Origin of the sequence: Sphingomonas sp., assembly GCF_019242355.1 — a bacterium.
GTDB lineage: Bacteria > Pseudomonadota > Alphaproteobacteria > Sphingomonadales > Sphingomonadaceae > Sphingomicrobium.
This window is the reverse complement of the sequence record NZ_JAFAVR010000065.1, coordinates 1-44,377: the sequence shown is the minus strand read 5'-3', so window position 1 is coordinate 44,377 and position 44,377 is coordinate 1. Positions and strand designations below refer to the sequence as shown.

Annotated in this window: 41 protein-coding genes and 1 tRNA gene; 20 read left to right on the top strand and 22 right to left on the bottom strand. The window is 66.3% G+C overall.

Annotated features, from left to right (window positions below):
* The 4 genes from JOZ79_RS02915 to JOZ79_RS02900 all read left to right on the top strand — a co-directional run.
* A partial coding sequence (locus JOZ79_RS02915) for an FAD-binding protein (RefSeq protein ID WP_294070299.1) occupies window positions 1–827 on the top strand: 827 nt, incomplete at its 5' end.
* A 156-nt stretch (window positions 828–983) separates the two neighbouring features.
* On the top strand, window positions 984–1,166 hold the full coding sequence (locus JOZ79_RS02910; RefSeq protein ID WP_294070296.1) for a hypothetical protein: 183 nt from the start codon (window positions 984–986) through the stop codon (window positions 1,164–1,166).
* A gap of 101 nt (window positions 1,167–1,267) precedes the next feature.
* Window positions 1,268–4,123 carry a DNA polymerase I gene (polA, locus tag JOZ79_RS02905; protein ID WP_294070294.1) on the top strand — a complete coding sequence of 952 codons (2,856 nt, stop codon included), beginning with the start codon at window positions 1,268–1,270 and terminating at the stop codon, window positions 4,121–4,123.
* Complete coding sequence (locus JOZ79_RS02900) at window positions 4,120–5,715, top strand: lipopolysaccharide biosynthesis protein (RefSeq protein WP_366514788.1); 1,596 nt, start codon at window positions 4,120–4,122, stop codon at window positions 5,713–5,715. The genes polA and JOZ79_RS02900 overlap by 4 nt, the downstream gene beginning before the upstream one ends.
* Before the next feature lie 24 nt (window positions 5,716–5,739).
* Here JOZ79_RS02900 and purH read toward each other — a convergent pair whose 3' ends face one another.
* The 4 genes from purH to JOZ79_RS02880 are packed head-to-tail and all read right to left on the bottom strand — an operon-like array spanning window position 5,740 to window position 10,936.
* A complete protein-coding gene (gene purH / locus JOZ79_RS02895) occupies window positions 5,740–7,332 on the bottom strand; it encodes a bifunctional phosphoribosylaminoimidazolecarboxamide formyltransferase/IMP cyclohydrolase (protein ID WP_294070291.1) in 1,593 nt (530 codons plus the stop codon).
* A gap of 11 nt (window positions 7,333–7,343) precedes the next feature.
* Entirely contained in the window at window positions 7,344–8,996 is a 1,653-nt protein-coding gene (locus JOZ79_RS02890) for a heparinase II/III family protein (RefSeq protein ID WP_294070290.1), read from the bottom strand.
* Complete coding sequence (rpe, locus tag JOZ79_RS02885) at window positions 8,993–9,661, bottom strand: ribulose-phosphate 3-epimerase (protein WP_294070287.1); 669 nt, start codon at window positions 9,659–9,661, stop codon at window positions 8,993–8,995. Before rpe ends, JOZ79_RS02890 begins: the two co-directional genes overlap by 4 nt.
* Before the next feature lie 18 nt (window positions 9,662–9,679).
* Window positions 9,680–10,936: an RsmB/NOP family class I SAM-dependent RNA methyltransferase gene (locus JOZ79_RS02880; protein WP_294070286.1), complete on the bottom strand. Its 1,257-nt coding sequence runs from the start codon at window positions 10,934–10,936 to the stop codon at window positions 9,680–9,682.
* A gap of 28 nt (window positions 10,937–10,964) precedes the next feature.
* Between JOZ79_RS02880 and JOZ79_RS02875 the strand changes: the two genes are divergently transcribed.
* Window positions 10,965–11,132: a DUF1674 domain-containing protein gene (locus JOZ79_RS02875; protein ID WP_294070284.1), complete on the top strand. Its 168-nt coding sequence runs from the start codon at window positions 10,965–10,967 to the stop codon at window positions 11,130–11,132.
* On the opposite strand, the gene JOZ79_RS02870 is transcribed toward JOZ79_RS02875, so the two are convergent.
* Window positions 11,129–12,115 carry an NAD(P)H-dependent glycerol-3-phosphate dehydrogenase gene (locus tag JOZ79_RS02870; RefSeq protein ID WP_294070282.1) on the bottom strand — a complete coding sequence of 329 codons (987 nt, stop codon included), beginning with the start codon at window positions 12,113–12,115 and terminating at the stop codon, window positions 11,129–11,131. The two genes, JOZ79_RS02875 and JOZ79_RS02870, sit on opposite strands and share 4 nt — an antisense overlap.
* Window positions 12,112–13,143, bottom strand: coding sequence for a tRNA (adenosine(37)-N6)-threonylcarbamoyltransferase complex transferase subunit TsaD (gene tsaD, locus JOZ79_RS02865; protein ID WP_294070280.1), 1,032 nt, complete (start codon window positions 13,141–13,143; stop codon window positions 12,112–12,114). The genes JOZ79_RS02870 and tsaD overlap by 4 nt, the downstream gene beginning before the upstream one ends.
* Before the next feature lie 72 nt (window positions 13,144–13,215).
* On the opposite strand from tsaD, the gene hemC reads away from it, so the two are divergent.
* From hemC to JOZ79_RS02845, 4 genes are read left to right on the top strand one after another with little or no spacing between them, the layout of a single operon-like run.
* Complete coding sequence (gene hemC, locus JOZ79_RS02860) at window positions 13,216–14,133, top strand: hydroxymethylbilane synthase (RefSeq protein ID WP_294070279.1); 918 nt, start codon at window positions 13,216–13,218, stop codon at window positions 14,131–14,133.
* Window positions 14,130–14,807 (top strand): uroporphyrinogen-III synthase, encoded by a 678-nt coding sequence (locus JOZ79_RS02855; protein WP_294070277.1) that lies wholly within the window; start codon window positions 14,130–14,132, stop codon window positions 14,805–14,807. The genes hemC and JOZ79_RS02855 overlap by 4 nt, the downstream gene beginning before the upstream one ends.
* A complete protein-coding gene (locus JOZ79_RS02850; protein ID WP_294070275.1) occupies window positions 14,804–15,610 on the top strand; it encodes a hypothetical protein in 807 nt (268 codons plus the stop codon). Before JOZ79_RS02855 ends, JOZ79_RS02850 begins: the two co-directional genes overlap by 4 nt.
* A 34-nt stretch (window positions 15,611–15,644) precedes the next feature.
* Window positions 15,645–16,727, top strand: coding sequence for a serine hydrolase (locus JOZ79_RS02845; protein ID WP_294070273.1), 1,083 nt, complete (start codon window positions 15,645–15,647; stop codon window positions 16,725–16,727).
* 3 nt (window positions 16,728–16,730) lie between these two features.
* On the opposite strand, the gene JOZ79_RS02840 is transcribed toward JOZ79_RS02845, so the two are convergent.
* The 3 genes from JOZ79_RS02840 to JOZ79_RS02830 form a co-directional block, all read right to left on the bottom strand.
* Window positions 16,731–18,170 (bottom strand): NAD-dependent succinate-semialdehyde dehydrogenase, encoded by a 1,440-nt coding sequence (locus JOZ79_RS02840; protein ID WP_294070270.1) that lies wholly within the window; start codon window positions 18,168–18,170, stop codon window positions 16,731–16,733.
* A 125-nt stretch (window positions 18,171–18,295) separates the two neighbouring features.
* Window positions 18,296–18,370 (bottom strand) — tRNA-Gly (locus JOZ79_RS02835).
* Complete coding sequence (locus JOZ79_RS02830; RefSeq protein WP_294070269.1) at window positions 18,350–19,798, bottom strand: hypothetical protein; 1,449 nt, start codon at window positions 19,796–19,798, stop codon at window positions 18,350–18,352. Before JOZ79_RS02830 ends, JOZ79_RS02835 begins: the two co-directional genes overlap by 21 nt.
* A gap of 98 nt (window positions 19,799–19,896) precedes the next feature.
* Between JOZ79_RS02830 and JOZ79_RS02825 the strand changes: the two genes are divergently transcribed.
* Both JOZ79_RS02825 and JOZ79_RS02820 read left to right on the top strand, forming a co-directional pair.
* Window positions 19,897–20,808 (top strand): tetratricopeptide repeat protein, encoded by a 912-nt coding sequence (locus JOZ79_RS02825; protein ID WP_294070267.1) that lies wholly within the window; start codon window positions 19,897–19,899, stop codon window positions 20,806–20,808.
* Window positions 20,805–21,440, top strand: coding sequence for an LON peptidase substrate-binding domain-containing protein (locus JOZ79_RS02820; protein WP_294070264.1), 636 nt, complete (start codon window positions 20,805–20,807; stop codon window positions 21,438–21,440). The genes JOZ79_RS02825 and JOZ79_RS02820 overlap by 4 nt, the downstream gene beginning before the upstream one ends.
* Here JOZ79_RS02820 and JOZ79_RS02815 read toward each other — a convergent pair whose 3' ends face one another.
* Entirely contained in the window at window positions 21,441–22,652 is a 1,212-nt protein-coding gene (locus JOZ79_RS02815; RefSeq protein WP_294070262.1) for a UbiH/UbiF/VisC/COQ6 family ubiquinone biosynthesis hydroxylase, read from the bottom strand.
* 100 nt (window positions 22,653–22,752) lie between these two features.
* Between JOZ79_RS02815 and JOZ79_RS02810 the strand changes: the two genes are divergently transcribed.
* The 4 genes from JOZ79_RS02810 to ribA all read left to right on the top strand — a co-directional run bounded on the left by JOZ79_RS02810 (window position 22,753) and on the right by ribA (window position 27,875).
* Entirely contained in the window at window positions 22,753–25,077 is a 2,325-nt protein-coding gene (locus tag JOZ79_RS02810) for a DNA translocase FtsK 4TM domain-containing protein (protein ID WP_294070260.1), read from the top strand.
* 138 nt (window positions 25,078–25,215) lie between these two features.
* Window positions 25,216–25,806, top strand: a complete 591-nt coding sequence (locus JOZ79_RS02805; protein ID WP_294070258.1) for an outer-membrane lipoprotein carrier protein LolA — start codon at window positions 25,216–25,218, stop codon at window positions 25,804–25,806.
* A 222-nt stretch (window positions 25,807–26,028) separates the two neighbouring features.
* The gene (locus tag JOZ79_RS02800; protein WP_294070256.1) at window positions 26,029–26,823 is read left to right on the top strand and encodes an exodeoxyribonuclease III; all 795 of its coding nucleotides are present in this window, start codon (window positions 26,029–26,031) and stop codon (window positions 26,821–26,823) included.
* The gene (gene ribA, locus JOZ79_RS02795; protein ID WP_294070253.1) at window positions 26,820–27,875 is read left to right on the top strand and encodes a GTP cyclohydrolase II; all 1,056 of its coding nucleotides are present in this window, start codon (window positions 26,820–26,822) and stop codon (window positions 27,873–27,875) included. Before JOZ79_RS02800 ends, ribA begins: the two co-directional genes overlap by 4 nt.
* On the opposite strand, the gene JOZ79_RS02790 is transcribed toward ribA, so the two are convergent.
* Both JOZ79_RS02790 and JOZ79_RS02785 read right to left on the bottom strand, forming a co-directional pair.
* On the bottom strand, window positions 27,872–28,543 hold the full coding sequence (locus JOZ79_RS02790; RefSeq protein WP_366514787.1) for an HAD family phosphatase: 672 nt from the start codon (window positions 28,541–28,543) through the stop codon (window positions 27,872–27,874). The genes ribA and JOZ79_RS02790 overlap by 4 nt on opposite strands.
* A complete protein-coding gene (locus tag JOZ79_RS02785) occupies window positions 28,540–29,196 on the bottom strand; it encodes a YggS family pyridoxal phosphate-dependent enzyme (RefSeq protein WP_294070248.1) in 657 nt (218 codons plus the stop codon). Before JOZ79_RS02785 ends, JOZ79_RS02790 begins: the two co-directional genes overlap by 4 nt.
* Window positions 29,197–29,219: 23 nt before the next feature.
* On the opposite strand from JOZ79_RS02785, the gene JOZ79_RS02780 reads away from it, so the two are divergent.
* Window positions 29,220–29,777 carry a thiamine phosphate synthase gene (locus JOZ79_RS02780; protein ID WP_294070245.1) on the top strand — a complete coding sequence of 186 codons (558 nt, stop codon included), beginning with the start codon at window positions 29,220–29,222 and terminating at the stop codon, window positions 29,775–29,777.
* Between the two features lie 2 nt (window positions 29,778–29,779).
* Here JOZ79_RS02780 and JOZ79_RS02775 read toward each other — a convergent pair whose 3' ends face one another.
* Window positions 29,780–30,499, bottom strand: coding sequence for a porin (locus JOZ79_RS02775; protein ID WP_294070242.1), 720 nt, complete (start codon window positions 30,497–30,499; stop codon window positions 29,780–29,782).
* A 190-nt stretch (window positions 30,500–30,689) separates the two neighbouring features.
* Between JOZ79_RS02775 and JOZ79_RS02770 the strand changes: the two genes are divergently transcribed.
* From JOZ79_RS02770 to holA, 4 genes are read left to right on the top strand one after another with little or no spacing between them, the layout of a single operon-like run.
* On the top strand, window positions 30,690–31,127 hold the full coding sequence (locus tag JOZ79_RS02770; RefSeq protein WP_294070239.1) for a DUF3576 domain-containing protein: 438 nt from the start codon (window positions 30,690–30,692) through the stop codon (window positions 31,125–31,127).
* A gap of 9 nt (window positions 31,128–31,136) precedes the next feature.
* Window positions 31,137–33,656, top strand: a complete 2,520-nt coding sequence (leuS, locus tag JOZ79_RS02765) for a leucine--tRNA ligase (RefSeq protein ID WP_294070236.1) — start codon at window positions 31,137–31,139, stop codon at window positions 33,654–33,656.
* Window positions 33,653–34,147 carry an LPS assembly lipoprotein LptE gene (gene lptE, locus JOZ79_RS02760; protein WP_294070233.1) on the top strand — a complete coding sequence of 165 codons (495 nt, stop codon included), beginning with the start codon at window positions 33,653–33,655 and terminating at the stop codon, window positions 34,145–34,147. Before leuS ends, lptE begins: the two co-directional genes overlap by 4 nt.
* The gene (holA, locus tag JOZ79_RS02755; RefSeq protein ID WP_294070230.1) at window positions 34,144–35,160 is read left to right on the top strand and encodes a DNA polymerase III subunit delta; all 1,017 of its coding nucleotides are present in this window, start codon (window positions 34,144–34,146) and stop codon (window positions 35,158–35,160) included. The genes lptE and holA overlap by 4 nt, the downstream gene beginning before the upstream one ends.
* An 11-nt stretch (window positions 35,161–35,171) precedes the next feature.
* On the opposite strand, the gene JOZ79_RS02750 is transcribed toward holA, so the two are convergent.
* The 9 genes from JOZ79_RS02750 to hemE form a co-directional block, all read right to left on the bottom strand.
* The gene (locus JOZ79_RS02750) at window positions 35,172–36,065 is read right to left on the bottom strand and encodes a ParB/RepB/Spo0J family partition protein (RefSeq protein WP_294070227.1); all 894 of its coding nucleotides are present in this window, start codon (window positions 36,063–36,065) and stop codon (window positions 35,172–35,174) included.
* Window positions 36,062–36,844, bottom strand: coding sequence for a ParA family protein (locus JOZ79_RS02745; protein ID WP_294070224.1), 783 nt, complete (start codon window positions 36,842–36,844; stop codon window positions 36,062–36,064). Before JOZ79_RS02745 ends, JOZ79_RS02750 begins: the two co-directional genes overlap by 4 nt.
* A complete protein-coding gene (gene rsmG, locus JOZ79_RS02740; protein ID WP_294070221.1) occupies window positions 36,841–37,449 on the bottom strand; it encodes a 16S rRNA (guanine(527)-N(7))-methyltransferase RsmG in 609 nt (202 codons plus the stop codon). Before rsmG ends, JOZ79_RS02745 begins: the two co-directional genes overlap by 4 nt.
* Complete coding sequence (gene mnmG, locus JOZ79_RS02735; RefSeq protein ID WP_294070218.1) at window positions 37,446–39,128, bottom strand: tRNA uridine-5-carboxymethylaminomethyl(34) synthesis enzyme MnmG; 1,683 nt, start codon at window positions 39,126–39,128, stop codon at window positions 37,446–37,448. Before mnmG ends, rsmG begins: the two co-directional genes overlap by 4 nt.
* 36 nt (window positions 39,129–39,164) lie before the next feature.
* Window positions 39,165–40,448, bottom strand: a complete 1,284-nt coding sequence (gene mnmE, locus JOZ79_RS02730; RefSeq protein WP_294070215.1) for a tRNA uridine-5-carboxymethylaminomethyl(34) synthesis GTPase MnmE — start codon at window positions 40,446–40,448, stop codon at window positions 39,165–39,167.
* Between the two features lie 12 nt (window positions 40,449–40,460).
* Window positions 40,461–41,105 carry a YjbE family putative metal transport protein gene (locus JOZ79_RS02725; RefSeq protein WP_294070212.1) on the bottom strand — a complete coding sequence of 215 codons (645 nt, stop codon included), beginning with the start codon at window positions 41,103–41,105 and terminating at the stop codon, window positions 40,461–40,463.
* Between the two features lie 10 nt (window positions 41,106–41,115).
* Window positions 41,116–42,372 (bottom strand): transcription termination factor Rho, encoded by a 1,257-nt coding sequence (gene rho / locus JOZ79_RS02720; RefSeq protein ID WP_294070209.1) that lies wholly within the window; start codon window positions 42,370–42,372, stop codon window positions 41,116–41,118.
* A gap of 219 nt (window positions 42,373–42,591) precedes the next feature.
* A complete protein-coding gene (locus tag JOZ79_RS02715; protein ID WP_294070302.1) occupies window positions 42,592–43,032 on the bottom strand; it encodes a CopD family protein in 441 nt (146 codons plus the stop codon).
* A complete protein-coding gene (gene hemE / locus JOZ79_RS02710; RefSeq protein WP_294070205.1) occupies window positions 43,032–44,102 on the bottom strand; it encodes a uroporphyrinogen decarboxylase in 1,071 nt (356 codons plus the stop codon). Before hemE ends, JOZ79_RS02715 begins: the two co-directional genes overlap by 1 nt.
* Between the last annotated feature and the right edge of the window lie 275 nt (window positions 44,103–44,377).

The following is a 44,377-nucleotide window of genomic DNA, read 5'->3' as shown; positions in this document are numbered from 1 at the left end:
AAGCGGTCCGCGGCGAGGGCGGAGTGCTGAAGCATCCGCTGACCGGCCACCGCTTCATGCCGGACTATGACGAGCGGGGTGAGCTAGCGCCCCGCGACATCGTCGCCCGGGCCATCGACCATGAGATCAAGCGCGACGGGCTCGACTTCGTCTTCCTCGATATCTCGCACCGCGACCCTGAATTCGTGAAGGCGCATTTCCCGAATATCTACGAAAAGTTGATCGGGCTCGGCATCGACATCACCCGGCAGCCCATTCCGGTCGTTCCGGCACAACATTACACATGCGGTGGCGTGCTCGTGGATATCGACGGTCGCACCGACGCCGTGGGGCTCTATGCGGCGGGGGAGGTTACGCAGTCCGGCCTGCACGGCGCCAACCGACTGGCGTCCAACAGCCTGCTCGAATGCCTGGTGTTCGGCGAGGCGGCGGCTAAGCACATCGTCGCTCATTTCCCCGACCTGCCGGAGGTACCGGACATCCGCCCCTGGGATGAAAGCCGGGTCACCGACAGCGACGAGGAAGTCGTCATTGCGCAGACGTGGGGCGAGATCCGGCGCTTCATGTGGAATTATGTCGGCATCGTCCGCACCACCAAGCGGCTGGAGCGGGCGAAGCACCGGATCGACATGCTGCGCCGGGAAGTCCGCGATTATTACGCTCACTTCCGAGTGACTCCGGACCTAATCGAGCTTCGCAACTTGGTCGACGTCGCCGACCTCATTATCCGGTCCGGGCTGTCGAGGCACGAGAGCCGTGGTCTCCACTACACGCTCGATTACCCCGAGATGCTGCCGCAGCCGAAGGACACCATCTTGGTGCCTTAGGTCTTTCGAATGGTGGACAAACGGCCCGTACCTTTTTTGCGCCGTCTCGCAAAAGTAACTCAGGTGACTCAAGCACCCGCAAAAATCATGCTATGTGGATAACTTCGAACGGCGACTCGGTACGTTCCTAACGCTGGCCATCGGGGGGTGGGCGCAATGGTTCCGGATGTCGAATATTACGGCCGCAGGGCTCGTGAGGAGCGGGAAGCAATCCTGCGAACCGCAAATCCACAGGTTCGGGAAGTGCACCGGCAACTCGCCGAAGCCTATGAGCTTCGCGTGCGGGGGCTCTCGCCCGAAGTCCGCAGGCTGGCCATGCATCTCGTGACCGCCGCCTAAGACCGATTGAGGCCGAAGGCGATAAATCCAGGGCCCGGTCGGCTGCCGCTAAGGCCGCCGCTGCTGGCATCAGGACGCGGCGCTCGCTAGATCAGGCGTTGATGCCCGACGCAGCCACATCGCAAGACCAGAGTCAGACCCCGGCGCAGGCCCAACCCCATCTCTATCTCGTCGACGGGTCGAGCTACATCTTCCGCGCCTATCACCGGCTGCCACCGCTGACCAACCGCCATGGCCAGCCGGCCGGCGCGGTCTACGGCTATACGACCATGCTGTGGAAGCTGGCCGACGGGCTCAGCAAGGCCGACGGACCGACCCATATGGCGGTCATCCTGGATGCATCCGAGCAGACGTTTCGAAACGATATGTACGACGGCTACAAAGCGCACCGGCCGCCGCCGCCCGAAGACTTGGTCCCGCAATTCCCGCTCATCCGCACCGCGACGCGCGCCTTCTCGATCCCGTGCATCGAGGAAGCGGGGCTGGAGGCCGACGACATCATCGCTTGCTACGTCACCGCGGCGCGGAACGCCGGCTGGAAGGTGACGATCGTCAGCTCCGACAAGGATTTGATGCAGCTGGTGTTCGATCATCAGGTCGACATGCTGGATACGATGAACGATCGCCGCATCACCGAGGCAAGCGTCGTCGAGAAGTTCGGGGTCGGGCCGGACAAGGTCGGCGACGTGCTGGCACTGATGGGCGACAGCGTCGACAATGTGCCAGGCGTCCCGGGCATCGGACCGAAGACGGCGAGCCAGTTGATCCAGCAGTTCGGCGACCTCGAGACTGTCCTGGCCAGCACCGACCAGATCACGAAGCCCAAGCTCAAGCAGTCGCTGATCGACCATGCGGGCGATGCCCGCCTGTCGCGTGAGCTGGTGCGGCTGGTCTGCGACGCCAAGCTGCCGGAGCCGCTGGATTCTCTGTCGCTGAAGGGCATCCCCGAAGAGCCGCTGCGCGAGTTCCTGACAGAGCAGGGGTTCAAGACGCTGCTCAACCGGCTCAACGGCGGCGGCAGCGCAATCGCCGGAGGAAGAAGCAGCAGCGGCGGCGGCATCAATGGCGTCATGGCGGCAATGGAGTCGAAGGCGATCGCACCGCCGCCGGCCGATCAGATCGAAGTCGATCGCTCCAGGTACGAGACCGTCACCGATGAGGCGGCGCTCGACCGCTGGATCGCCGAGGCGACGGCCCGGGGTTACGTCGCGCTCGATACCGAGACTGATTGCATCGACTGCATCATCGCCCGCCTTGCGGGGATAAGCCTTGCGACCGCGCCGAACCGTGCCTGTTACATCCCGGTCGGACACAGCGGCGCCGATTTGCTGTCCGACGCTCCGGACCAGCTACCCTTCCAGCTGGTGCTCGACAGGCTGAAGCCGCTGCTCGAAGACCCGGCGGTCACCAAGATCGGGCACAATTTCAAATATGATTGGGTGATGTTCGACAAGCTCGGCATCGACGTCGCGCCGATCGACGACACGATGGTGATGAGTTTCGCGCTCGATGCGGGCCGCTCGTTCGGGCACGGGCTCGACGAGCTGGCGAAGATCCACTTCGAGCACGAGTGCATCACCTTCAAGCAGCTGTGCGGGACCGGAGCGAAGCAGATCACGTTCGACAAGGTGCCGCTCGGCCCCGCCACGGAATATGCCGCCGAGGACGCGGACATCGCGCTTCGGCTATGGCTGCGGCTGAAGCCGCGACTTGCGCAGGAGAATGTTGCGCGGGTTTATGACCGCGTCGACCGGCCGCTGGTGCCGGTGCTGGGCCGGATGGAGCGGCGCGGGATCAAGGTCGACCGGGATTATCTCGCCGGGCTCAGCAAGACCTTCGCCGACGAGACCGCGAAGCTCGAGGAACGGATCTACGAAGCGGCATGCGGACCGTTCACGATCGGGTCGCCGGCGCAGCTCGGCGAAGTGCTCTATGGGCGCCTTGGCCTCAAAGGCGGCCGCAAGGGCAAGAGCGGTCAATATTCGACCGACGTCAACGAACTGGAACGGTTGGCGGCGGAGGGGGTCGAGTGCGCGGGGCTGGTGCTCGAATGGCGCCAGCTGACCAAGCTGCGGTCGACATACACTGAAGCGCTGCAGGCACAGATCAATCCGGAGACGGGCCGGGTCCACACCAGTTACTCGATGACGGGCGCGCAGACCGGTCGCCTGTCGTCGAACGACCCCAACCTGCAGAACATTCCCATCCGCACCGAGATCGGCCGCAAGATCCGCGACGCCTTCGTCGCCGAGCCGGGATACAAGCTGCTGAGCGCCGACTACAGCCAGATCGAGCTTCGGCTCGCGGCGCACATGGCCGACGTACCGCAGCTCAAGGACGCGTTCCGGGGCGGCATCGACATCCACAGCCTGACCGCGGAGGAACTGTTCGGCCGGGTCGACCGCGACACGCGCAACCAGGCCAAGACGATCAACTTCGCCATCCTCTACGGAAGCTCGGCCTGGGGAATCGCCGGGCGGCTCGGTCTTCCAAAGGAGGAAGGCAAGGCGATCATCGATCGCTATTATGAGCGGTTTCCGGGCATCCGGTCGTTCACCCACAGCACGCTGGAGTTTGCGCGGCAGCATGGCTTCACCAAGACCCTGTTCGGCCGGAAGACGCATTTTGAGCCCAACATCCGGTCGTCCAACCCGTCCATCCGCGCGGGGGCTGAGCGGGCCGCAGTCAACGCGCCGATCCAGGGCAGCAGCGCCGACCTTATCAAGCGCGCAATGGCGCGGATGGACGATGCGCTTGCCGCCGCCGGTCTCGACGGGGTGCGGATGCTTCTACAGGTGCACGACGAACTCGTGTTCGAAGTGCCCGACGGTCGCGAAGAGGAAGCCGCCGCAGTCATCAAGAAGGTGATGGCCGAGGCCGCCGAGCCAGCGATGACACTTGACGTGCCGCTCGACGTCGAGGTCGGGTGGGGAGAGCATTGGGGCGCAGCGCATTGAGCGACGCGGGGGGGACACAGGCCAGCGTCACGCCAGAGCCGGCGGTGTCCGCACCCGACGCCGACATGGCGACCCTGGCACGCGGCGGTCGGCTCAACATCTTCGGCTTCGTCCTTCGGCTGGCCGGGATGGTCCCGTTCCTGTTCATCGGCGGGCGTATCTACGGCGCCGCGGCGCTCGGACGGTTCGCCTATGCCGTACTGGTCGTCGAGTTCGCCGCGCAGATCGCCGCCCTCGGGCTGCGGCGCGGCCTTGCGCAGCTGCTCGCCGATGCGAAGAAGCCGCAAGCCTGCATCGTCGCCGACGCGCTGCTGGTCGCGGCAATGGGAGCGGCCCTTGGCATGGCGATCCTAATCGCGCTGCCCAAGGCGATGTATCCGACGACGCCCGTCGGGGGACTCGACCGCCTGCTGGCGATCACCGTCATCGCGATTTCCTGGACCGACATCGCGCTGGCAGGGCTGGCATTCCACCATGACGTCGCCTCGACCGTGCGGTCCCGATCCATCGTGCAGCCTTGGGTTATAAGCATCGCCGCCTTCGCCTTGTCGTTCGATCCGGTGATGGTCAGCCGGGGCGACGGCCTCATCATCGCATATGTGCTGTCGATGGTGGCGGCGCTCGTCGCGGCTCTGATCCCACTGTTCCGCTGCTATCGCTTGCCCCATGGCTGGAAGCCGGACCTTCGCACCGCCTGGGGCACGGCGGTTCACAACGCCCCCCTTGCCGCCGCCGATACGGTCGAATGGGCGTCGCGTCGGATCGACCTTGCCGTGCTTGGGGCGTTCGTACCGGCGAGCTTCGTCGGCATCTATTATGCGGCGCAGCAGGTCGCGACCCTGCCCGCGAAACTGAAAACGAGTTTCGAGCCCGTTCTCGGCCCGGCGATCGTCCGGCGGCTCGCGTTAAACGACCGCGCCGGGATCGCGAAGCAGGTTCGGCAGGTCACCTACTGGATCATCGCCGCGCAGGCCGGCATTGCGCTCGCGCTCGGGATTCCGGGACGCGCGGTCATGGGCCTGGTCGGTTCGGCCTTCACCGGCGGCACGGCCATGGTCAGCTTCCTGCTCGCCGCCGAAGTCATCGCGGCAACCGCCGTCGTCAGCGAGGCGGCGCTGATCTATGTCGCGCGCAAGCGGAACATGGCGATCAGCCTGGTGATGCTCGCGATCGAGGCCGGCCTCGCCGCCGCGCTAATCCTTGCGATGCGGAACGAAGGCCTGCCGCCCGCCTACCAGGCGACGGGGCCGGCAATGGCTCTTTGCATCGCGCTCGCCTTTTCATCGATCGCGAAGTCGTGGCTGCTCCGTCGCCAGCTCGGAGCACCGGTGTCCGGATGGCGCTGGGACATCGCCTGGGCCGCTGCCGCCGGTGTGCTGGCGGGGGCCGCGGTCGAATGGCTGCTCCCCGACATGCTGCAGCTGGCCGGCGTTCCGGCAATCCTGCTGGCATTCGGTGCCGTACTCTGGACGAAGGGCTTCGGGCCCGAGGATCGCGAGCTTTTCCGGATGGACAAGAGCGACGTGCGCGAGCTTCGCGAAGCCGAGCAGGCGGCAGTGGCGCGAGACCAGATCGAGGACAGCATCGTCTGAACGTTCCGCGCCCTGAGGGGCGGATCAGTGCCGGAAGTGGCGCATTCCCGTGAACAGCATCGCCAGGCCGGCGTCGTCGGCAGCGGCGACGACCTCGTCATCGCGGATCGAACCGCCCGGCTGGATGACCGCAGTGGCGCCGGCCTCGGCCGCGGCGAGCAGCCCGTCGGCGAAGGGAAAGAAGGCGTCCGACGCGACCGCCGAGCCGATCGTGCGCGGCTCGGCCCAGCCCTGGGTCTCGGCGGCTTCCTTCGCCTTGGCGGCGGCGATGCGCGCGGAGTCGCGGCGGTTCATCTGGCCCGCGCCGATGCCAGCGGTGGCGCCGTCCTTGGCATAGACGATCGCGTTGGACTTCACGTGCTTGGCGACCGTCCAGGCGAACAGGCAGTCGCGGACTTCCTGCTCGGTCGGCCGGCGCTTCGTCACGCACTTGAGGTCCTCACGCGTGATCGAGCCGTTGTCGCGGTCCTGCACGAGGATCCCGCCGGCGATGATCGACATCGTCTGGCCGCCGCGCTTCGGATCGGGCAGCTCGCCTGTAAGGAGCAAGCGCAGGTTCTTCTTTCGAGCGAAGATCGCCCGGGCCTCGTCGTCGGCGTCGGGGGCAACCACGACCTCGGTGAAGATCTGGGTGATCGCGTCGGCCGTTTGTGCGTCGAGCGGCCGGTTGCTGGCGACGATCCCGCCGAATGCCGAGACGCTGTCGCAGGCCAGCGCTTCCGTCCATGCGTCAAGCAGGCTGTCGCGTGTCGCCACGCCGCAGGGGTTCGCGTGCTTGACGATGACGATGGTCGGGGCAGCGTCGCGAAACTCCGCGGCAAGCTCGAGCGCGGCATTGGCATCGTTCAGATTATTGTAGCTGAGCTCCTTCCCCTGAACCTGTTCGGCCTGTCCGACGCCCTTCGATCCCGGACCGGCTGGAGCGTAGAGCGCGGCTCGCTGGTGCGGATTCTCGCCGTAGCGGAGCGGCATCTTGAGGGTGCTCGACTGGGTCCAGCTCTGCGGGAAGCGTTCGCCCTGGTCGGCGAACGCGAACCATTGCGAGATCGTCGAATCGTAGGCGGCGGTGAGCGCGAAGGCCTTGGCGGCGAGACGCTTGCGCAGCTCAAGCGTCGTCGCGCCCTTGTTGGCGTCCAGCTCCGCGAGCAGCGCATCATAGTCGGCCGGGTCCGTGACGATCGCGACATGCGCGTGGTTCTTGGCTGCCGAGCGGACCATCGACGGGCCGCCGATGTCGATATTCTCGATGATCGTGTCGCGGTCGGCGCCGCTCGAGACCGTCTGCATGAACGGGTAGAGGTTGACGACGACGAGATCGATCGGCGCGATGTCATGCTCCGCCATCGCCGCGACATGCTCCGGATTGTCGCGGACGCCGAGGAGGCCGCCATGGACCTTCGGGTGGAGAGTCTTCACCCGCCCGTCCATCATCTCCGGGAAACCCGTAAGGTCACTAATGTCACACGGTCGGGCGCCATTTTCGCGAAGTCTAGCAGCCGTCCCACCGGTCGAGACCAGCTCCACGCCGTGACGAGCGAGGCCGGCGGCGAGCTCGCCCAGGCCGCTCTTGTCCGACAATGAAATGAGTGCCCGCCGAACGGGTACCAGGTCCGTCATCACTGCTCCTTCTAGCTTGTCCGGCGGAACTGCCAGCCGATTTCGCCGCCGATGCCGGAGACCTCGCCGACCACGACAATCTGTGTGGCGCGCTGCGGATGGCCGCGGCCGTCGATCCACAGGCTGTCCTCGGTCGTCAAATTGCCGCCACGGCAGCGAAAGTTCCACGGCGGAGCGCCGCGAGACCGCAGGATCGCGCCCATGCCGTCGGCGGTCGTCGTCACCTCGACTCCCGGCGCGAGATGGAAGCGGACGGCGTACGGGACAGATTCGCGGATCTTGCGGCGGCCCCTGGCAGTCAGCTGGTCGGCGCCGCGCATTTCCTTGCCGTCGTTCCCGAGCATGATGCTGCGTTTGTGGACCAGGCCGAACGAGCGGACATAGCCGTCATGGCTCGCTTCCAGCCGGGTCGCGTCATTGTCGTCGCTGCGATCAATAGTGACGTCCTCGACGCCCTTGCCGAGCGATCCGTCCTGCTGAATGTTGGTCGAGTTGGTGTCGGACAGAACCAGGGTGCTGTGCGCGGCGGTGGTGCGCAGGGCCTGGACGAGCTCCGGCGAAAGATCGGCCGGAAGCGGACCGGGACCGCCGCAGTTGACAACCAGCCGCTGGCCGCCATCGGACATCTCAAAGGCGAGGGTCGAGGCGGAACCCTGCGCCGCGACACGCTGCGGCGGCGGCGGCGCTGCGTCGAGGACGATGATCGTGCCGAGCGCGGAGAGCCGCTGATATCCCCAGCCCCGGGCCTGGCGGAGCGGCCTGGCACGAAGGCCGCAGCCTTCGATCAGGGCGGTTAGCCGCGACGCCTCGCCCGGATTGCAGCCCTGCCAGCTCGAGAGGGCACCATCGCCTAAAGTGACGCCATGAAGCGCTGCCAACGCGGCCGCCGCGGCGGTCTCGATGCCTTCGGGGATCGTCTGCTTGGCGGCGGCGTAGCAGGCCCTCAGCATCCCCATTCGGTCAACCAGAAGGACCTGCTCGAACGGCGAGCGGCTGACGAGGCCGCCGTCGTCGAACTGCGCGCCGGCAAGGGCGCGGGCAAGGCCTGCCTCGCCCCGGGCGACGCGCGGAACTCCGCCCTGCACGAGAAGGCCGGCCGCGACCACCCCGCACCAGGCGGTGACGCGTTTGAGGCCCGGCGGCGCCTTCTCGGCATTGGCGTCGAGATGGCGGGCGCCCCGCGCAAGGGTGTTGAGGAGGGCCGAGCGATAACCCGAATCGCTGCTCGACAGGATGTAGGGCGCGTATGCCGTCCAGTAGAGGATGCGCTCGCCCCAAAGATGTGGCGCCCAGGCGTCGTCCACGCGGGTGCCGTGCGCGAGCAGCCACCGGCCGACGATCGCCTCGGCGGTCGCGGCGCCGCGCTCGCGCCCCGTGGCGGCGGCAAGATCGCGAAGCCAGGAGAATCCCTGAAGATTATCGCCGAGCGTTCCACCGCTTGCAGCAGCGAAGTCGAGGTCGGCCAGCGACAGGGTTTCGCTGCCCAAGGTAAAGCGGCCCATCGCCAGCGCTTCGCCGCGCGGCCGGTCGCCGGGGACATGATCGCGGGGGACGGCGACAAGCTTGAGCGGCTGGCGGCCCGCGCTGGTGAAGCGCGACAGAAGCGACCCGCGCGCGAGCTTGCGGACGATCGCCCGCTGCGCGGCCGAACCCTCCGCGGTCACTCCGCGGCCTTTAGCTTGGCGATGTTGCCGGCGTAGAAGTTTGGGCCACCAGTGAAGGCCGCGGTGCCGGCGACGAGAACGGTCGCGCCGGCGGCGACCGCCTGGCGTGCCGTCATTGGATCGATTCCGCCGTCGACCTCCAGGTGAACGGAGAGATTCTCCTTGGCGATGCGGTTGGCGATGGCTTCGATCTTGCGCAGCTGGCTGGCGATGAACTTTTGCCCGCCGAAGCCCGGATTGACGCTCATGACGAGGACAAGGTCGACCTCCTCGAGCACATAATCGAGCGCCTTGGCGGGAGTCGCGGGGTTCAGGGAAACGCCCGCCTTCTTGCCGAGCGCCTTCACCCTTTGGACTGTTCGATGGAGATGCGGCCCCGCCTCGGGATGGACCGTGATGATATCGGCGCCGGCCTCGGCAAAGGCATCGAGGAATGGATCGACAGGCGAAATCATCAGGTGGACGTCGAACGGCTTGGCGGTGTGGGGGCGGAGCGCCTTCACGACGGCCGGGCCGATCGTCAGGTTAGGGACGAAATGGCCATCCATGACATCGATGTGGATCCAGTCGGCGCCCGCCGCGTCGATTGCCCGGACGTCCTCGCCCAGCCTGGCGAAATCGGCGGACAGGATCGATGGGGCGATGAGCGGCGCGCGTGTCGGCATGGGGCCGATTAGACGGGTTCAGCCCTTGGCGACAAGGCGCGCCATGAAGAAGCCGTCGAGACCGCCCTCGGCTTCGAGCAGGCCGGGAAGAATGCGGACCCACCCGGGACCGGTCGGATTGGCCGCGGCCGGAAGCTCACCGGCCAGAGGCGGGCGCATTTCCAGAGTGGGATCATTCTTAAGGAGGTCGGCGAGCCGCTCCTCACCCTCCTGCGGTTCGAGCGAGCAGACGGAATAGACGAGGACGCCGCCGGACTTCAGCCATTTCGCGGCGCGGGCGAGGAGGCGGGACTGGAGTTCGCTATTGTCCGCGACGATGCGAGGCCGCGCGCGGTAGAGAACTTCGGGATGGCGGCGAAAGGTGCCGGTCGCGGAGCAGGGCGCGTCGAGCAGGATGGCGTCGAACCGGCGGTCCGGAGTCCATTGCAAGGCGTCGGCGACGACGAGCTGGGCCGTGAGGTGCGTGCGCTGAAGATTCTCGTTTAATCGTCCGAGACGACTGCGGGACGAGTCGAGCGCCGTTACGCGGTGGCCGGCGGCGGCAAGCTGCATGGTTTTTCCGCCGGGCGCCGCGCAGAGATCGAGGACTTGGGTCGCTTCTGCCGGGATCAGGCGCGCGGGGAGCGAGGCCGCAAGGTCCTGGACCCACCATTGTCCGGAATTGAAGCCCGGCAGCTCGGCGACATTGCTGCTGTCGACGCGGACGTGACGGCGGGCGAGCGAGCGACCACCGTTGGCCTGTGCGAACATCTCTGCGGCGGCATCGTCGGCGAAGGTGAGATCGAGGGATGGCCGTCTGGCGATCTGGCGGCGGGCGGCGAGCACCGCCTCCTCGCCCCAGGCCGATCGCCAGCGATCCTCGACGATTCCGGGGAGGCGGCAGGAATCCGTGGCCGTCACGCCGCGGCGGAGCAAGGTTCCGAGCACCCCATGAACCAGCCGGCGCGGGCCGCCGTCGACCAGCGGCAAAGCGGTGGCGACAATCGCATGGTCGGGCGTGCCAAGACCGATCTTCTGGGCGAGCGCGAGACGGAGAACCGCACGCGACTTCGAATCGTCTGGCAGGGGCTGGCGGGTCGCGCTGTCGATCAGGGCATCGAGGTCGGGCAGGCGGCGCAGCGTCTCACCGGCAATCGCGGTCGCGAGCGCGCGGTCCACCGGCGCGAGATTGGTCGCGCGGGTCGCGGCGGCCTCGATGGTCTGGCCACGGCGAAGCACGGCGTCCAGCATCTGCAGCGCGGCGCGGCGCGCGGGAACGCCTTCATCGCTTGGCATTGTCGCGCCCGATCATCATCTTGGCGTCATGAAACGCCCGAAGCACCTCGACCCGCCCACGCATCTCAGCCCGTCGCCGCCGGTGCCGGCGCCGGAAGCGAGCCCGGCCGCCGAGCCGCCGGTCGGCGAGGAGCAGAAGCCCGATCCGACTCGCTACGGTGATTGGGAAAAGAAGGGGATCGCGATCGATTTCTAGACTGCCTCGGTCCTGGGCGGCCGCGACAGGAGCGATCCGAGCACCGAGTCGACATCCGACCGGCCGGCGATGAGGTCCGCAACCGCCTGGACGATTGGCATGTCGATGCCCTCGTCGCGGGCGATCCGCGCAAGCACCGGGGCGGTGAAGGCGCCTTCGGCAACCGTGCGCCGGTCCGCGAGGAGCTCCGTGGCGGGGCGGCCCCCACCGATGCCGAGCCCAAGCGAGTAATTGCGGGAGCTGGTCGAGGAGCAGGTCAGGACGAGGTCGCCGAATCCGGACAGTCCGGCCAGGGTCTCGCGCTTTGCTCCCCTCGCCAGCCCGAAGCGGGTCATCTCGGCGAAGCCGCGCGCGATGAGCGCCGCACGCGCGTTCTGACCGAGGCCGCGGCCCTCGACCACGCCGCAGGCGATCGCAAGGACGTTCTTGACCGCTCCGCCGATCTCCGCGCCGGCGACGTCGTCGGATATGTAGATGCGAAATTCCGGCAGCGCGATGCGGTCGCGGAGCTGCTCGGCGAGGGCGAGGTCCTCCGCGGCAAGGGTGACCGCGGTCGGTAGGCCCTTCGCGACTTCATGGGCGAAGGTCGGCCCGGACAGGACTGCGATCGGGGCGTCCGGGCAGAGCTCGCGGGCGACTTCGTGGACGAGCTTTCCGGTGCCTTCCTCGATGCCCTTTGCGCAGAGGAGCAGGGGGGCGCCGGCGCGGCGAATCCCTCCAAGGACCGACCGCATGTGCTGCGCGGGGGTAACGACGAGCAAGACGTCACAGCCATCAAGGTCGGCGAGTTCGGCCGTCGCGCGAATCCCCTCATGGAGTGCGACGCCCGGAAGGAAGACGGCATTTTCCCGCGCCCCGTTGATGCCGGCGACGACATCCTCCTCTCGCGCCCAAATAAGGGTCTCGCCGCTGCTTGCCGCGACCTGTGCGAGCGCTGTGCCCCAGGCGCCGCCGCCGATCACACCAATCCTGGCGACGGTCATGCCTTAACCCCGGCGCCACGAACTTTCTCGGCATTCTCGTCCAGCGGCCAGCGGGCGCGGGCCGGCGCGTCGAGAGGATCACAGAGGCCGGCGCCAAAGCGCTCTGCTCCGACCCAGGCGATCATCGCGGCATTGTCGGTGCAAAGCCAGGCGGGCGGCACGCTGAACTGTCGACCGTTCGCCTCGGCAAGGCTTGCCAGCGCACTTCGGATTTCGCCGTTCGCCGCGACTCCGCCGGCAACCACCAGGGTGGGCGCATCGGTCTGCTGGAGGGCCAGGCGGGTTCGGTCGACGAGGCAGTCGATCACCGCTTGCTGGAAGCTCGCGGCGATGTCCTCGCGTCGGAAGTCTGCGCACGCGGCGGCGCGCTGGACCGCGCTCTTCAAGCCCGCGAAGGAGAAATGCGGCTCGGCGGAGCCGACGAGCGGGCGCGGCAACGGCACTTCACGCGAATTGCCCTCGGCTGCAAGCGCCTCGATGGCCGGCCCCCCGGGATAACCGAGGCCGAGCAACTTGGCCGCCTTGTCGAACGCCTCGCCCGCGGCATCGTCGATCGTGGTCGCGAGCCGCCGGTAGTCACCGACCCCACGAACCTCCAGCAACTGGCAGTGGCCGCCCGAGACCAGTAGCAGCAAATAAGGAAAGCCGAGGTCGGGATCGGCCAGGCGCGGGCTGAGCGCGTGGCCTTCGAGATGGTTGACCGCGATCAGCGGCTTGCCGGCGGCGAGCGCGAGGCCCTTGCCAGCGAGAAGTGCCACCATGACGCCACCGATCAACCCCGGGCCGGCCGTTGCCGCAATCGCGTCGACATCGCGAATCGAGAGCTCGGCCTCCGTGAGGACGTCGCGAATCAGCTTCGGCAGAATCTCGACATGGGCGCGCGCGGCGATTTCCGGAACGACGCCGCCATAGGGCTGATGCGCGCTGTTCTGGCCAACCACTGCTTGGGCAAGAATGCGCCGGTCGGCGGTGACAAGAGCCGCCGCGCTGTCGTCGCAGGACGATTCCAGGCCAAGAATGATCGTCATTTCAGGTTTGTTGGCCGATTTCCTTTGGCGGCCCTTTGCCTGAATGCCTCGCCATGCACTAGAGGTGCAGGAATGCAGGGACGGCTGAAGCTTGGAACACGAGGCTCGCCGCTGGCGCTGGCCCAGTCGCGCAAGGTTGCCGCGGCGATCGAAACCGCCCAGCGCTGGCCCGACGGCTATATCGAAATCGTGCCGATCAAGACGACCGGCGACATGGTCCAGGACCGGCCGCTGGCGGAGATCGGCGGCAAGGCCCTGTGGACCAAGGAGCTCGACCAGGCGCTGCTGAACGGCGACGTCGACTTTTGCGTCCATTCGATGAAGGACGTCGAAAGCGTCCGCCCCCGCGAAATCCACATTGCCGCCGTCCGTCCGCGCGGCGATGTCCGCGACCGTCTGATCGGTGGCGACCAGATCTCGAATCTCAAGCAGGGCGCGGTCATCGGCACCTCGTCGAAGCGGCGGCAGGCGCAACTCCTCGCGATGCGGCCCGACTTCAAGATCGTGCCGTTGCGCGGCAATGTCGAAACCCGGCTACGCAAGGTCGAGGAGGGCGAGATCGACGCGACCCTTCTCGCCTGTGCGGGCCTCAAGCGCCTCGGGATCGATGTCGGCACCTCGATCCCGACCGAAGTCATCCTGCCGGCACCAGCGCAGGCGGTAATCGGGATCGAGTGCCGCACCGACGACAACCGCACCCAGAGCGTGCTGACCACCGTCAACAACCAGATCACCTATTGGTGCGTGATGGCGGAGCGCGCGTTCACGCGAGCACTCGGCGCGACCTGCTCGTCCCCCGTCGCGGCCTTTGCGGTGCTGGAGGACGGCGACCTCAGGATTCGCGCCCAGATCTTCAGCGAGGACGGCAAGGACATGGTCGAGCAGCGCGGAGTCTTCGACTGCGGCGACGAGCAGGCGCCGGCCGCAATGGCCAAGGAGATGCTCGGCAAGGCGCCGGAGTCGATCCGGAGGCTGTTCTCGCCCGCATGAGCCGAGTGATCGTCCTGCGTCCCGAGCCGGGCGCGAACGAGACCGTGGAACGTGCGCGAGCGCTGGAGATCGATGCGCTCAGTGTCCCGCTGTTCGCGGTCGAGCGAGTCGATTGGGAAGTCCCGGAAGCGGGCGGATTCGATGCGCTGCTCCTGACCAGCGCCAACGCCGTGCGGTGCGCCGGGGATCAGCTCAGGGAGTTGCGCGGACTGCCGGTGCACGCGGTCGGAAAAGCGACCGCGGACGCCGCCCGGGACGCCGGCTTCGACATTACCAGCAGCGGCGACGCGGGGGTCGAGCGCCTGCTCGGCTCGCTCGAAGCGGACCTGAAGCTCTTGCACCTGTGTGGCGAAGATCGAGCAGTGACCGGCGAGACGCGCCAGGCGATTACCGCCGTGACCGTCTATCGCTCAGAGCCGCTCGAGCCGCCTCCCGACCTGACCGCGATCGCCGGAGGTGTCGCGCTGGTTCACTCACCGCGCGCGGGCAAGCGGCTGGCGGAACTCGCGGTCCGGCAGGGACTGGATCGCGGAGACGTCGCGATCGCCGCCATCAGCGCGGCTGCGGCGGATGCCGCCGGACACGGGTGGAAGAGCGTCGATCATGCCGACCAGCCGACCGATGAGGCGCTTCTGGCCGTCGCCGGGCGACTGTGCGACAAACGCCGGCAATGAACGCGACAAGGTATCGAAGCGGAGCGGGCTGGGGCGCCCGGGTGGGCCTCGGCGTTGCGCTGCTCCTCGCCGGAGCGGCCGCGGCCACCTGGACCCTCGCGCATTACCAGCCGGCCGCTCGGCTACTCGGCGTAGCTCCTCCCGCGTCGCAGGCAGGACCGGTGCGCCTAATCCAGCCACAGCCTGCGGCGGTGGCAGTCACTGCGCAGCCGCTTCAAAGCGACGACGAGCAGAAGATCGCCGACCTCGAGCAGCGGCTGGCACGGGTCGAAAGCGCGACCCAGCGCGCGCAGGGTTCGGCGGGGCGCGCGGATGCGCTGGTCGTGACTTTCGCTGCGCGCCGCGCAATCGATCGCGGAGTGGCCCTGGGTTATCTCGAGCCGCTCCTGGCGAGCCGCTTCGGGCCAGACCACCAGCCGGCGGTAGCGACGGTCATCACCGCCGCCCACCAGCCGGTCCGTCTCAACGACCTCATCACCGAATATGAGGCGCTCGGGCCCAATTTGCGAAGCGGCGCTCCGACCGGCGGTTGGTGGGCGAAGTTCAAGAGCGGGCTCGGCAATTTGATCGAGATCCATCGCGCCGGGCGTCCCGCGACGAATCCGGATGCTCGCTACGCCCGCGCGCTCCAGCTCCTGTCCGGCGGCGACGTCGACGACGCGCTGGCCGAGACGATGCGGCTGCCGGGCGCTCCGGCGGCCGCCGCCTGGACCGACAAGGCGCGACGCTATGTGACCGTGCATCGGGCGCTGGACGAGCTCGAAAGCGCCGCTCTGATGGGCGGGGCCGGTACCCAGGGATGATTCGCCGCCGCCCGGCAGGGGAGCAACTTGCGTCATGAGGGCCTTTCGCAGGCAGGTCGGGCTTGCCGTTGCGCTTGCCGCGGTGACTGCTGCCGGTGGTTGCGCGACGACCCAAATCCCGGGTCGGCCCGGCAAGTCAGCCCCGGCGAGGCGTGAGGTGCACCGCGACCGGGCAGCCGCGCCTTCGATCCTCAATGATCAGATTGCCGAGCTCGGACGCAGTTTCGACGGCAAGGCCGGCATCGCCATCGTATCGCTCGGCAGTGACTGGGAAGCCGGCTGGAACGCGCGGATGCTGTTCCCGCAGCAGAGCTGCTCCAAGCTGTGGGTGGCGCTTGCGACCTTGGATGCGGTCGATCGCGGCGAGGTCAGCCTGGATCAGCGGGTGCCGCTGACCCGCGGCGACATGACCCTGTTCCACCAGCCGCTCGGCGACCAGATCCTCGCCGGAAGCGTTCAGTCGATTACCATCGGTGACCTGTTGTTCGCGGCGATCACGCAAAGCGACAATACCGCCAACGACAAGCTGCTGTGGTCGATCGGCGGCCCGCCCACCGTACGCGCGATGATCGCCCGCAAGAACCTCGGCGCCATCCGCTTCTACGACGGCGAGCGCGCGCTCCAGTCGAAGATCGCGGGCCTTGCCTGGAATCCGGCCTATTCGATCGGTACGGCTTTCATGGACGCGCGGACGGCGCTTCCAATGCCGGTGCGGCAGGCGGCGTTCGACCGCTATGTGCGGGATCCCGATGACGGCGCGGCGCCGCATGCGATCGCCAACGCCCTCGCGGCGCTCAAGAGCGGCGAGCTATTATCGCGAGAATCGACGGCGAAGCTCCTGTCGACCATGGGCCAGACCAAGACCGGCGGATTGCGCGTCAGGGCCGCGCTTGCGCCTGGATGGGAGTGGAATCACAAGACCGGCACCGGCCAGGTCCTCAACGGCCAGATCGCCGGGATCAACGACATCGGCCTGCTCACAGCGCCGGACGGGACCGTCTATGCGGTGGCGATCATGACCGTTCCGAACAAGAGTGACGGCAGTGCTCAGCAACTGATGCGCAACGTCACGACGACAATCGAATCATACCACGCGACCCACCCGTTCGGCGGCTGAGCATCATTCCACCCGGTTGTGGGCGGCGTCTTCGAGCGGTCGCACGTGCACGCTCTTGATGTTGACGAACTCGCGGATGCCATAGTCGGCGCACTCTCGACCGAAGCCCGAATGCTTGACTCCGCCGAACGGCATGCGCGGGTCGGAACGAACGTTCTCGTTGACGAAGCAGAGCCCCGCCTCGAGCTCCTCGGAGGCGATTCGACGGCCGCGGTCGACGTCGCGAGTGAGCACGCCGGAGCCGAGGCCAAACTCGCTGGCGTTCGCGATCCGGATGGCGTGGGCCTCGTCCTCTGCGGCGATGATTGCGGCGACCGGCCCGAACACTTCCTCGTCATGCGCGGGCTGTCCGGCGCGCACGTCGGTCAGCACCGTCGCTGGATACCAGGCACCTTGCCGCTCGGGAACGTGGCCGCCAAGCAGGAGTCGCGCCCCGGCGCGAACGCTGTCGGTGACCTGGCGATGAATCTCGTCTCGCGCCTTCACGCTCTGCATGGGCCCAAGCTTCGTGCCCTTCTGCGTGGGGTCGCCCATTTCATAGCCGCGCATTTCCTCGACCACCGCCTGCTCGAAGGCATCAAGGACCGAGCGGACGACGATGAAGCGCTTGCCGGCAATGCAGCTCTGGCCGCCGTTGACCATGCGGGCGGTCGCGGCGACTTTCGCCGCCGCTTCGACGTCCACGTCTTCGAGCACGAGGTAGGCATCCGAGCCGCCGAGCTCGAGCACGCATTTCTTGAGGACGCTACCGGCGGCCATTGCGACGCTTTTGCCTGCGGCGACGCTCCCGGTCAGGGTAACGGCGGCGATATTTTCGTCCTTGATCAGGCCCTCGACCTCGCTGCTCGGGAGCAGCAAAGTCCGGAACAGGTCGCGAGGCACGCCGGCCTGGTGGAGCACCTCCTCAATTGCGAGCGCGCAGCCCGGCACGTTGCTGGCGTGCTTCAGGAGCGCGCCATTGCCGGCCATCAGTGCCGGCGCGGCGAAGCGGAAGACCTGCCAGAATGGGAAGTTCCACGGCATCACCGCAAGCACGACACCGAGCGGGTTGAAAGTGACGAATGCTTCTGGGCCGCCGATGTCGACCGGCTGCCGCGCCAGATAATCGGCCGCGTGATCGGCGAACCAGTCGCAATGGACTGCGCACTTCTCGACCTCGGCGCGGCCCTCGTCGAGCGTCTTGCCCATCTCCTCAGTCATCAGCCGGGCGAACTCATCATGCCGAGAGCGGAGGATCGCGGCCGCCTTGTGGATGACGGCCGAGCGGTCGGCGAATGAGGTGCCGCGCCAGTCGCGGAACGCCGAATGCGCGGCTTTGGCCGCCGCTGCAGCCTCTTCGCGGCTAGTCGTCTCATACGACTTTCCGGGCTGATCCGTCGCGGGGTTGACCGCACGGACCGTGTCGCGGCTCTCGGGGCGGGCGAGTTCAGCCTGATCGGCCATGTCGAGTCTCCTTCCAGGCCGATTGTGGCCAGGGTTTGCGAAGACAACGGCTGCGGCGCGACTTCGCTGCTGAATCGCGAGGGAACGCTCCAGCGCTTCGACATTTCCAATGGATCGGTCGGCGCTGGAGCGGGCGAAGGGATTCGAACCCTCGACCCCAACCTTGGCAAGGTTGTGCTCTACCCCTGAGCTACGCCCGCTCTGGCCTGGGCGCGGTCTGCCGCGCGCCGCGGGGCATTAGCGACGGGCTTTGGCGCTTGCAACCCCGACCGCCGATAAAGCGCCCAGCCGGCGCCATCGCGATAGGAAGCGGGGCGAGTGGCGAGCAAGCGCCAGACCGCGCCGCAATACTGGACCTCCCGCTTTGCCGCCGCGCCCCACTCGCGGTCCCCGAGCAGATAGTCGGCCGGAATACATGCAGTCGCCATCCGGAGCCGCATGCCCATCCGCTCCGCGGCGAGCTCGATCGGGGCCGACAGCCTCGACGAGGCTAAAATTATCGCCCCCGGACGGCCCTGCTGCGCAGCGAGGATCCGGACGGGCAGGTCGGGCTCGCTCCGCTGCGCCTCAATCAACGCACAGTCCCGCCACAGCATCGTCGCAGCGATGGACGCGAGGACGAGCCAGCCGATCCGATGGGTTGTGCAGCGGATCGCGGCCAGCGCCAGCAGGGCGAAAGCCGAGGGCAGGTAGTAGCGCGCGATCTCCGCATTCGGCGGGCGCATCAGCAGCGCTCCGAACGGCAGGCCAAGCCCAACGAGGAGCCATAGCGTCCAGTCTGCCCGGGACGGTCTCGGCGTGGCCAGGAGCAGCGCGAGCAATGGCAGCGCGAGCCAGATCGTCCCGAGTGAAAGTCCGGCCGCCTCGCTTACGCCGCCAGCCCAGCCCGCGAACGTGAACGGAGCCGCGCTGCCGAGCGTCATTCCGCCCTGCACCGCGTACGCCGCGCCGACAACGATAATGACGACCGTGAACGAGGCAATGAGCGCGGGCGCGAGGCGATCGACGGTTCGCCCAAGCCGCCCTCGAAGCGATTCCTCCGGGTCGCGCACCGCAACCTGCCAGGCGGCGATGAGCAGCAGCGTCGGAAAGAACAGCAGATGAGCGAGGGTCCCAAGCAAGCCGGCCGTCGCCAGGACCAGCGGTGAGGGAGCTTCGCCCTGCCGCTCCGGATCGAGCCGGTCGATGAGCCATGCCTCGGCCAGCAGCGCGGCCGCATACCCGCGCGCCTCCGAGCCGACCAGCACCAGCATCGGCGAGAACGCAAACAGGGCTGCGGCGGCTGCTCCGTAGCCACCGCCGCGACGACCGGCGAAGCGCGCCGCGATCGGGATCGTCAGGGTCGAGCAGGCGATCGACAGCCCGCGAAGCGCGAGGACAGGGGCGCCCGGGCCGACAAGCTGGATCCACCAGCTGTTGAGCGGATGGTTGTTGTCGTGGTGGATCTGCGCAAGGACACCGATGAACGGCTTCACCTGCCGGACGAGCACCACGGACCAAGCTTCGTCGAGCCATAGCGCGCCGCGCGCCATCGCCAGGCGGAGAACCAGGCCGAGCACCACGAGCAACCAGACCGCTCGCCATTGCCAGCGAGATACCTGCCGTCGATCGAGAGTTGCCAGTGTCATGCCGGAACTGTGTAGATGCGCGACGCAGCCGCGCAATGGCGGCCCTTGCGGGAGCATCCGCGGCTAGCCCATATGAACGGCCAAAGGAGCAATCGGGCGTGGCAACTCTGGGCTTGAGCGAAGCGGAACGGGAAGAGGTCGAGCGCTTTCAGCGCGATGTCGTGACGCCGTCGATGGATGGGCTAGTGATCGTCGATTTCTGGGCCGAATGGTGCGGGCCGTGCAAGCAGCTGGCGCCGACGCTCGACAAGGTCGCCGAAGATTATGCGGGCAAGGGCGTGAAGCTCGCCAAGATCGACGTCGACAAGGACCGGTTCATCGCCTCGCAGTTCCAGGTTCAGTCGATTCCGACCGTTTACGCGATGCATCGGGGCCAGCCGGTCGCTGACCTCACCAACCATCGCAGTGAGGGACAGCTCAGGAAGGCGCTCGACCAGCTGCTTGGCCAGTTCAAGATTGAAGGCGAAGACGCTGCGGCGGAGGCGGAGATCGAGCCGCTGGTGGCAATGGGTGAGCAGATCCTCAATGAGGGAGATGCGCCGCGCGCGGTCAATGTATTTCGGCAAATCCGGGAAATGGCGCCGCAACGCCCGGACGTGATCGGCGGGCTGGTGCGTGCATTGATTGCCGCTGGCGAAACCGTGGAGGCGCGCGAGGTGCTCAATTCGGTGTCCAACGATCTCGGCGGCAAGCCGGAAATCGCGCGGGCCAAAGCGGCGCTGGAGCTCGTGTCGGCGGCTCCGGCCTCCGCGGAGACATCGGGGCTCGATGCCCGGCTGGCCGCCGATCCGGACGATCACGAGGCCAGGTTCGAGCTTGCCGGAGCGAAGATGGGCAGCGGCGATCGCGACGGAGCGGCCGATGCGCTGCTGGAGCTGATCAGGCGCGATCGGGACTGGAACGAAGGCGCAGCGCGCATCCGCTTCCTGCAGCTCCTCGAAGCGCAGGGGCTCGGCGATCCCTGGTCAAGCGCTCAGCGGCGTAGGCTTTCCGCAATCCTGTTCACATGAGCCGGGCTCTGGTCGTCCCGATCTTCCCGTTGCCCGGAGCGATCCTGTTCCCGCGCGCGCAGCTGCCGCTGCATATCTTCGAACCGCGGTACCGCGACATGGTCCGGGATGCGCTCGACGGCTCCGGCAGGATTGGCATGATCCAGCCGCACCGGCTCGACGACGACAACAAGGCGCCGCTCTACGCCGCCGGCTGCATCGGCGACATCGTCGGCGTCGAGGAGCTCGACGACGGGCGCTACAATATCGTGCTTCACGGCACGAACCGCTTCCGGGTCTTGGGCGAGCGCGAGACGGATGCGCTCTATCGGTGCGCGGAGATCGATATCACGGCTTATGACGACAGCGAACCGGAGCCCCTTTCGCTCGGCGAGCGGGCAGAGGTCGAGCGGGAGGCGCGGCGGCTCGGCGATGCGCTCGGCCTTGCGGTCGACTGGGAGTCGGTCGGTCGGCTTGACGATGAACTGCTGGTCAATTCGATCGCTCAGGTTGGGCCGTTCGACGTCGGCGCGAAGCAGGCGCTGCTGGAGCAGGCCAGCCTTGACGGGCGCGCCGATCTCCTCGTTCAGCTGATGCAGTTCCACCGCGCCGCGGTCAGCGGCGGCGTCGAGGCGGAACCGACAATTCAGTAATCAGATAGGCAGCCCGCGCAGAAGCAGCGGCAGATCGCCGCTAGTGCCGCGAGCTTCGGCCATGAACCTGTCTCGGAGCGGGGAGATGCGGTCGACCAGGCCCATGCCAAGCCGCCGAACCGCCGACGCGGTCTTGCCCGGCACACCGTAGAGGCGGGTCAAGCTATCCGTGGCGAAGGCGACGGACAAGGCGTCGAGCGAGCGCCAGCGCCGATAGCGGTCAAGCAGCTGGCGGTCGCCGAGGTCGAGACCGAGGCGGGCGCCGTCGACCAGCACCTCCGCCAGCGCGGCGACATCGCGAAAGCCGAGATTGAGGCCCTGCCCGGCGATCGGGTGGATGGCGTGGGCAGCATCGCCGATCAGCGCCACCCGGTCGCCAGTGATTTGCGCCGCGTGATGGAAGCCAAGGGGATAGGACGATCGCGGCGCGAGCATTGCGACCTTGCCGAGGAACTCGCCCATGGCAGCTTGCGCTTCGCCCGCGAAATCCTCGTCGCTGAGCGATAGCCAGCCGGCGGCATCGGCATTCGGCACCGACCAGACGATCGCTGATCGATGGCCGCCCGCGTCGTCAGTCATCGGCAGGATGGCGAACGGCCCGCCCGGATAGAAGATCTCATAGGCGACATGGTCGTGCGCCGACTCGTGGCGGAGCACGGAAACGATCGCCTGATGATCGTATCGCCAGCGCGCGACGCGGATGCCCGCCTCTTCCCGCGTTCGCGAGTTGCGTCCGTCGGCCGCGACCAGCAGCGGAGCGGAAACCTTTCGACCGTCCTCAAGCGAGGCCGTGACGCTATGCGTGCCGCGATCGACGTCGGCGACCTTCGCTGCCCACAACAACTTCGCATTCTTCGCGGTCTCGGCGCGGGCGAGGAGCGCAGCGCGAAGGTGCCGGTTCTCGTTCATCCAGCCAAGCGGCTCATCGTCATCCGGTTCGAAGTGAAGCCCGCCGGGTCGAAGTCCATCGGCGACCGCGATCTGCCGGATCGGACAGCCGGGCACGAGATGCCCGGCGACGCCAATCGCCGTCAGCATTCGCATCGAGCTCGACGACACGGCGCTCGTGCGCCCGTCGAAAGCAGCATTGGCATGCTGGCGAGGGTCGGCGGGGTCGATGACGATCGCGGTGAGGCCGCTGCAGTCGAGCGCGGAAGCCAGGGCAAGGCCCACCATCCCGCCGCCGAAGATGATGACGTCCGCCCGGTCCATGACCCCCGTCCTAGCCCTCCGGCGCAATGACGCCAAGAAGTTCGCTTGACCGAGGAGTCCGCGTGGGGGATTCTAGGACTGTAACTGACCGGGGTGGAAGATGGCGACCGTAGCAGCCCGCGCTTCGAAGCGCGACCTGGCGCCCGACTGGCGCGATGCTTTGCGCGATGCCGTGCGCCGCGTGTTCGTCCGCGCCGTTGGACTGCTTCTGCTCGGCGTTGCGATCGCTTGCGCGATCGCGCTCGCCAGCCATAGCCCTAACGACCCGTCGCTCAGCACGGCTGCCGGCGGACCGCCCGCAAACTGGCTGGGCAGCGTCGGCGCCTACGCCAGCGACCTGCTGCTGCTGCTTTTCGGCCTGGGTTCAATCCTATTCTTGCCAGTCATCGCCCTCGCCGGGTCGCGGATGATGCGCCTGCGCGATCCGGGTCGCATCGGCCGCGGGATGCTTCTGGCTGCCCTGGGCGCCGTCCTTGCCGGGGTTGCGCTCGGACTGACGAGCGGCTCGGCGGTCTCGGGCTTGCCGGGCGGCTGGGGCGGCGCCCTCGGACTTGCGGGAGCGCACGGGGTCGCGTCTGCGGTCGGCCTGATCCCAAATCCCGCGATTGCCGGACCGCTTCGCCTGACATTGCTGCTGCTGTTCGCCATTGCCGGCCTTGCGCTGGGTTACTTTGCGCTTGGCCTTGCGGACGAGGAGCGCGGCTGGCTTGCGGGGCTCGCCCGGATGCCGGCCCCACGCCCGCGCCGCGCCGCGCCGCGCGCGACCGAAATCCGCGACGATCGCCCGGCCCCGGCTGCTCCGCCGCGTTCACGTCCTTCGGTTGCCGTGGTCGAGCCCGTAAAATCGGCCGCTGCCGCGAGCCGCTCGCAAGCGCGCAAAGCGGCCGCCCAGACGAGTCTCGCACTCGGCGACCATTACCAGCTGCCGACGATGGACCTGCTCACCGCACCGCCGGAGAAGGGCAAGCAGCAGATCGATCGCGCCGGTCTTGAGCGCAACGCCCGCTTACTCGAGGCAGTGCTCGATGATTTCAAGGTGCGCGGCGAAATTGTCGAAGTCCGTCCTGGACCGGTCGTCACGATGTACGAGCTCGAGCCGGCCAGCGGCACGAAGGCCAGCCGCGTCATCGCGTTGGCCGACGACATCGCCCGCAACATGTCCGCTCTTTCGGCACGCGTGGCCACCATCCCGGGGCGCAGCGTCATCGGCATCGAGCTTCCCAACCCAAAGCGGGAAGCAGTGAGCCTGTCCGAGCTGATCGGAAGCCAGGCGTTCGAGGACCAGAACATGTCGCTGCCGCTGATCCTCGGCAAGAACATCGCCGGTGACCCGGTCATCGCCGACCTCGCGCCGATGCCGCACCTGCTGGTTGCCGGAACGACCGGATCGGGCAAGTCCGTCGGGCTTAACTGCATGATCCTGTCGCTGCTCTACCGGTACGGCCCGGAAGACTGCAAACTGATCATGATCGATCCCAAGATGCTGGAATTGTCGAGCTATGACGATATCCCGCACCTCTTGGCGCCGGTGGTCACCGAGCCCGGTAAGGCGGTTCGCGCGCTCAAGTGGACGGTCGAGCAGATGGAGGAGCGTTATCGCATGATGGCGAATCTCGGCGTCCGCGCCCTCCCGAGCTTCAACGCCAAGGTGCGCGAAACCAAGGCCAAGGGCTCGAAGCTCGGGCGGCGGGTCCAGACCGGCTACGACGCCGCCAGCGGCCAGCCGATCTACGAGGTGGAGGAACTGGAATACGAGGTCCTGCCTCAGATCGTGGTGGTGGTTGATGAGCTCGCCGACCTGATGATGACTGCAGGCAAGGAGGGCGAGTTCCTGATCCAGCGTCTCGCACAGAAGGCGCGCGCCGCTGGCATTCACCTGATCATGGCGACGCAGCGGCCGTCGGTCGACGTCATCACCGGCGTTATCAAGGCCAACCTCCCGACCCGCATCAGCTTCCAGGTAACCAGCAAGATCGACAGCCGCACCATCCTTGGCGAGCAGGGCGCTGAGCAGCTGCTCGGCAAGGGCGACATGCTCTACATGCCCGGCGGTAAGCAGATCATGCGCGTCCACGGCCCGTTCGTCAGCGACGAGGAAGTCCGTGCTGTCGCCGAGCATTGGCGCAAGCAGGGCGCGCCCGATTACATCCAGGCCGTGACCGAGGAGCCGGAGGATGGCGGCTATCTATTCGACGGCCAGCCGACCCAAGAGGACGATGCCGAGACCCAGCTTTACCGCAAGGCGGTGCAGACGGTCGCCGAAAGCCAGAAGGCATCCACCTCCTATATCCAGCGACAGCTGCGCATCGGCTACAACAGCGCTGCACGTCTGATCGAGCGCATGGAGAAGGACGGTCTCGTCGGCCAACCCGACCACGTCGGCCGCCGCGAGGTGCTGATCGACCCGGACGGGCATCCGATCTGATGCCCGCGACCTGAGCCAAAAACCGTTCCTGAACCGCACGGAACTGCCAAGTTCAGTGCGCATTCAATGGCGGATGGCCAGTCCGGCCTGCCAAATCCCGGAGTGTCGCAGATGAGTTTCGCAAGGAGTTTCGCGCGCGTGGCCGCGCCCGTGGCGATCGTTGCCGGGGCCGTGCCCGCCGGCGCCGCGCAGGACAGCGCCGACCTCAGCCACGTTCGCGACCACATCTCCACCGTCCAGACAATGACCGCCGACTTCGTCCAGACCGATGCGCAGGGTCGTTCGGCTGCCGGTACGCTCCAGCTTAAGCGACCGGGGCACATCCGATTCCAGTACGGCAGCGGCGACCTGCTTCTGGTCGGCGACGGCAAGAGGCTGTGGTTCCTGGATTACCAGGTCGGGCAGAAGAACAGCTGGGACATCAACAAGACGCCGCTCGGCATGCTTCTGGCCGCGAATCCGGACGTGAGGCGCATCGGCCACCTCGTACCCAATCCCGATAAGCGCATCGTCGTCGTGCGCACCAGCGGCAGCGGCATCATCGGCACGGGCACGCTGGTCCTGGCCTTCCTGCGCTCGCCGTCGGCGCCGGCGGGCCTTCAGCTCTACGGCTGGACGGCGATCGATGCGCAGAACAAGCGAACGACCGTCCGGCTGTCCAATGTTCGCTATAACGTGCCAGTGCCCGACGGCGCCTTCACCTTCAGGATGCCGGTCAAAGCGCGTTGAAAGCGGGGCAAGACGGGGAAAAGTCCGTTTCAGTTCGGGACTTGTTCATCGCTGCGTCAGGCGAGCCCGCGTAAACGGAAGATCGATCCGCAATGGCTTGGGGTTTCCCCCTGTTACCCGGGCCGCGGATCCCTTGCGTGACGAACGCTAGGCGGCCCTCGCTCCATGCCCCCGGAGCGGGGGCCTTTTGCTTGTCGGGGCGGACAGGCTAAGCGGCAGCGGGTGAGCAAGACGCTGAAGATCGCATCCTGGAACATCAATTCGGTGCGCGCACGTCTTGCGCTCGTAGAGCGTCTGATCGCCGACGAGCAGCCGGACATCCTCTGCCTGCAGGAGACGAAGGCGCTCAATGACGTCTTCCCGGTCGAGCTGTTCCACGGCCACGGTTATCGCCACCAGCAGCTGAATGGCCAGAGGATGCACCATGGCGTCGCCATTCTGAGCCGGGTACCGCTTGCCGATCCCGGCAAGCACGACTGGCAGGACAATGGCGAAGCGCGCCATATCGGAGTTCGACTCGAGTGCGGCATTCGGCTCGAGAACGTCTATGTGCCAGCTGGCGGCGACACGCCGGACCGCCTGGTGAACCCAAAGTTCGGACAGAAGCTCGACTTCATCGAGCGAATGACGCGCTGGTCCGAAGGCTTGAAGGAGCCGTCCATCATCTTGGGCGACTTCAACGTCGCGCCGCTCGAGTGCGACGTCTGGAGCCACAAGGCGCTGCTCAATGTCGTCAGTCACACGCCGGTCGAGGTCGACGCGCTTAACCGGCTGCGCGACGCGCATGACTGGATCGACATTGGCCGTCGCTTCGTGCCGGCGCCGGAGCGCTGCTTCACCTGGTGGAGCTATCGTTCGCCGGACTGGACCAAGAACGACCGTGGGCGGCGACTGGACCACATGTGGGCGTCGCCGGAGCTTGGCGGTCATTTGAAGGCGCATCGCGTGCTCGAGCCGTGCCGAAAGTGGGAACGGCCGTCCGACCATGTGCCCCTGATCTGCGAGATCGAGGCTTGAGCGACCCCACTGCGCGTGTCCGGCGGGCGATTGCCCTTCTGCGGGCAGGCCGGCCCGTGCGAATCGACGGCGTTGGAGCGATGGCCGTGCTGGCGGTCGAGACAGCGACGCCGGACATGCTGGAGGTCGTCGACTCGGATCGAGCGGCGCGGTTGCTGATCAGCGGTGAGCGCGCGGCCGGTCTCGCACTGGCAAATCGACGCGACGCCGCCGATTCCGCAGTGCCGGTGCTGATCGCCCGCGAGGCGTGGCTCGACGGGCCGGCGGCGCTCGCCCTCGCCGACCCAGGTCGCGACCTCGATCGCACCCTGATTGGGCCGTTGATCCCCGGACCACTCGACTTTCCCGACGTGGCCCGGACAGGACTCCAGCTCGCCAGGTCCGCGGGGCTGCTGCCGGCCCTGTGGGTGCTTCCCCCGACCGAGGGCGCCGAATCGTTCAGCGTCGACGATCTCCGGAAGAGCGCCGGCGCCGTTGAGCTCCTCGCCCGCGCGAAACTGCCGCTCGATGATATGCCGCCGACCCAGATCGTGGTCTTCCGCACACTTGCCGACGGGCAGGAGCATGTCGTTCTCGTAATCGGCGCGTTCGGCGGTCAGCCGCCGCTGGTCCGCCTGCACAGCGAATGCCTGACCGGCGACGTCTTCGGCTCATTGAAATGTGATTGCGGCCCGCAGCTGAAGGAGGCGTTGCGGCTGATCGGCGCTGCAGGAGGCGGCATCCTTCTCTATCTTCGCCAGGAAGGACGAGGCATCGGCATCGCCAACAAGATCCGCGCCTATGCCTTGCAGGACCGGGGACTCGACACCGTGGATGCCAACCGGCGGCTGGGCTTCGCGGACGACGAGCGCGGCTATGCCGAAGCCGCGGCGATGCTGAGGGCGCTCGGCGTCGATCGGATCCGGCTCCTAACCAACAATCCGAATAAGGTCGCCGGGCTCGAAAGCGCCGGCATCGGCGTGGTCGAGCGCGTCGGCCATCACATGCCGGCGAACCCGCACAACGCCGACTATCTCGCTACCAAGCACAGCCGCAGCGGCCACCTGGGTTAGAGTTCGAGCAGCCTCCGCACATCGTCGAAAGTGTAGGCGATCTCACGAACGCCCACGTCCTGGAGGAGCCTGTCATGCCCGTCGGAGCAGTGGGCTCCGGCGGCAAGTCCGATCACTCGCGCGCCCGACGCCAGCGCGCCGGTGGCGCCGACCACCGAATCCTCGAGGATCGCGCTATCGGCGATCGGAACGCCGATCTCCTTCGCTGCATGCAAATAGATGTCCGGTTGCGGCTTGCCGCGATCGACGTGTTCGCGTCCGCTATAGAGGTGATCGCCGAAGTCTTCCGCCAGGCCGAGATGCTCGAGATGGCCGCGGATCCATTGGGTCGAACTGGACGAGGCGACCGCGCGCGGCAGATCCCGCGGAAGCGAGCGCACGAACTCGACGGCGCCCGCGACCGCGGCAATCCCGTCGCGCAGCAGTACCCGGCTGCGTGCTCGCACTCGGTCATGGAAATCAAACGGCAGCTTGGTACCGATCCGCCGCTCGATCGCGGCGACGAAATCGGGGCCGGAAAGGCCTGTATAGTGCCGATTCGTCTCGGCAACGCTGTGATCGTGACCAAGTTCGGTGAGGAGCTGGGCGAGGTGACGATTGCCCTCATACTCGCTTTCGAGGAGCACGCCGTCGAAGTCGAAGATCAGTCCGCGCGGCCGCACCGTCATTCCTCGAACAAGGCCGTGCCGACGCGGACCGCGGTCGCTCCGAGCATGACGGCGGTGCGATAGTCGGCGGACATCCCCATGCTGAGCCCACTGACGCCATGACGGCGGCCAAGCTCGGCAAGCAGAGCGAAATATGGTGCGGGATCGAGTTCATGCGGCGGGATGCACATCAGCCCGGCCAGTGGCAGCGGCGAGGCCCTGACCGAGGCGACCATCTCGCCAACGTCGCCGATCGCGCAACCGCCCTTCTGCTCTTCCTCGCCAATGTTCACCTGGACATACACTTCAGGGAATCGGCTTGCCTTCTCCGCTTCGGTCACGAGAGCCTGGAGAAGCGATGTCCGGTCGAGCGCGTGGATGACATCAAACAATCGTATCGCCTCGGCTGCCTTGTTCGATTGCAGGCGGCCGATCGCGTGCAGTCGGACGCCCTCGTTGCGGGCGATCAGCGGCGGCCATTTGGCAATCGCTTCCTGAACCCGGTTCTCGCCGAAGTCCCGCTGGCCTGCCGCGAGAAGCGGCGCGATCTCATCGGGGGTCCGGCCCTTGGTGACGGCGACGAGGCGAACGTCCCCCGGCTCGCGGCGTGCGAGCCGGGCCGCGGCGGAGATCGTGTCGAGAATGTCTCGCCGGCGGCCGGCAGCGTTGCTCATCGGAGGCCGCTATAAGAAGGCCCATGACCGCCCGCCAGACACGTTTGCCGAGACAATGGCTGATGACGGACGAGCGGCTCGAGTCGCGGTTGTGGGAAGCGATCGACCGGCTCCCCGACGGCCAGTCCGGAATCGTCTTCCGCCACTATGCGACGCCGGCAGAGGATCGGCGGACGCTGGCGCGGGACATTGCGGCCGCCTGCCGATCCCGCGCGATCGCGCTCGCCATTGCCCGGGATTGCGTCCTCGCGGCGGAGCTCGGAGCAGCACTCGTGCACAATCCGGACGGCCCGTCGGCGTTGCCGATATCCATGGCCGTGCACGACATGGCCGATGCCGCCCGGGCTCGGGATCGTGGCGCTGCACTGATCTTTGTCTCGCCCGTTCACGCCACCCGGTCGCATCCCGGGCGGCAGCCGCTGGGGCCCACCCACGCCGAGGAGATCGCGCGGTCGGCAGGCGTGCCGGCCATCGCGCTCGGCGGAATGGATGAACACGCGTTCGCCGCCTTGTCGGCAGGCGCATTCCACGGCTGGGCCGGGATCGACGCGTGGCTAGTGAGAGATGGCCCCGGCGAGTAAAGTTAGAACTTGAATGCGGTGCCGACGTAGACGGCCTGACTGTCGCGCCGGTCGTCACGAAGGGCCGACAGCCGCTCGCGGTCCACCTGGTAGCGGACGCCTCCGGTTAGGTCCAAATGCCGCGACAGCGAATAAGAACCGCCAACGTCCAGCGAGTAGGCGTCGCCTTGGCGAAGCGCGGCGACAGGCCGGCCGTCCGCCTTATCGGCACCGACCGCCACCCGGCCTGTAAACCGCGGGATGGAATAGCTGACGCCGACGACGGCGGTCTCGCGTCCGCCAAGCGCCTGGTCGGCGGCCTTGGTCTTCGCAACGTCGCCCGAAACTGCAAATCGTCGCCAGCCGAGCGCCACGCCAAGATTATAGCTGGTCGCAGTCAGAGTTGTCAGGGGCGCCGGAGCGCTGGCCGCGACGACGCCGGTCGCTGCCGGAGTGACGGCGCGGGCGCGTATCGCAACCCGCAGCTGGGACGGACGGCCCTTCGCCGCGGCGGGCGTGAAGGTCAGGTCGGTGAGCGAGAGCGGCCGGTTGGCGAACGCCCTCGCAAGCCGCGGGTCGCCGTTGGCCGGCGTAAACGAGGAAATGGGATCGAAACTGAGCGCCACGGCGGGCGGCCGCTTCTTAGCCTGGCTTGTGGCCGCGAGCGCCGGCGACAGCGCAATGCCGGCGACGGCGCAGAGCGCCGCCCCCAGAAATGCCGCCGATGTGCGCAGGCTACTCAACCTGTCAGACTCCCCGATTACCGAGTCGATATAGTCCGGCCGGCCTGAAGGTTCCATGAGCGGAATCGATTCATCCTGGCGCTGTTGCTGAGTCACAACAATCACGCTCCGGGACGGGACATGCTTGCGAGCGGGCCTTGACCTCTTATAACGCACGCCAACCGCGTTGACGCTCTTCGAGGACGACCGAATGCACCGCCTGCCCAAAGCCGCCGCCGCACTGATCGCCCTTGCATTGGCGACGGGAGGATGCACGCACCGCCGCGTCGCGCCGTCCACGGCTCTGGCGCCGGCGCGGATGACGACGATCGGCGTCAACGCCTATTTGTGGCGAGCGGCGGTGGACACGGTGTCTTTCGCCCCGCTGCTTCAGGCCGATCCAAGCAGCGGCGTCATCATCACCGACTGGTACACCAGTCCGCGGGCCCCCGGCGAGCGGGTCAAGCTGACGGTCTCGATCCTCGACCCGGACCTGCGCGCCGATGCGCTTCGCGTCGCTGCCGCCCGCCAGGTCCAGCAGAACGGCGCCTGGGTCGATGCGCCGGTCACCGCCGCGACGACGCAGAAGCTCGAGGACATCATCCTGACCCGGGCCCGCGATCTGCGCCGCGCCGCACTCCCCGAGTAACGGGCCGGCATGAACGGGCGCTTCGACCCGAGCGTGGCCGACCGCCGCTGGCAGGCGCGCTGGGCCGACGAGGGCTGCTTCGCCGCCCACAGCGAGAGCAACAAGCCCAAGACCTACGTGCTGGAGATGTTCCCTTATCCGTCGGGACGCATCCACATGGGCCACGTCCGCAACTACACGATGGGTGACGTCATTGCCCGTTATCGGCGTATGCAGGGGCATGAGGTCCTTCACCCGATGGGATGGGACGCGTTCGGAATGCCGGCTGAGAATGCCGCGATGGAGCGCAAGGTGCACCCGGGCGAATGGACCCGGTCGAACATCGCGAACATGCGGGGCCAGTTGAAACGCCTCGGGTTTGCACTTGACTGGGACCGCGAGCTCGCCACCTGCGACCCCGATTATTACGGCCATGAGCAGGCGCTGTTCCTCGACCTGTTCGAGGGCGGCCTGGTCTATCGCAAGGAGAGCGAGGTCAACTGGGACCCGGTCGACATGACCGTGCTCGCCAATGAGCAGGTGATCGACGGCAAGGGCTGGCGGTCGGGCGCGGCCGTCGAGCGGCGCAAGCTGTCGCAATGGTTTCTGAAGATCACCGACTTTGCCGAGGATCTGCTGGAGGGCCTGGGTACGCTCGACCAATGGCCCGACAAGGTTCGGCTGATGCAGGAGAACTGGATCGGCAGGAGCCAGGGTCTCCAGTTCGACTTCCGGATCGCCGAGCCGGTCGGCGGGATCGACACGGTCGCGGTCTTCACGACTCGGCCCGACACGATCTTCGGGGCGAGCTTCGTCGCCGTAGCGGCTGGCCATCCGCTCGCCGCAGCGGCGGCCGAGCGCGATGACAAGGCCCGCGCCTTCGTCGACGAATGCCGAACCGGCGGGACGAGCGCCGCCGAGATCGAGACTGCGGAGAAGAAAGGCTATCGCACGCGGATCGAAGTCGTCCACCCGCTCAACCCCGACTGGCGGCTGCCGGTCTACATCGCGAACTTCGTGTTGATGGACTATGGCACTGGCGCGATCTTCGGGGTCCCCGGCCACGATCAGCGCGATTTTGAATTTGCGACGCGGTATCAACTTCCGATTCGCCGCGTCGTGGCGGCATCGCCGGAACTCGCATCCCAGCCGATCGGGACAGAATCCGAGAACGCGCCGGGCATTGCCGTTAATTCGGATTTCCTCGACGGTCTAACCACATCTCAGGCCGTGTCCGAAGTTGTTCGCCGGGCCCAGACCACGGGTTGGGGCGAGGGAAAGGTGCAGTACCGCCTGCGCGACTGGGGTGTGTCCCGACAGCGGTACTGGGGCACGCCGATCCCAATCATGCACTGCGCGGGCTGCGGCGCCGTCCCGGTGCCGCGCGACCAACTTCCGATCGAGCTGCCACAAGACGTCAGCTTCGACGTGCCCGGCAATCCGCTCGACCGCCACCCCACCTGGAAGCATGTCACCTGCCCGAGTTGCGGCGGCGATGCGGTCCGTGAGACCGACACGCTCGATACATTCGTCGATTCGAGTTGGTATTTCATTCGCTTCGCAAGCCAGCCGAAAGACAAGCCGTTCGACCGCGCCGAAGCCGAGACGTGGCTTCCCGTTGCGCAATATATTGGCGGCGTTGAGCACGCGATCCTGCACCTGCTCTATGCACGTTTCTGGACTCGAGCGCTGCAGCGCATCGGCCGCCTCGGCGTTGGTGAGCCGTTCCGCGGCCTGTTCACGCAAGGGATGGTCACGCACGAAACCTACAAGGCCGGCGACGGCAGCTGGCTAAGCCCCGACGAGGTCAAGCGCGACGGCGACGATTGGGTCCACATCGAGAGCGGTCATCCGGTCACGCCCGGCCGAATCGAGAAGATGTCCAAGTCGAAGCGCAACACCATCGACCCGGAGCCAATCGTCGACCGCTACGGCGCCGATGCGGTGCGCTGGTTCATGCTGTCCGACAGCCCGCCCGAGCGGGACCTCGAATGGTCGGAAGCAGGGATCGAGGGCGCCTCGCGCTTCGTCCAGCGTGTGTGGCGCTTGGTCATCTCCGGTCGAGCCGGCGAAGGCGAGGACGAAGGGCTGCGCCGCAAGCTTCACCGCACCACAGCGGCGGTGGGCGAGGCGATCGATGGATTGCAATTCAACAAGGCCGTCGCTGCGCTTTACGAGCTTGTCAACGCGATCGAAAAGGCGCCGCCCTCCGCCACCCGCGCCGAGGCGGTCCGGACGCTGGTCCTGCTGACCGCTCCAATGGCGCCTCACCTTGCCGAGGAATGTTGGGCGACTCTCGGCGGGCAGGGTCTCGTCGCCGACGCGCAATGGCCCGCGTTCGACCCCGCTCTTCTCGTTGACGACCAGGTCACGCTCGCGGTCCAGGTCAACGGCAAGCTGCGCGACACCCTTTCCGCGCCGCGCGGGCTCGACCGTGCAGCTGCCGAAGCGCTCGCCCTGGCGTCAGAGAAGGTCCAGCGCCAACTCGACGGAGTGGCGCCGCGCAAGGTGATCGTCGTGCCCGACCGTCTCGTCAACGTTGTCGCATGAGGCGCTCGCTGGTCCTCCCTGCGATCGCGCTGCTCCAGGCCTGCGGACTGCAGCCTCTTTATGGTGGCGGCAGCTCGGGACCAGTGGCGACGACGTTGCGATCGGTCGAGGTGTCGCCGATTCCCGAGCGCACGGGCTGGCTCCTCCACAACAAGCTGGTCGACCGCCTCGGCGAGGGCGGCGCTGCGCCACCCGCCTATCGACTGGATGTCACTCTCGACGACAACATCACCTCGTTCGGCATCCGCAGCGACCAGGCGGCGACCCGCGAGCGGCGGACCTTGCGTGCCCGTTACCAGCTTGTCGACCTCGCCACCGGTACGGTCGTCCTGGATGCAACAGCGGGTTCGGATGCCGGCATCGACATCGTCAGCTCCGAATATGCCACCGTCGCGGCCGAGCAAACCGCCGCCGAGAATCTCTCGGACGTCGTCGCCGACCAGATTGTGGCCCGCCTCGGTGCCTTTGCCCTTCACGCGTCGGCGCGGTGAAAACCAGCAAGGCGGCGATCTCCCGGGCGGTTGCGCAGCCCGACCCAGCGATTCGATTCTACCTGTTCCACGGCCCCGACGAGGCGCAATCGCGCGGGTTCGGCGAGCAGCTGCTCATCGGGCTCGGTGCCAACAGAGAGATGATCACCGGGAGCACGCTACGCTCGGATCCGGCACGCCTGACCGACGAGGCTGGCGCCCTGAGTCTCTTCGGGGGCAAGAGTCTTGTGTGGATTGAGCCGGCAGGCGACGAGATTGCTCAGGCGGTCGAAGCCCTGCTCGCCGCGCCGGCGGTCGAGAAGGCGGTGGCCGCCATCGCCGGCGATCTCCGCAAGACCTCCGCGTTGCTTAAGCTCGCGGAAGCCGCGCCGGGGGTCGTCTCCTTCAAATCCTACGTCCCCGAGGGGCAGGATGCCCGTCGCATGGTCACGGACGTGGGCCGGCGCTTCGGCCTCAAGGTCGAGCCTGGTGCTGCCGCTCGGATCGCCGATGCCTGCGGCAACGATCAGGCGATCGTGACTCGCGAGCTCGAGAAATATGCCTTATACGTGGATGCATCGCCGCAATCCCCGCGAGTTCTCGGTCACGACGCCATCGATGCGGTCGGCGCGGCTTTGCCAGAGGGCGAATTGCTCCACCTCGCGGACCTGGCTCTGGCCGGGCGGATCGAGCAATTGTCGCAGGAGTTGGCGCGCCTGCCGGGTGCGCTCGAGGCGATCCCGGTGGTGCGATCGCTGCAGCGCCGTCTGCTGATGCTCGCTCCCGCGCGCGCGCGGATCGAGCGCGGCGAACGCAGTGACGCAGTCATGACGTCAGTCGGCAGGTCCTTGTTCTGGAAGGATAAAGCGTTGTTCGAGACGCTTCTTCAGCAATGGTCGTCAGACGACCTCGCCCGACTCTCGGAGCGCGCCGGGAAGCTGGAGCGATCATTGATCTTCAGTTCCGTGCCGGACCAGGCGATGCTCGGCGAAGAACTGCTTGCGATCGCCCGTGCGGCGCGCGGACGCCGCTAGCAGACAGCGTATCAGATCGGCTCGCCCGACAGCCGCTGGCAGATCATGTCGAGCTGATCGAGCGTGCTGTAATGGAGCAGTACGCTGCCGCTGTTGCCATGATGGTGGACCTTGACCCGCAGGCCGAGCAGGTCGCCGAGCTGCCGCTGCAGCGCTTCGAGGTCGGCGTTGGCCGCCTTCGCGGCGTTGCGGGCACTGGCGCGGCCGATCGCGTCAGCAATCCCGGGTCGCGCCTTCTGAGCGAGCCTTTCCGCTTCGCGAACCGAAAGTCCCTGCGCGATGATCTCACGCGTCAGGCCCTCCGGGTCTTCCGCCGAGGCAATCGCACGCGCGTGGCCCATGCTGATCTCACCACGGACCAGCGCCTGACGCACGAATTCGGGCAAGTCCAGCAGCCGGAGCAGGTTGGCAACGTGGCTCCTCGACTTGTGCACGATGCGGCCGACATCGTCCTGGGTGTGGCCGAACTGCTCGATCAGTTGGCGGTAGCCCTCGGCTTCCTCAATGGCGTTGAGATCCTGTCGCTGGACGTTCTCGATCAGCGCGATCTCTGCGGTCGACGCATCGTCTATGTCGCGGACGATCGCAGGAATGGCATGAAGCTGTGCCAGCTGTGCCGCTCGCCAGCGTCGCTCGCCGGCGACGATTTCGAATCCGTCTTCTTCGACCGGCCGGACCAAGATCGGCTGCAGAACTCCCCGAGCCGCAATCGACTTAGACAATTCGTCGAGCGCGGCCTCGTCGAAATAGGTGCGAGGCTGGTTCGGATTGCGTCGGATACGCGCGATCTCAATTTCTCGCACGCCGCGATCCTGTTCGGCTGAGCTCCCGCCCGGCCGAGCTGCTTCGCCGAGAAGCGCGGAGAGGCCCATCCCTAGCCCACGGTTCGGACGCTCGCTGCTCATGCCGCCTCCGCCAGTTGCGGGCACCGCCGAATCAACTCGCGGGCAAGATTGATGTAGGCTTCCGATCCCGGACACCGCAGATCGTAAATCAGCGCCGGCAGCCCATGACTCGGCGCTTCGGATAGGCGTACGTTGCGCGGCACGACTGTCTCGAAAACGGCATCGCCAAGGCAGGCACGGACATCCTCCGAAACGGCCTGGGACAGGTTGTTACGCCGGTCAAACATCGTCAGCGCCACGCCCAGGATCGACAGATGAGAGTTGAACGACGATCGTATCCGATCGACCGTTTGAAGCAGCTGGCTCAGCCCTTCCAGGGCAAAGAATTCGCACTGGAGCGGCACGAGCAGGTGCTGCGCGGCGACCAGTGCATTGACGGTGAGAAGACCGAGCGACGGCGGACAGTCGATCAGGCATATATCCCAACGGCCCTCGGGAACGACGACCAGCGCGCGCTCCAGCCGACGCGCCCGGTCTACAAGCTCGACCATCTCCACCTCGGCGCCCGAAAGATCGACGGTTGCTGGCAACAGATCGAGGCGGGGGACCCGCGTCGGCATTGCGCTTTCAACAACGCCGGCTCGTCCGATCAGGACGTCGTAGCTCGACCGAGCGCGAGCTGAAGCTCCAACGCCCACGCCTGTGGAAGCATTACCCTGCGGATCCAGATCAATCAGGAGCACCCGGGATCCGATTGCCGCAAGCGCTGTGGCGAGGTTAATGGCGGTGGTGGTCTTCCCGACGCCGCCCTTCTGGTTCGCGATCGCGATGCGGATCATGTCTTCGCCCTCACCCCTTTCCCGACAACGATGAACGACTGCGCGTCAGTGACACTTCGTTCCACGTGGAACATACCTTGCCACGTCCGCTTCGCTTCGGCCAGTTCGGATAACGCGCCTCGTCCCTTGGGAAGCACCCACCGTGTCTTTCTTGTGGACAGATGCTGGGATATTCCGAGCAGCTTAGCCAGCGGAGCGACGGCGCGCGAAGTTATAAGGTCATATTTGCCGCTCACGTGTTCGGCTTTGCTACAGAGAACCTCCGCTTCGAGTCGCAGCGAATCGACGACCCTGTGGAGAAACTCCGCGCGCAGTCGCCGCGGTTCCAATAACGTGCAACGCCCCGCGACAATACATGCGATCACGATTCCCGGGAATCCTGCCCCGGACCCGATGTCGAGCCACGACGCTTCGGGCCGCGTTTCGTACCGGCAAAGCTGTGCCGAATCGAGCACATGCCGTTCCCATAGAGTGTCTAGGGTTGCACTGGACACAAGGTTTTGGCGCGAACTCTCCTCGCGGAGCAGATGGGCATATCGCTCGATTTTCTCGAGTGTTTCACGTGAAACGGGCCGTCCGGCGGCCTTCGTGAGCTCGTCGATCACGCGGTCTTTCCGGACGCTCCGGCGGCTACATACAGCGCCGACAACGCAGCCGGCGTAACGCCGGGGACGCGCGATGCCTGGTTAAGCGTCTCGGGCCGCGCATGCTCTAGCCTCTCGGCCATCTCCGTTGAAAGACCAGGAACGCGGCGATAGTCGATCAGCGGACCGAGTACCAAGGCCCGATCACCGGAAAGCGCGTCCCACTCACGCTGCTGCCTTCCAACGTAGGGCGAATAGAGCGCGTCCGCTTGCCCTTCCTGCGTCTCGGCCCAAGCTGGTAACGAGCGCCGCCGCTGATGCATGATAATATGCGCACGGCGGTCTTGCGATACGCAATCAGCCTCTAACGCCGCTTGCCCGAGGCGGGACGTGGCATTGTCGGCGCGTAGGGCTAACCGGTGCTCGGCGCGAGCGGTCAACATCCGGTATGGCTCCGTGACCCCCTGGATCGTGAGGTCGTCGATCATTACGCCTATATAACTTTGCTGTCGGTCAAACCGCACAGGAGCGAGGTGCAGAGCGTGCGCGGCGGCGTTCAGGCCCGCAGCGAGCCCTTGCGCGGCCGCTTCTTCATAGCCCGTAGTGCCGTTGATCTGCCCAGCGAGGAACAACCCCGGAACGTCGCGAACCTCGAGCGTTGAGCCGAGCCGGCGGGCGTCGACATACTCGTATTCGACCGCGTAGCCCGCTCGCACCATCTCTACGGTTTCCAGGCCTTCGACACTGCGAAGGAAGTCGAGTTGGACGTCCGCCGGCAGCGAAGTCGAAATGCCATTGGGATAGACCAGATGATCGCTCAATCCTTCAGGCTCGAGGAAGATCTGGTGCGAATCCCGTTCCGCGAATCGGCGAACCTTATCCTCGATCGATGGGCAATAGCGCGGGCCGCGACCTTGGATAGCGCCACCGAACAGCGGCGAGTGATCAAAGTTTCGCCGAATGATTGAATGCGATTTTTCATTTGTGCGCGTGATTGCGCAACGTATCTGAGGCTGCCGCACGCCTTCATCGAGGGCCGACATGGTCCACGCCTCGCTATCGCTTGACTGCTCCTCGAGGCGCGCCCAATCGATCGTCCGGCCGTCAAGCCGCGGCGGAGTGCCAGTCTTTAGACGTCCTTCAGCCAGACCGATCTCTCGAATCTGTTGTGCCAGGACCGCAGACGAAGTTTCACCCCACCTGCCGCCCGCGACCACTTCGTTACCCAGGAACATCCGGGCATCGAGAAACGTGCCGGTTGCGATCACAATCGCGTGACATCCTACCGCGCCTACGCTCGTCTCGAGCCCCGTTACGCGACCGCGGGTTTGCACCACGCGTAGCGCTTCAGCCGGGAGCAACTCGACATCGCTTGCGGCGAGTAAGTCGGCAACCGCGCGCCGATATAGCTTGCGGTCAGCTTGAATTCGGGGACCCCAGACCGCCGGCCCCTTGCTCCGATTGAGCATGCGGCGGTGGATCGCCGCTCGGTCCGCTGCACGGGCCATGAGCCCATCGAACACGTCAAGTTCACGGACGAGATGGCCTTTGCCCACCCCTCCGATCGACGGGTTGCATGACATCTTACCGACGTCGTCCGGGCGAAAGCTTAGAAGGCCCACGCGCGCACCCCGACGCGCTGCTGCTGCAGCAGCTTCGCAGCCCGCGTGGCCAGCGCCGATCACAAGAACGTCGTGCATCAGGGGGCTCTTAGACTAGGCATGTTCCACGTGAAACTATTTGCCCAGGCAGAATCGCGCGAATAGCGCGTCGAGGACATTTTCGACGCCGGCGCGGCCAGTCAGACGATCGAAGGCGCTGCGGGCATGTCGCAACTCTTCCGCCAAGATCGAAAGCTCGGTCGCGCAGGCGGCAGCGCGGAGTGATCGCTGCGCTGCGCCGATCAGGTCTGCCTGCCGCCGGTTCAAGGCGATCGCGCCTTCGCCCGGCAAAATCGTCCCTGCCAACTCCGCGAGCCGCTCAAGCAAGGCGGCAACGCCCGCGCCCGTCAAGGCAGAGACCGGAATCATGCCCGCCGGTACTTCCTCGCGCCCAGCCAGGTCGGCCTTCGCGTGAACGAGCACGAGCCTAGGGTGGACAGGCGCCTCCGTTGCAGCTCCGAGCCAGACGACGATATCGGCAATCTTGAGCAAGCTCCTCGCGCGTTCAACGCCGATTGCCTCAGGCTCGTCCTCGGCCGCGCGGAGGCCGGCCGTGTCCGTAAGTCGCACCGGAATGCCTGCGATCGACAAGGGTACCTCGATATGGTCCCGCGTCGTACCTGGAACATCGGTCACGATCGAGCGCTCCTCGCCCGCTACGAGATTCACCAAACTTGACTTGCCCGCGTTCGGCGGACCGGCGACGACGATCAGCAGGCCGTCCTTAAGCGGCTCAACGCGAGGACGGCACAGCCACTGCTCAAGATCTGACGCCAAGGCGTCACAGCTGGCGATAAATTCGGGGTCCAGTGCCTCGTCCACGTCGTCATAATCGATCGCCAGCTCCGCGATCGCCGACAGTTCCAGGAGCCTGGCCTGCCACTGCTCGATCTGGCGCCGGAGCCCGCCCTCGGCGATGGCTAGCGCTGCCTTGCGCTGGCTTTCGGTCTCTGCCTCGAGAAGGTCCGCGAGGCCCTCGGCTTCCGAGAGGTCGATGCGCCCACTCTCGAACGCGCGGCGTGTAAACTCGCCCGGCCGCGCCTGCCGAAGCCCATCGATCGCGGCGAGACGGGACAGCACGACTTCGACGACGGCTCGGCCGCCGTGGCAGTGGAATTCGACCACGTCCTCTCCGGTTGCGCTGGCGGGCCCGTTGAAACGCAGCACGAGCGCCTGGTCGAGAAGCTCATCCGTCGCCGGGTCACGGAGCTCACGAACAGAAGCGACGCGTGGCACGGGCAGGTCACCGGCGATCCGACTCGCCGCGGCATGCGCCTGAGGCCCGCTGATCCGAATCAGGCCGACGGCGGCAGGCGGTCGCCCGCTCGACAAAGCGAAGATGGTGTCCAGGGTGCGCATGGCCCGCTGCCCTCAGGCAAGCAGCGGCGCGACGTCGTGCCACCCCTCCCAGACCATCTTTACTGCGACGTACAGGATCATCGCCAGTCCAGCCCAGGCAAGCAGCGGAAAGCGGTGAACCAACCGCGCAACAAAACTGGCCGCGACGCCCATGAACGTCACCGACAGGACCAGCCCCACGAACAGCACTGCGGGGTGCTCGCGCGCCGCCGCAGCGACCGCAAGCACGTTGTCGAGGCTCATCGACAGGTCGGCGAGGGTGATCTGGATCGCTGCCTGAAGGAATGTCTTGCTTCGGGCAGGCCCCTCAATAGCGGGCGTTGTGGGATCGTCGGCAGGTACGTCCTTCCCTCTGCGGAGCTCGCGGAACATGTTGTAGGCGACAACCAGCAAAAGCAGACCGCCGGCAAGCAGCAAGCCTTTGATTTTCAACAGCTGAGTCGCGACCAACGCGAATCCAATGAGGAACACGACCGCAATTGCGACCCCGAGCATGATTACCCGCCGCCGATCTCGCGGCGGCAGTCCCGAAGTCAGTGTCCCGATGATGACGACATTGTCGCCGGCCATGGTCAGGTCGATCAGGATAACCTGCGCAAGCACGGCGAGCCCAACGGGCGTCAGCAGTTCCGCGAAGTCGAGCATGCCATGCGGCACGGCCGCCCCCTTACTGATTCATCGACGCGAAGAAATCCTCATTCGACTTGGCATCCTTCATCTTGTCGAGCAGGAACTGCATCGCGTCGACGGTTCCCATCTGCATGAGGATCCGGCGCAGCACCCACATCTTGGTGAGCGTCGCCTGCTCGACAAGCAGCTCTTCCTTGCGGGTACCGGACTTGCCGACGTCCAGCGATGGGAAGATGCGCTTGTCGGAAACCTTGCGGTCGAGCACGATCTCGCTGTTGCCGGTGCCCTTGAACTCCTCGAAGATAACCTCGTCCATCTTGGAACCGGTATCGATCAGCGCAGTCGCGATAATCGATAGGGACCCACCCTCCTCAATGTTGCGCGCCGCACCGAAGAAGCGCTTCGGCCTCTGCAGTGCGTTGGCGTCAACACCGCCAGTCAGAACCTTGCCGGAGCTCGGCACCACCGTGTTGTAGGCACGGCCGAGACGGGTGATCGAGTCGAGGAGGATGACGACATCCTTCTTATGCTCGACGAGGCGCTTGGCCTTCTCGATCACCATTTCAGCAACCTGGACGTGGCGCGACGCGGGCTCGTCGAAGGTCGAGGAGATCACCTCGCCCTGGACCGAGCGCTGCATGTCGGTGACCTCTTCCGGCCGCTCGTCGATGAGCAGAACGATCAGGAAAACTTCCGGATTGTTGTCGGTGATCGCGCGAGCGATGTTCTGCAGCAAAACCGTCTTGCCGGTCCGCGGCGGAGCGACGATCAGCGCGCGCTGACCCTTGCCGAGCGGAGCGACGATGTCGATCACCCGCGCCGACTTGTCCTTGATCGTCGGATCAAGCGTATCGAGGCGAAGCTTCCTGTCAGGGTAAAGGGGCGTCAGATTGTCGAAGTTGACGCGGTGCCGGACCTGGTCGGGATCGTCGAAATTGATGGTCGTAACGCGAGTCAGGGCGAAATAGCGCTCACCCTCCTTGGGCCCACGGATCTCGCCCTCGACGGTATCGCCGGTGCGAAGACCGAAGCGCCGGACGATCGACGGCGCGACATAAATGTCGTCCGGACCAGCGAGATAATTCGCCTCAGGGCTCCTGAGGAAGCCGAAGCCATCGTTCAGCACCTCAATGGTGCCGGCGCCCATGATTTCGACGCCATTCTCAGCCTGAACCTTTAGGATGGAGAACATCAGGTCCTGCTTGCGGAGCGTGGAAGCGCCCTCGACACCCATCTCCTCGGCCATTGCAACGAGTTCAGCGGGCGTCTTTTTCTTCAAGTCTTTCAAATGCATAGATTGATCTTTTCTGGGAATTTCGGAGGGATTTCTGGCGCGGCCGACCGACAGGAACGCTTCTGGAAAGCGCGGCAGGACGCCGCTTGGAAGGACGCAGCAGCCGGCGAAAAGGAAGAACTGGCCGAACAGCCGTCTTGAGTCGGACGTATGGTTGCGCAGCCGCGCTGTCAATCAGCCTCGTCGATCCGTCGCCGGAAATGCGATTGCCCGAGCAAGCTAAAAGGGCTTGATGACCACCAGGACGACGATCAACGCCGCAGCGATGCCAGGCACTTCGTTCAGCATCCGAAGCGTCCGCCCGGATGTAGACCGCTGCCCCTGCGCGAGCCTCTTTCCATAAGCGCCGAGCCAGCCCTGATAACCTGTCAACAGGATGACGAGCAGCAGCTTCGCGTGAAACCAGCCCATCGTCCAGGCGCCGATATCGAGGGCCAGCATGAGCCCGAGGACCCAGACGATGATCATCGCCGGAGTCAGGATGATCGACCGCACCCGCGCCTCGCGCTCGATCCAGGCGCGGTCTTCCGGCGACCCGACAGGCGCTTCCTGGTGGTAGACGTAGAGCCGCGGCAGCAGGAACAGGCCCGCCATCCAGAAGATCACGAAGGTGATGTGCGCGGCGAGCACCCAGTAATGCGCGGGCCCCAGCCATCCGATCAGCCGATCCACTGTGCCCCCTTCACCAGTCGAGTGAGCTCCTCGACATGCGCGACAGGCGTGTCCTGAAGGATGCCATGCCCGAGGTTGAAGATGTGTGGCCTCGCCGGGAAGGCGTCAAGGATTCGCCGCACTGCCGATTGCAACGGCTCACCGCCGGTGAGCAGCGCCAGCGGATCGAGATTGCCTTGGACTGGCAGGCCGGAGGGTAGCTCACGGTCCGCCCAGACGGAATCAACGGTCTCGTCGAGACCGACGGCGCTAACCCCCGTCTCGCGCGCATACGCGGCGATCTTCCCGCCGGCGCCCTTGGGGAAGCCAATAACGGGCAACTCCGGGAAGCGTGATCGAAGCTTCCCGGCCAGCCGCGCGGTCGGCGCGATCACCCAGCGTTCGAATTCGGAAGGCGCAAGGCTTCCTGACCAGCTGTCGAACAGCTGCACGGCGTCGGCCCCAGCCTCGACCTGACCGCACAGATAATCGAAGGTCACCGCCTCGATCCTCTCGACGATCGCAGCAAATGCCTGGGGGTCGCCATAGGCCAACCGCCGCGCTTCGGCCTGCTCGCGGCTGCCCTGGCCGGCGACCATGTAGGTCGCGACCGTCCAAGGCGCTCCAGCGAACCCAATCAGCGCCTTTTCGGACGACAGCCGCTCCCGAACCTTCCGCACGGTCTCATAGATGGGCTCGAGCCGCGCCGGGTATTCCGTCAGCTGCTCGAGCTTTGCAACGGCGAGCGGCGGCGTCAGGCGCGGGCCCTCACCGGCAACGAAGGTCAGGTTCTGCCCCAGAGCGAAGGGCACGATCAGGATGTCGGAAAACAGGATCGCGGCGTCGAACTCAGGGAAACGCTCGATCGGTTGCAGGGTCACCTCGGCCGCCGCGTCGCTGTCATAGACGAGGTCCAGGAAGCTGCCCTTCTCCTCACGCAGCTGGCGATATTCGGGAAGATAGCGTCCCGCTTGCCGCATCAACCACATCGGCGGAGGGTCTCGACGCTCACCGCGCAGAACGGCAAGCAAGGGCTTGGCAAAGCCGGGACGCGACGGATCGTCAGGCTCGAAGGCCACGCTCTTCTCTTTCTCTTATTATATTTAGAAGAAGTTTGATGTTGTTATTGGGCGGGGGACAGTGGGGTTTAGGCAGCGGTCCCGCATTTGCCAACAAGCAGCCCAAGATGCCTCCCTCTGCATCCTCGCGAGTCGGCCTGATTCGCACCCGGGATTCACAGGCTGGGGACGGGATTCATCCCCGTGGATAAAGAGATGAACAAGCCCTCGTTGCCTGTCGGCTTTCCCTTGCGTTGAGCATGCCCCCACGACCGGGCTAGGGTTCCAGGCCATCT

Excerpts from the sequence above, each read along its gene's own strand:
- leuS (WP_294070236.1), top strand. The coding sequence starts at position 31,137 with ATGAACGGGCGCTTCGACCCGAGCGTGGCCGACCGCCGCTGGCAGGCG.
- tsaD (WP_294070280.1), bottom strand. The coding sequence starts at position 13,143 with ATGACGATCATTCTTGGCCTGGAATCGTCCTGCGACGACAGCGCGGCG.
- JOZ79_RS02875 (WP_294070284.1), top strand. The coding sequence starts at position 10,965 with ATGAAACGCCCGAAGCACCTCGACCCGCCCACGCATCTCAGCCCGTCG.
- JOZ79_RS02870 (WP_294070282.1), bottom strand. The coding sequence starts at position 12,115 with ATGACCGTCGCCAGGATTGGTGTGATCGGCGGCGGCGCCTGGGGCACA.
- JOZ79_RS02810 (WP_294070260.1), top strand. The coding sequence starts at position 22,753 with ATGGCGACCGTAGCAGCCCGCGCTTCGAAGCGCGACCTGGCGCCCGAC.
- lptE (WP_294070233.1), top strand. The coding sequence starts at position 33,653 with ATGAGGCGCTCGCTGGTCCTCCCTGCGATCGCGCTGCTCCAGGCCTGC.
- purH (WP_294070291.1), bottom strand. The coding sequence starts at position 7,332 with ATGACGGACCTGGTACCCGTTCGGCGGGCACTCATTTCATTGTCGGAC.
- JOZ79_RS02790 (WP_366514787.1), bottom strand. The coding sequence starts at position 28,543 with ATGACGGTGCGGCCGCGCGGACTGATCTTCGACTTCGACGGCGTGCTC.
- polA (WP_294070294.1), top strand. The coding sequence starts at position 1,268 with ATGCCCGACGCAGCCACATCGCAAGACCAGAGTCAGACCCCGGCGCAG.
- JOZ79_RS02830 (WP_294070269.1), bottom strand. The coding sequence starts at position 19,798 with ATGACACTGGCAACTCTCGATCGACGGCAGGTATCTCGCTGGCAATGG.
- rpe (WP_294070287.1), bottom strand. The coding sequence starts at position 9,661 with ATGCCGACACGCGCGCCGCTCATCGCCCCATCGATCCTGTCCGCCGAT.
- JOZ79_RS02880 (WP_294070286.1), bottom strand. The coding sequence starts at position 10,936 with ATGCCAAGCGATGAAGGCGTTCCCGCGCGCCGCGCCGCGCTGCAGATG.
- JOZ79_RS02745 (WP_294070224.1), bottom strand. The coding sequence starts at position 36,844 with ATGATCCGCATCGCGATCGCGAACCAGAAGGGCGGCGTCGGGAAGACC.
- mnmE (WP_294070215.1), bottom strand. The coding sequence starts at position 40,448 with ATGCGCACCCTGGACACCATCTTCGCTTTGTCGAGCGGGCGACCGCCT.
- JOZ79_RS02820 (WP_294070264.1), top strand. The coding sequence starts at position 20,805 with ATGAGCCGGGCTCTGGTCGTCCCGATCTTCCCGTTGCCCGGAGCGATC.
- JOZ79_RS02815 (WP_294070262.1), bottom strand. The coding sequence starts at position 22,652 with ATGGACCGGGCGGACGTCATCATCTTCGGCGGCGGGATGGTGGGCCTT.
- JOZ79_RS02780 (WP_294070245.1), top strand. The coding sequence starts at position 29,220 with ATGACCGCCCGCCAGACACGTTTGCCGAGACAATGGCTGATGACGGAC.
- JOZ79_RS02855 (WP_294070277.1), top strand. The coding sequence starts at position 14,130 with ATGAGCCGAGTGATCGTCCTGCGTCCCGAGCCGGGCGCGAACGAGACC.
- JOZ79_RS02850 (WP_294070275.1), top strand. The coding sequence starts at position 14,804 with ATGAACGCGACAAGGTATCGAAGCGGAGCGGGCTGGGGCGCCCGGGTG.
- JOZ79_RS02785 (WP_294070248.1), bottom strand. The coding sequence starts at position 29,196 with ATGAGCAACGCTGCCGGCCGCCGGCGAGACATTCTCGACACGATCTCC.
- JOZ79_RS02840 (WP_294070270.1), bottom strand. The coding sequence starts at position 18,170 with ATGGCCGATCAGGCTGAACTCGCCCGCCCCGAGAGCCGCGACACGGTC.
- JOZ79_RS02910 (WP_294070296.1), top strand. The coding sequence starts at position 984 with ATGGTTCCGGATGTCGAATATTACGGCCGCAGGGCTCGTGAGGAGCGG.
- hemC (WP_294070279.1), top strand. The coding sequence starts at position 13,216 with ATGCAGGGACGGCTGAAGCTTGGAACACGAGGCTCGCCGCTGGCGCTG.
- JOZ79_RS02750 (WP_294070227.1), bottom strand. The coding sequence starts at position 36,065 with ATGAGCAGCGAGCGTCCGAACCGTGGGCTAGGGATGGGCCTCTCCGCG.
- mnmG (WP_294070218.1), bottom strand. The coding sequence starts at position 39,128 with ATGCACGACGTTCTTGTGATCGGCGCTGGCCACGCGGGCTGCGAAGCT.
- JOZ79_RS02845 (WP_294070273.1), top strand. The coding sequence starts at position 15,645 with ATGAGGGCCTTTCGCAGGCAGGTCGGGCTTGCCGTTGCGCTTGCCGCG.
- rho (WP_294070209.1), bottom strand. The coding sequence starts at position 42,372 with ATGCATTTGAAAGACTTGAAGAAAAAGACGCCCGCTGAACTCGTTGCA.
- JOZ79_RS02770 (WP_294070239.1), top strand. The coding sequence starts at position 30,690 with ATGCACCGCCTGCCCAAAGCCGCCGCCGCACTGATCGCCCTTGCATTG.